Genomic DNA, 54,614 nt, shown 5'->3' on the forward strand with positions numbered 1-54,614 from the left:
GTCATCGACCATGGCGACGCGACGGACCCGTTGAGCAGCGAACATCGACTCCAGTCCGGCCCTCTCGCACCCCATCCTCTCGAGATGCAAACCGCCACAAGCGGCGCTACCAGTCCCGAACCAGGACACAGACCGGCACCAACCGGCACACCCACCACCACCACCACCACCGAAACCCCAAACTGAACGGCATTGGCGCGCTAGGTCGGGCGCGTGTCGACCACGACCCGGCCGGTCACCTCGCCGCGCAGGATCGCGTCGAGCACGTCCGGCAGGCCCGCGAGGGAGACGTCGTGGCCGATCTCCGCGAGCCCCGACGGTTCGAGGTCGCCACCGAGGCGTTGCCAGACGGCACGACGGCGGGCGATCGGGGTCTGCACCGAGTCGACCCCGAGAAGGGCGACGCCACGGAGGATGAAGGGCAGGACCGTCGTCGACAGCCCGGCGCCGCCGGTCAGCCCGCTCGCCGCGACCGCGCCGCCATAGCGGATCCTGGCGAGCACGTTGGCCAGCGTCGTCCCGCCGACGCAGTCGACCGCCGCGGCCCACTGCATCGCGGCGAGCGGCTTGCCGCCCTCGGCCGACAGCTCGTCCCGGGGGATCACGGCCGTGGCCCCGAGCGAGCGCAGGTAGGGCTCGGCATCGGCCTTGCCGGTGCTGGCCACCACCTCGTAGCCGCGCGTCCCGAGGATGCCGACGGCCATGCTGCCGACGCCGCCGGTCGCGCCGGTCACCAGCACCGGCCCGTCCGCCGCGGTCAGGCCCCGCTCCTCCAGGGCGACCACCGACAGCGCCGCGGTGAAGCCCGCCGTGCCGATGACCATCGCCGAGCGCAGGTCGAGGCCGTCCGGCAGCGGGACGATCCACTCGGCGGGGACCCGGGCTCGCGCCGCGTGGCCGCCGTGGCGCGCCACACCGAGGTCGTAGCCGTGGGCGATGACCGGGGCACCGACCGCCAGCCCGCTGCCGGCGGGGTCGACCACCGTGCCGGCCAGGTCGATGCCCGGGACCAGCGGCGAGATCCTGGCCACGCCGCCCTTGGCCGTGGTGGCCAGGGCATCCTTGTAGTTGACGCTCGACCACTCCACCGCGATCAGCACACCGTCCGGGGGTAGGTCGTCGAGCGCCAGCGTGGTGACGGCCCGTTCGACGGCGCCGTCCTCTCCCGCGGTCGCGGTGAACGCCGTGAACGTGGTGATGTCGTCGGGTGCCGGCATGGTCCCGACGCTAGGTGGCTGGCCGTGTCCGCTCGATGTCGTCGACCGCCAGGGCGAACACGGCGCAGGCGGTGCGGACGAACGACGTCCCCACCGGGTCGAACGGTTGGCGAGCCCGCCGGCACAGGCCCAGATGACCCCAGACCTGGTTGTCGCAGACGATCGGGAGGAACAGGCACGCGTGCTGCCCGGCCGCGGCCAGCAGCCCGGCGCTGGCCCCGTAGCTCTCCGCCATCTGGCCGATGTCACCGAACTGCACCACCTCGCGGCCGAGCACGCTCTGGGCACTGGCGAACGAGGGTTTCAGCGGCACGCCGGTCTCGACGCTGGCCAGCCACTCGGCCGGCATCTTCTTGGCGACGACGAGCTGCATCTGCGCGCCAGCGACGCGGAACAGGGCCATGCCGTCCGCGTAGCCGGTGGTGTCGAGCCCGTCGAGCAGGCACTCGGCGGCGGCGGCGATGTCGTCGCAGCCCTGCAGCCCGGTGGCCAGCTCCTCGAGCGCCTGCAGCAACGGCGCGACGTCGGTGCCCTCGACCACGGGCTCGGCCTCGTCACCCATCTCGGTGACGTTGCGGATGAACCGATAGCCGGTGCCGCGCACCAGCGCGATGAAGCGGGGGTCGCGGGGGTCGTCGCCGAGCTTGCGGCGCAGGCGGTTGACGAAGATCCGCAGGGTGTTCCGGCCGTCGGAGGGGAACCAGCTCCACACCCGCCGCACGATGGTGTGGGTCGTCAGGGCCTGCTGGGGATGGGTCATCAGGAACGTCAGCAGCGCGTACTCCGTCGGCGACAGGTGGAGGCGACCGCCGTCGAGCTCGCACTCCTGCGACCAGAGGTCGACCTGCAGGCCGGCCGCACTGAGGTAGCGAACGCCGCGTCCCCAGCCGTGGTCGGAGCGCCGCAGCAGGGCGACCACACGGGCGAACACCTCCTCGGCGCCACTCGAGGGATCGACGACGCCGTCGACCCCCGCGCCGAGCAGCGACACCACGCTGCGCGCCGAGGGGTTGGCCAGGACCACCATCGGCGCCATGGTGACCGGCCTCGTGGCCTCGACGACCGACCACACGGTCGCCTCGTCGCCGGCCACGAAGACGAGGGAGACCTTCTGGATCGAGGCCAGCCAACGGGCCCGTTCCGGGCCCTCGGCGCTGGTCCACGACCAACCCCGGGCGTCCATCCACGCCACGACGCCGGTCGAGTCCCACACGGCGCTCGGACCGACGAGGAGCACGGGCTGCTCGGGTGCCACCTCTCGCCGCAGCTCGGTGGGCGTCGCCGGCCGGCCGGCCACCTCGAGTACGCGTGCGCTGGTCGCCACGGCTACCCCCCTCGATCGCCACCGACTCGCTCGACGTCTCCGGCAGGAGCGTCGCCGACGAACCTGACGGAAGTGTCAACACTCTACCTGGCGTCGGTGGTCAGGGCACCGGTGGCGGGTCAGCGCCGGGTGGCGACGAGGAGGGCGTCGACGGCGACAACGCCCTGCCCGGTGACGATCAGGGGGTTGAGGTCGGCCGTGTCGAGCCACCCACTCGTGCGCCGCCAGAGCTCCGCCACCGCCTCGACCGCTTCGACCAGGGGTGGGGCCACCCACGTCTGCTGGCCGCGGAGCCGATCGAACAGGGCCTCGCCGGCGACCTCGGCCACCAGCGCCGCAGCGTCGCCGGGTGCCAGTGGCAGCAGCCGGCCCCCCACCCGCCGGGTGACCTCGAGCAGCACCCCGCCCCCACCGAACAGGACGATCGGGCCCAGGTCGGCTCGGGCGTGCAACCCGACGAAGGCCTCGCCGTGGCCTTCGACCCTGGCCTGCACCACGACCGTGGGCGGCACCTGGTGGGCGTGCGCGATGTCCCGCAGGTGGCGCGCGACGGTGGCGACGTCCTCGGCCGCCACGTCCGTCCGCACCGCGTCGAGCTCGGTGCGGTGCGGGACGTCGGCCAGCTTGACCACGAGCCGATCGCCCAGCTCGTGGAGCCCGGCAGCGGCCTCGGTCCCCGGCTCGAGGATCCGGTACGGCGCCACGGGGATGCCGACGTCCTCGAGCATCCGTAGCGCGGCCCCGAACGGGACGATGGGGCCCGCCGGGGTCTCGATCAGCTCGGGCAGCGCCGTCGCCGACGCCCCGGCCGCCCGAACGGGGGCGGTCACCCGGGCACCGAGGCCGGGCGGTGCCGCGCCGGCCACCTGGTCGAGGGCGCGGAGGGCGCGGTAGGTCGACCGCAGGCCACGGCAGAACGCGACACCCTCCTTGCGGAGGTCGACGGTCCAGTCGCCGAGCGCGGTGGCCTCCACCGGGGTGACGATCAGCGGTATCGATGCCCGGGCCGCGACCGCCGCGAACGGTTCGAGCAGGGTCCGGCTCCAGGCCTCGTCGCCCTCCCCCGCCCACCAGCACAGCACCAGCGCATCGACGGCGTCGGCCTGCGCGTACCGTTCGAACAGCTCCTCCAACAGATCCCGGTCGCGCATGACGAACCCGGTCATGTCGAGCGGGTTCGGGGCCCCGTCGCCCGGCACCTTCTCACGGACCCACGGATCGAGCTCGTCCAGCGACGGCAGGTCCACGCCTTCCGCCGTGGCCACATCGGCCGCGACGCCGGCCACCCCACCGGAGGAGGCGACGACCGCCACACCCCGCAGGGGACGCCACCGCTCGGGCGGCAGCTGGGCCAGCAGCTGCGCCATGTCGAGCATCTCGTCGACATCGCCGGCCGTGAGCACGCCGGCCTGCCGCAGGACCACGTCGTAGACCCAGCTCTCGTCGGCGATCGCGCCGGTGTGGGAGCGCATGATCTCGCGCGACTGCGCGGTGCGCCCGAGCTTGAACGCGATCACCGCCTTGCCGGCGCGCCGCACCCGGTCCACCGCGGCGAAGAACCGCTCGGGGGCGCGGACCTTCTCGATCACCAGGCAGATCACCCGCGTCTCCGGATCTTCGGCCAGGACGTCCAGGTAGTCGGCGAGCCCGCACACCGCTTCGTTGCCCGACGACACGGCGAAGCTGAAACCGAGTTGGCGCTCACGTCCCGCGGCCAGCGACGACCGGACGAGGAAGCCGCTCTGCGAGACGACCGCGACCCCACCCGGCCGGAGCGAGATGCGCCCCCCGGTGAACAGGTTGACCCGCTGGGGCACGTTCAGGAAGCCGCTGCAGTTCGGGCCGACGATCGCCAGGTCGGGGCCGGCCGCCGCCACCAGGCGGTCCTCGAGGGCACGGCCGCGGGCGCCCAGCTCGGCGAACCCTCCCGCGGCCACGACCACGCCGCCGCAGCCCAGCGCGGCGGCCTCGGCCACCACGTCGACGCACCGTTCGGCGCTCACCAGCGCCAGCACGGCGTCCACCGGACCTCCCAGCGACGACAGGCTCGGCGCCGCCGGCCGGCCGTACACCGTGTCGCGGTTGGGGTTGACGAGCTGCACCTCGACCCCGGCCTCGAGCATCGGCAGCACCGCGTTGTCGGACATGCCGAGCCTCTCGCTCGCGCCGACCACGGCGACGGTGGCGGGCGACATCAGGCGGGTCAGGTTCGACCGTTCCACAGGCTCCGCACGCTAGAGCCGGTCCCCTTTCAGCACCGTGTCCGCTGCGAGAGCTAGAACTGGCCTCCCGGGAGGAGCCCATGGAGCTCGACGAGATCAGCTACGAGAAGGCCGACGGTGTGGCCGAGATCACCCTCGACCGTCCGGCCCAGCTCAACCCCATCTCGGCGCGGGCGGGCGGTACGCGCGACCAGATCCTCTGGGCCCTGCGCGACGCCGAGGACGATCCTGACATCGGCTGCGTGCTGCTGAAGGGCTCCGGTTCGGCGTTCTCCGCGGGTGGCGACCTGACCGGCAACGCACGCCGTGACACCGCCTACGAGCAGAACGAGTTCCTCGAACGGGTGGAGACGTTCCACCGCCGGCTCCGCGGGGCGCGGCTGCCGGTGGTGGCGGCGGTCCACGGGTACTGCCTCGGGGCGGGCCTCCAGCTCGTCACCTGCTGCGACCTGGTCATCGCCGCCGAGGGCGCGAGGTTCGGCGTCCCCGAAGGGCGCATCGGGCTGGTCGGGGCCAGCCCCCTGGTGTCGATCGTCGGCCGCCAGTGGGCCAAGTTCCTGATCCTCACCGGCGAGCTGATCGACGCATCCCGGGCTCGGGAGATCGGCCTCGTCCTCACCGTCGAGCGCGACGACGAGCTCGTCGAGCGGGCCCGCGACCTGTGCCGGCGGCTCACCCGCCTCCCGCGCGAGGCGTTGCTGCTCAACAAGCGCACCGTCGACGCCATCGCGGAGGCGGCCGGGGATGCAGCCGGCCGCACCACGGGCGACGCCCGCGACGCGATCACCCTCGGCGACAGCGCCAGCGCGAGGGCTCCCGACGGCCGGACCTTCCGCGACATCATCGACCGTGAGGGCACGGCCGGGATGAAGGCCGCCCGCGACGCCCAGTACACCGAGCCCTGGTTGCGCTGACGGCGACGTGTGTCGACGCCGTGTCGACGGCCCCTCCGACCTGTGGCACCGCCGGGCGGTCACCTAGCTTCGGTGTGCCCTGCCCGACGGACGCGACGGGGCGCGCAGGAGGGACGATCGATGACGGTGACCACCGAGATGGCTGACGGCCCCCGCTTCGACCTCCCCACGATCGAGGCCGAGAGCCGGCCGTTCTGGGACGCGGCCCGCGAGGGTCGTCTCCTCATCCGCCGCTGCGACGCGTGCGGGCTGGCGCACCACTACCCCCGGCCCTTCTGCCCGTCGTGTTGGAGCGAGGACGTCGTCTGGGAGGAGGCGAGCGGGCGGGCGACGCTCTACACCCACTCGACGGTCCACGTGAACGACCTCCCGCCCTTCGCGGCACGCGTGCCCTACGTCGTCGCCGCCGTCGACCTCGAGGAGGGCCCCCGGGTCATGACCAACGTCGTCGACTGCGACCCCGCCGACCTGCGGATCGGCATGGCGGTCGAGGTGGGCTTCCGGGAGCTCACGCCGGACATCACCGCACCGGTGTTCCGGCCGGCACCGGGTTGAGCGGGCTCAGCCGCCGGGCGCGTCGGCCATGGCCCGCAGCGCGGCCTTGTCGACCTTGAGCATGGCGGTCAACGGCAGCGCGTCGACGAAGACCACCTCGTCGGGCACCTTGTAGTCGGTGAGGTGGCGGCGGCACCAGGCCTGCAGCTCGGTCGCCTGCGGCTGTGGGGCGTGGGCGTCGGGGACGACGAAGGCGACGCCGATCTCGCCGATGACCGGCGCCATGACGCCGACCACGCTGGCACCGGCGACGGCCGGGTGCTCGACCAGCACGTTCTCGACCTCGAGCGGGTACACGTTGTAGCCGCCCCGGATGTACATGTCGGACGCTCGCCCGACGAGCACGAGGTTCCCGTCGGCGTCCCAGCGGCCGACGTCGCCGCTGCGCAACCATCCGTCGGCGCCGAGCACCTCGGCGGTGTGCTCCTCGTCGCGCCAGTACCCGCGCATCGCACCGGCTGAGCGCACGTGCACCCTGCCGGCCTCCCCTGCCGGCACCGGCCGACCGGCGCCGTCCCTCAGGTCGACCTCCACCCCGGCCTGGGGACGGCCGACGCTGTGGAACAGCGCGTCGGGAGGGTCGCCGGGTTCGGTGCCGGTGATCGACGGGGCCTCGGTCATGGCGTAGCGCACCACCGCCGGGCAGCCCAGCTGCACGGCCATCCGCTCGACCAGCTCGGGCGTCGGCGGGGCGGTCGCCGTCACGCACAGTCGCAGCTGGGAGCGGTCGGCCTGGGCAAGCTGCGGATGGTCGAGGGCCTTGGCCCACTGGGTCGGCACCGCGCCCGCCACGGTGATCCGCTCGTGGTCGAGCAGCCGCACCGTGTCGTCGGCCGACCAGGGCGTCGGGCTGATCACGATGGTCGTGGCCCACGCCAGCTGCTCCCAGACCTTGGCCATGTAGCCGGCATGTGCGAACGGCGTCGACGACAGGCGGCGGTCGAAGGGTCGGCTGAGCACGCCGGCCGAGTCCACCGCAGCGTGCAGGGCCGGGTGGTCGAACCACGCGCCTCTGGGGAGGCCGGTCGTGCCGCTGGTCCAGATGATCACGACGGGGTCGTCGGGCCGGGCGCTCGCCGGCCGGGCCGGCAGGACCGGCCCGGCGCACGCTGCGGCGAGGTCGGCCCGGGCCATGACCGGCGCGTGCGCCGGCAGCCGGGCGAGGGGCAGCTGCTCGTCGCGGATGACCAGCACCGGCTCGGCCCGGTCCACGATGGCGGCGACCTCGCGGGGCCCGAGCCGGGTGTTGATGCCGGTGACCACCGCTCCCATCCGGACGGCGGCGGCGTAGCAGACGGCGTAGTCGATGCAGGGCGGCAGCATCAGGGCGACCACGTCGCCTGCCCGGACGCCCCGCTCGGCCAGCGTGGCCGCCAGGGCATCGGCGGCCCCGATCCAGTTGCCGAACGTGATCCGCCGTCCGTCCTCCACGTAGGCCTCGTGGTCACGGAGCTGGACCGCGGCGGCCTCCATCGCCTCCCCGAGCGTCGCGAAGCTGCCCCGCAACGGGGATTCGACCGGGTCCGACGCCGGCGGCATCAGTCGGCGCCCAGGATCATCGTGCCGCACGAGCAGAACCACCCGCCGGTGCCGCTGACACAGGCCAGCCGGGCGTCGGGCACCTGGCGCTCGCCGGCCTCGCCCCGCAGCTGGCGCACCGCCTCGACGAGCAGGAACAGCCCGCGCTGGCCGGGGTGGCAGGCACTGAGGCCGCCGCCGTCGGTGTTGGTCGGCAGCTCGCCGTCGACGCGCAGGCGGCCTCCCTCGACGAAGGACCCGGCCTCACCCGGCGCGCAGAACCCCAGGTCCTCCAGCGTGATCAGCAACATGGAGGTGAAGGCGTCGTACAGCTCGGCGACGTCGATCTCGTCAGGGGTCACCCCCGCTCGCTCGAACGCCAGCCGCCCCGACACCGCCGCGGGCCCGCTCGTGTAGTCGGACCACTGGCCGAGCGACACGTGGGAGGCGTGCTCGCCCGTCCCGAGCACCCAGACCGGGGGCTTGGCGAGGTCCGTCACCCGGTCGTCGGCGACGAGCACCGCCGCCGCGCCGCCGTCGGAGCGCAGGCAGCACTGCAGCTTGGTGAAGGGGTCGGCGATCACCGGTCCGGCCAGCACGTCGTGGACCGTGATGGGGTCGCGCACCTGGGCCTCGGGGTTGAGCGCCGCGTTGGCCCGGGCGGCCACCGCGATCTCGGCGAGCTGCTCCACGGTCGTGCCGTACTCGTGCATGTGCCGCCGCGCCGCCATGGCGTACTTCGAGATCAGGCTGATGCCGAACGGTGCCTCCCACTGCTGCGGGCCACGCGATCCCCAGTCGAGGTTGGCCGTGCGCAGGCCCCGCCGGAGGTCGGAGCGGGCGGTCGATCCGTAGGTGAGCAGCACCACGTCGGCATGGCCCTGCGCGATGGCGTCGGCGGCGTGCGCGGCCATGACCTCCCACGACGCGCCCCCGACGCTGGTGGAGTCGAGCCACCGTGGTCGCAGGCCGAGGTACTCGCCCACGTCGATGGGCTCCAACGTGCCGAGCGCGGTGGAGCACAGGCCGTCGATGTCGGCGCGGACGAGGCCGGCGTCGGCCAGCGCCCGCCGGGACGCCTGGGCGGCGAGCCCGTAGGGCGTGGTACCGTCGACCCGCCCGACGTCGGACAGCGCCACACCGGCGACCGCCACCCGCCGGCTCACGCCGCACCGCCGACGGCCCGCTCGACCCATGCGGCCAGGGCGTCGAGCGCCCGGTCGAGGATGTCGGGCCGGCCCTCGAAGTAGTGGGTCGCCCCCTGCAGCTCGACGATCTCGCGCGGTGCCTTGACCGCGGCCTCGTACATCTCGCGCCCCATGTGCGGGAGGACGGTCGGGTCCGCGGTCGGCGACAGCACCAGGACCGGGGCCTCGACCTCGGGCAGCCAGCGGAGCGAGTCGCCGAGCGAGTGGTCCACCGACCACTGGTTCAGCCACGACCGCAGCGTCGTGCACCGCCCGATGCCCGCCGGGAGGTGGTTGGCCACCGCCGGCGGCCCCCACAACGACGTGCCCACCTTCCGGTCGCTGGGATCGATCGCACCGTCGAGCATCCGCAGGTCGGCCGTCGTGCCCGGCACGACGAAGGCCAGGTCGTCCAAGCCCGACGGGCGGTGCCCCGGGGCCTCCACGGCCCGGAGCTGCGCCGCGGCCCAGCGCGAGATGCGCCGGTTCCGGTCGAGCTGGGCCCGCCGGTACCGCTCGACGAACTCGGGGCCGTAGGGCGGGCCGTTGCCCGGGTCGTACATGTCGAGCGCAGGGTCGCGCTCGAAGGGCTGGTGCTCGTCGACGATGGCCGGATCGAGCCATTCGGTGCAGAGCCGGGCCCGCGACGGGTGGGCGTTGAGCAGCGCGACGGCGTCGGCCGGGGGTAGCTCGGCCCGGGTGAGGTCGGGCCCTCCCCCGGGCGGGTCGGACACCGACGGTGACTCGGCCTGCGCCTGGTAGTAGGGGACGATCGATGCGCCGCCGGAGTTGCCGACGACCACGACCCGTTCGTAACCCCTGGCGCGCAGGTGACCCACCATGGCGCCGATGTCGAGCAGGCAGTTCTCCATGATGAGCGCCGTGTCGTTGCCGACGTAGCGGGTGGTGAGCCCGATGCCGGCCAGGCCCCGGGCCGCCAGGCCGGGCAGGGCGTAGTGGCCGAGGAAGTTGGCCGAGGGGTGGCAGATCATCACCGCGGCACCGGGCCGGGTGCCGGCCGGGCGCACCTCGCTGGCCCACACCGTGCGGGCCAGGCGGGCCACCCCCGAGTAGACGTCCACCCGCGCGCGAGCCACCTGGGGCGCGGCGAGCAGGTTCCGCTCGATGCCGATCGGCACAGCTGTCGTGGTGGGCACGCAGGGCCTCCGTCTCGTCGTCGTCCGTCAGTGGGCCGCGGGCAGGGCGACCAGGTCGGCGAGGTGGTGGTAGCGGTCGCCGAAGAGCCGGCCGAGCAGGTGGGCGCGCTTGAGCAACCGGTGGGCTCCGTGCTCCCACGTGAAGCCCATCCCGCCGTGCACCTGGATGTTCGCCCGGGCGTTGCGCAGCGCGGCATCGCCGGCGACGACCTTGGCCGACGCCACCTGGAACGCCGCGTCGTCCAGGCCCTCTTCGACGGTCAGGGCGGCGAGGAACGTCTGGCACGCGGCGGCCTCGGCCCGCACCGCCATGTCGGTGCACGCATGCTTGACCGCCTGGTGCACGCCGATCGGCCGGCCGAACTGGATCCGCTCCCGGGCGTGCCCCGCACCCAGATCGCGCGCCGCCTCGGCCACCCCGCTCAACATGGCGGCCACCAGCACCGCGCCCCGCTGGAAGGTCGGCTCGACCTCGCCGGGCACCCAGGCGAGCGGGCGGACGTGCGGGGCACGCGCCGTCGCCATGCCGGTCCCGGGATCGAGGCAGGCGACGGGCTCCATCGCCTCGAGCGCCGCCGGCTCCACCAGGGCTGCGCCCTCCGGGGTCGCGACCAGCACCAGCTCGGCCCCGGCGCAGTCGTAGAGGTCGAGCTCGCCGGCCACCTCCTCGGCGGTGCACCGACCGTCACGCAGCTCGGCCAGGCCGACGACGGCCGCACCGCCGAGGATGGCGCCCGCGATGTCGGCGACCCCGGCGGCCACTGCGACCCGGGCACCCAGCACGGTCGGCAGGAACGGCCCCGGCGCCAGGTGCCGGCCGACCTCCCGGAACACCAACGCCTCCTCCGCCAGCCCGTAGCCGACGCCGCCCGCCGCCGGGTCGAGGCCGAGGCCGAACCACCCCAGGCCCGCGCACCTCGCCCAGAGCGCCCGGTCGAGAGGTGGGGGCCCCGCCGCCGGGTCCGGCGCGGGGCCGGCGGGCGGGGTGGGCAGCTCGGCGGCGAGCAGGGCCGCGACCGCGGCGACGATCTCGTCTTGTTCCGGAGAGGGAAGCAGGTCCATCGACGGTCCTTCCTCAGCGGGGCAGCCCGAGCACGCGCTCGCCGATGATGTTGCGCATGATCTCGGAGGTCCCCCCGGCGATGGACAACGAGTACGACTGCAGGTAGTCGTGGAGCCAGTCCCGCGACGCGCCGGCCGGACCACCGCGCAGTCCCTCACGCCCGATGATGTCGAAGGCGAGCCGGTACACGCGCTGCGCCGTCTCGGCGTAGAAGAGCTTCAGGATCGAGCCCTCGGGGCCGGGCTCGGTCCGCCGCGCGTTGCGCGAGACACCGGCGTAGGTCATCGCCCGGAGGGCGGCGACCTCGGCGCGGGCGGTGGCCAGCCGGCGGGCGATCTCGTCGTCCTCGATCGCCGGCCGCCGGCCGTCCGGACCGATCCGTTCCCTGGCCAGCTCGATGAGGTGCTCGACGGTCTCGGCCAGGTTCACCTGGCTGGCGGTGAACGCCGTGCCGCGCTCGAAGGACAGGGTGGACATCGCGACGCTCCAACCGTCGTCGACGTCGCCGACGACGTTGGCGAGCGGGATCCGCACCTCGTCATAGAACACCTCGGCGAAGTGGCGCTCGCCGTCGATGGTGGCGATCGGCCGGACCTCGATGCCCGGGCTGTGCATGTCGCAGATCACCCACGTGATGCCCTTGTGCTTCGGCGCGTCCCCGTCGGTGCGCACCAGCAGCTCCTGCCAGTCGGCGAGGTCGGCGAAGCTGGTCCAGACCTTCTGGCCCGTGACCACGAGCTGGTCGCCGTCGACCGTCGCCCGGGTCTGGAGCGAGGCGAGGTCGGATCCGGCCCCCGGTTCCGAGAAGCCCTGCGCCCAGACGACCTCACCGCGGAGGATCGGCGGGAGGTGGGTGGTCCTCTGAGCTGCGGACCCCCGGGCGATCAGGGTCGGACCGGCGTGGCTGTTGCCGACGAAGCAGGTGTCGATGCCGGGGAGCCCGAGCTTCGCGTACTCCTCGTACCAGATGACCTGCTGCAGCAGCGACAGGCCCCGCCCGCCGTTCTCGACCGGCCAGTTGACGCCCGCCCAGCCGCCGTCCCACTGCGTGCGCTGCCAGGCGAGGTCGAACTCGCGCATCGGTGTCCCCCCGCGCGGCCGCGGTCCCGACGGAGCGTTCTCGTGGAGCCAGGTGCGCACCTCGTCGTGGAAGGTCGCGTCGGCGGGCGAGACCTCTAGGTCCATGCGGCCCTCTTCGGAGGGATCGGCGGGATCGCGTGGCGGTGGGCCAGCCAGTCCCGCGACAGCTCCGGGAGGGGGAGGCCGAGGTCGCGGGCGAGCACCCGCGTGATGGCGTTGTCGTGGCCCAGCCGGGTGTCCGGCGCCAGCCGTCCCTGCCCCACCCCGATGTCGGCCTGGCGGATCACCGTCGTCGCCGTGAACAGCGCGGCCAGGGTCTCGAACCAGCCGACGTCGTCGACCGGGCGGCCGGACCGCTCGCGGTAGCGGGCGATGGTGGTGGCCCGGTCGGGGAACCCCGCCAGTCGGTCGACGCCGCTCGCCTCGGTGAGGAGCTGGTCGAAGAACAGCCAGTGGCCGAGGTCGAGGCCGGCGGGCCCGATCGTCGCCAGCTCCCAGTCGATGGCGGCTGCGACCGACAGGTCGTCGCGGAAGATCATGTTCCCGACGCGGGCATCGCCCCAGACCAGCACCGGTTCGCCCGCCGACACCGTCGGGGCGGTGGCCACGACGTGCTCCAGCGCCGCGTCGGTGACCGGGAACGCCCGCCCACCGGTCACCCACCGGTACCAGCGCGCCAGCCGCTCGACGTGGCCGGCGAGGTCGGTCTCTTCACCGTCGGGCTCGAGCAGGAAGGCATGGGCCGACCGCCAGTCGACCCGATGGACGGCGACGAGCGTGTCGAGCGCGCCACTCCACAGGCGCGCCCGCCGGCCGGCGGTGAGCGTGGGCAGCCAGCCGACGGTGTGGATCGACGGCTTGCCCTGGGGGACCGTCCCGGCCACCCTCGCCATCACGAAGAACGGCACGCCGAGCACCCCCGGGTCGGGCTCCGCCCCCAGCACGGGCGGCACGGGGACCCCGGAACCGGCCCCCAGCGCCTGCAGGACCCGGAACTCGCGCCCGACGTCGGCGTCGAGGAAGATCTGGTTGGCCCGGGGCTGGCAGCGCAGCACATAGCGGCCCGTGCGATCCCGTCTCCCCTCGCGCCAGCTGACCGAGAACAGCACGGTCTCGCTGGATTGGCCGGCGCCCGGCGAGGCCAGCTCCGACACCTCGACGCCGTGCACGGCCGCCGGCCGGTCGGCGGGCAGGCGCTCGGCGATCCAGTCCCGCAGGGCGGCCCGCACCCGCTCGGGGTCGTCCAGGGCCGTGGTCACGCCGCCCGCCCGTCCTCGAACGCGGCGACCACGCCGGCGAGGTCGTCGGCCGTGCTGCCGTGGAGCACGAGCTCGTCGGCGCCCGCGTCGAGGTACTCGTCGAGCCGCCTGGCGCACGCGGCGGCGTCGCCGACGGCCGACGAGGACGGCAACCAACGGTCCGGCAGCGTGCGGCCCAGCGCCACCATCTCGGCGCGGCGCAATGTCCTGGCGGCCGAACGGCCGCCCAAGCCGGCCAGAGCCGGCTGGCTGCGATACCGGGCCAGCGCGGCGGGGTCCCAGCCGTTGGCACCCACGAGCGCGTCGCCGAGCCCCTCCACCTGGAGGTACCCCGCGGCCCGGGCGCCCACCGCCACCGCGACGTCGCCGGCCGGGCGGTCGGGCGCCACCACGACCGTGGCGTAGCAGCGCAGGGCCGCCGGGTCACGGCCGGCGGCGCGAGCCGCCTCGTGCACCGCGGCGACCGATCGGCCGACCGCGTCCGGCGTCAGGAACGGGTGCAGGATCACGCCGTCGAAGGCCCGTCCGGCGACGGCCAGCGTCCGCGGGCCGACGGCGGCGAGCAGCACGGGCGGCGGTGGCACGTCGGGCCTCTCGCCGAGGCGCAGCTCCGGGAAGTGGCCCGCCGGGCCGTCGTAGCTCACCGTGTCGCCCGCCCACAGGCGACGGAGGACGTCGACCGTGTCGGCCAGGACCCGCGACGTCGGCTCGGCCAGCCCGTAGGCCCGCCACCGCCACGACGCCGAGCGGCCGAAGCCGAGCAGGAACCGGCCGCCCGAGAGGTCCTGCAGCGTCTGACCCATCGACGCCAGGGCCATCGGGTGCCGGGTGCCGACGTGGGTGACCGCGGCCCCGATCCGGGCCCGGTCGGTGACCTGGCTGAGGGCGCCGGCGAGCGACGGCAGGTCCTTGGTGTCGTAGCGCTCACCGATCCACACCGTGCCCAGCCCCAGGGCCTCGGCGGCCCGGGCCTGGCCGACCGCCCGGCGAGGCGAGCGGGTGCCACCCGGCAGCACGTAGCACCCGAGCTGTGACGCGGGCGCCGACGCCTCCGCCTCCGAGCTGTCGGTCACGGTCTCGACCACTGGCTCGGACCGTACGTCCCACGCGATTTCGGTGGCCTGTCGGCCCGACATGGCCCCCCTTCCGGCGCAAACGACCAGTGGCTTGACGATAGCGTCAACTTCTAAGGTATGACCATGTCCGATCGACTGTGCGAAGGCCGCGTCTGCATCGTCACCGGCGGTGGCCGCGGCATCGGCCGCCAGCACTGCCTCGAGCTCGCCCGGCAGGGTGCCCGGGTCGTGGTCGTCGATCCCGGGGTGGGCATCGACGGCGGCACGACCTCCGAGGACCCGGCCGATGCCGTCGTGCGCGAGATCCACGAGAACGGTGGTGAGGCCGTGGCCGACCAGGGCTCCGTCGCCGACTGGACCGCGTGCGCCCGGATGGTCCGTGACACCGTCGACCGCTACGGACGGCTCGACGCGGTGGTGAACAACGCCGGGATCCTGCGCGATCGGATGATCACCTCGATGAGCGAGGACGACTTCGACGCGGTGATCTCGGTCCACCTCAAGGGCACCTTCCAGATGACCAGGCACGCCTGCGACCACTGGCGGTCGGTCGCCAAGTCGGGTGGTGACAGCCGGGGACGGATCGTCAACACCACGTCGGGGGCGGGGCTCAAGGGCAACATCGGCCAGGCGAACTACGCGGCCGCCAAGGCGGGGATCGCCGCGCTCACCCTGGTCACCGCCATGGAGATGGCCCGCTACGACGTGACGTGCAACGCCGTGTCGCCCGTCGCCCTGACCCGCATGTCCGCCACGATCTCGGCCGACACCGGGCCCAACGTGTCCGACGACGGCTACGACCCGCTCCACCCTCGGACGACGTCGGGTCTGGTCGCCTACCTCGCATCCGGTGCCTCCGGTTGGCTCACCGGCCAGGTCCTCCGCGTCGAGGGCGACACCGTGATCCGGATGGCGGGCTGGGAGCAGACGGCGCACCGCTACACGTCCCGGTCGGGCGGCTACCTCGAGGCCGACGAGCTGGTCACCGGCATGCGCCAGGCCTACGGCGCCTTCCCGACGGGCCTCTTCTCCGCCCTCAAGTGACCCCCTCGACCGCGCCGGTCCTCGTCCTCTGCACGGGCAACGCCACCCGGTCGGTGATCGCCGGCGCTGCGCTGGCCGCCCGCCTGCCGCAGGTGCCGGTGGTGACCGCCGGGACGTTGGTGATCGAGGGCCTCGTACCGTCACCGCGCACGCGGACCGCGCTCGCCGCGGTGGGGCTCGAGGCGGCCGGCCACCGCAGCCACCAGGCCGGCGGGGCCGATCTCGTGGTGGCCGATCTGATCATCGGGCTGGCGCCGGAGCACGTCGAGTGGGTGCGTCGCGAGCACCCCACGGCAGCGCCTCGGACGGCGACCTTGAAGCGGCTGTGCCGTGACCTGGTCGCGGGGCCGACGCCGCTGACCGGCCGGATCGCTGCCCTCGGTCTGGAAGCCGTCGAGCTCGCGTCCTGGGAGGAGGTCGCCGACCCCGGCGGCGGCGAGACCGACGCCTTCGTCCGCTGCGCCCACGAGATCGTCCACCTCGTCGATCGGTTGGCGCGGTCGCTCGGCCAGCAGAGCAGCGGCACACCCCCGGACGCCGCCTGACGAGGCGTCAGGACACGTCGGCCATCGTCGTCCGGGGGGTGGCCTCGGCCAACAGCTCGCGCACGGCGGCGTCGACCTCGGCGGCTTCGGTCGGCACCTTCTCGCTCGACGGCCCGCGGCGCCAGCCCTCGGCGATCGCCAGCACCAGGCCCGACGATTCGATGACCTGCCCGGTGACGTCCGCCGACCGAGGTGACGCCAGCCAGACGACGACCGGTGCCACCCAGCGCGGATCGAAGCGCTGGACCATCTCGTCGGGAAGGTCGAGGTCCTCGGTCAGGCGGGTCAGCGCGCCGGGCGCGACGGCGTTGACCGTGACCCCGTAGCGGACGAGCTCCTGGGCGGCGATCTGGGTGAACGTGGCGATGCCCGCCTTGGCCGATCCGTAGTTGGTCTGCCCGGGGTTGGCGTAGAGGCCGGCGACGGAGGTCGTGTTGATGATCCGGGCGTCGTTGGCCTGGCCCGCCTTGGCCCGGTCGCGCCAGTGCTCGGCGGCGAAGCGGGATGTGGCGAACGTCCCCTTGAGGTGCACCCTGACCACCGCGTCCCACTCCTCTTCGGTCATCGAGAAGAGCATGCGGTCGCGCAGGATCCCGGCGTTGTTGACGACGACGTCGAGGCCGCCGAAGGCGTCGATCGCCTGGGCCACGATCCGCTCGGCACCGGCGAAGGTGCTGATGTCGTCGGTGTTGGCGACCGCGTGGCCGCCGGCGGCGACGATCTCGTCCACGACGGAGCGCGCCTGGCCCGCGTCGCTGCCCGAGCCGTCGCGAGCGCCGCCGAGATCGTTCACCACGACCTGGGCGCCGTGCCCGGCGAGCCGCCGGGCGTACTCCCGCCCGAGCCCTCGACCACCGCCGGTGACGATGCACACCCGTCCCTCACACAGTCGATCAGACATCTACTCTCCTGCCTCCTACCTGGTCACAGCGACTGGTCCCAGCGATCGAGCGCGGCGACCTCCTCGACCGGCTTGCGCCGCACGGGGCCGTGACGGCCGCGCGGCCAGCCGACGACGACCAGCGCGGCGAGCATCCACTCGTCGGGCACGCCCACCGCCGCGCGCAGTCCGGCCTCGCCCGCCACGTGCCAGCCGGTGATGACCGTGCCCAGACGCTCGATGCGGGCGGCCAGCAGGAAGTTCTGCATGGCCGGGTAGACCGACGCACCCTGCAGGAGCGGCGTCGCGCCGCGCTGGTGCCGGACGGCGAAGAGCACGGCCGCGGGGACGGTGGCGGCACCGTCGTGGAGCTCGAACACGGCGCGAGCCGACCGGGCCCGGGATGAGCGGTCGTCGGGCGCGGGCCGTTCCAGGCGGTAGACGTGCTGGGTGACCTCGAGCGCGCCGCGGGCGCCCTCGGCGATCGCGGCGCGAGCCTCGGGCGAACGGAGCACCACGAACCGCCAGGGCTGCTGGTTGCCGCCCGACGGCGCCCAGGTCGCCGCCTCGAGGCACCGCCGCAGGATGCCGTCGTCGACCGGCGCGTCGGTGAACCGCCGGATCGAGCGCGCCGTGCGCATCACCTCGCGCAGGTCCTCGCCCGCGCCGGAGCCTCCGTCGAGCCCGGGGGCCGCCCTGCCCGGCATGGCCGCCGGCTCGTGCGTCATCGCCCGGAGAGCTCGCGCAGGTTCTCGCGGAGGGCCTTGCGGCGCTCGTCGGCCGTGAGGCCGGCGAAGTCGGGCAGCCAGGCCCGGGGCTCGGCCAGTCCCTCCGGGTGGGGGAAGTCGGACCCGAGCAGGATCCGATCGGCGCCGATGTGGCCACGTAGGTCGACGATGTCGTCCTCGTAGAAGGCCGCGATCCACACATGCTCGACGAACGACTCCACCGGGTCGCGCTCGAAGAGCTGTGGCGTCTTGCCGTAGCTCGAGCGGAAGCGCCGGATCAGGTCGTGCACCCACCCGGCTCCCAGCTCGAGGCTGGCGACCCGCAGCTCGGGGTGCCGGTCGAAGATGCCGTGGCACACCATCGCCGCGATCATGTCGAAGATCGGTCGCTCGATGTTGACCGAGAGCACCTCGGTGAGGGGCGAGCTCTTGAGGCCCGAGTAGCGGCTGGACTCGCCCCAGTCACGGATGTACTTGCCGTAGCCGGAGTCGGCCGCGTGGATGGCGGCGACGACACCGGCCTCGGCGAGCATGGCCCAGACCCGGTCGTGGGCCCGGTCACCGGGCGACCGGGGGCTGCCGGGGACGGCCACCGGCGCCGGCCGGAAGGTCACGAAGCGGGCGCCCCGGTCGAGCGCCCGCTGCACCTCGGCCTCGGCCCGCACGGGGTCGACGAGCGAGATCATGGGGCCGGTCTGGATGCGACCGTCGCGGTCGTAGCCCCAGTCGTCGTCGAGCCAGCGGTTGTAGGCGCCGAACACGGCGTAGAGCGCGGCGGGGTCGTCGAGCAGCATCTCCTCGAGCCCGAGGCCCAGGCTCGGCAGCAGCCAGGTGAAGTCCACCCCCTGCCGGTCCAGCAGCGCGACGCGCTCGTCGCGATCGCGGTACTCGGGCTGCAGCGGGTGCATGGCGATGATGTCCCTGATCGGGGCGCCTTCGACGTTCTCGGCGCGGAAGTACCGCTCGAGCGATCCGGGGACCCCGACTGGGTCGTAGGTCGGGTTCGGCACGACGGTCAGGAGACGGTCGTTGACGAGGAGCGTGCGCCGTCCACCCATCTCGATCCAGCGCACGACATGACGGAACTCGGGGTCGAGATAGCGGGTGAGGGCGTCCTCCGCCTCGTAGTAGTGCTCGTCGGCGTCGTAGAGGCCGTAGTCGACCACGGGCGCTTCGGCCCTCGTCTCCCCGGCGAGCGACATGGCTGTTCCTCCACAGTTGACGAACTCGTCAAGTATGTCACCCCGGGCTCGATCGGCAAAGGCCGACCGTCGCTCAACCGGTGATCGTGGGGAACAGCTCGTCGGCGCCCCCGGCCACCAGGCCGGCGCCGAGGACGCGCCGCCACGACCGGGCGTCGCCGTACTCGTGGCGCCAGGCCCACAGGCGACGCGACATGTGGTGCAGGGGGTACTCGCGCGTGACCCCCATCGCCCCGTGCACCTGGTGGGCCGCCCTCGTCGCCTCGACCGCGGCCTCGTCGGCGACCACCTTGGCCGCGGCGACCGCGACGTCCGCCGGGCCACGGGCCAGCTCCCGCCCCGCCACGTCGGCCGCCATCGCGGCCCGCGCCGCCGCCTCGGCGACCGAGACCAGATGGTGCTGGACGGCCTGGAAGGCGGCGATCGGGCGACCGAACTGCTGGCGAGCGTGCGCGTAGTCGACGGTCAGCTCGCCGAGCCGATCCAGCGCGCCGGCGGCCATCGCGACCCGGGTGAGCGCCCCGCGGCACCGCAGCGCCCTCCCGTCCACGCCGGCGGGTGCCGTGGCGTGCTCGAGATCGGCCAGGTCGACGGCGAAGCGCACGCGGTCGCGCGGCTCCCCCGCCAGGTTCGACCGCGACGTGATGTCGAGCTGGTCGGGCGTCGCCGCCACGACGAGCCAGGCGGACGACGTGGGGACGAGCGCCAGGATCCGGGCGGCGCGGTGCGCCCAGGCCACGACGGCCTCGCCCTCGACGCGGCCGGCAGCCACGCGCAGCGCACCGGGGTCGGGCACGACGGTGGCCGGGCCCGAGCCCACCGGGAAGCCGACGCTCGCCGCGAGCCAGCCGGCGAGCACCCCCGTCTCGGCCACCGGCACCGGCGCCGCGTGGCGACCGACGGCCCGCAGCACGGCCAGCGCGTCGGCCAGCGTCCCGCCCGGGCCACCCGCGTCCTCCGGCACCGAGATCCAGGGGAACCCGGCCTGCGCCAGCGGGTCCCAGGCAGCGGCGCACCACCCCTCCGCCTCGGCGCGCTCGACGACCGCGAACGTGCAGGCCTCGGCGAGCAGGCGGTCGACGGTGTCGACGAGGACCGGGTCGACCTTCACCGGCTTCGCAGGCCCTTGGCCACGACGGAGCGCAGGATCTCGTTCGTCCCGCCCCGGATGGTGAACGAGGGCGCGGTGAGCGTCGCGGCGACCAGGAGGCGCTCGAGCCCGGACTCGGCCGGCAGGCCGGGCTCGTGGTCGACGAGCGCCACCACCGCGTCCAGCACGTCCTGCTCGAACCGCGTCCCCACCTCCTTGACCAGCGCCGCCTGGAGCGACGGCGCCTCCCCGCGGTCGACGGCCCGGGCGATCGACAGCGACAGGTTGTGCAGCACCCAGTACATCGCCCCCGCACCGCCCAGCAGGTCGACGACCTCGCCCGGCACATCACCCTGCTCGTGCGCCCGCAGCAGCTCCTCGACGACGAGATAGGTGCTCAGCCACCGATCCGGCCCACCGCGCTCGAACGCCAGCTCGGAGGTGTTCTGCGCCCAGCCGTCGCCCACCTCGCCCAGGACCAGGTCGCCGGGCACGAACACCTCGTCCAGCACGACCTCGCAGAAGTCGGCGCCGCCGTCGATGAAGGGGACGGGGTGGGCCTGGAGGCCGGGCGAGCGCAGGTCCACGATGAGCTGCGACAGGCCCAGGCGCTTGTCGCCGGTGTCCTCGATCGGCGACGTGCGGCACAGGACGATGATCCAGTCGTTCTCGTGGGCGAGGGTCGTCCAGACCTTGCGCCCGGACACGACCCAGCCGTCGCCGTCGCGGATCGCCCGGGTCGACAGCGAGGCGAGGTCGCTGCCGCTGTCGGGCTCGCTCATCCCGATCGAGAACGACAGCTCGCCCCGGGCGATGCCGGGCAGGAAGCGCTGCTTCTGCGCCTCGGTCCCGTAGCGGGCGATGACGGGGCCCGACTGACGGTCGGCCACCCAGTGGTGCCCGATCGGCGCGCCCCAGCGGAGCAGCTCCTCGGTGACGACGAAGCGGTCGACCGCGGTGCGGTCGTGGCCGCCGTAGCGCGTGGGGAGGGCCATGCCGAGCCAACCCCGCTCGCCGAGCCTGGCCGAGAAGGCGGGGTCCTTGGCACCGTTCATGCCGAGGCCGGGGGCGAACGACCCCCGCGGCAGCTCCTCGACCAGGAAGGCCCGGACCTCGGCCTGCAGCGCCCGCTCGCCTGCGGTGAGCTCGGTCGGCTCGAACTGGATCATCGCCCGATGCCCTCGGCGCTCACGACGTGCACCGGACGCTCCGGTGCCCTCGGTCTTGACGATTCCGTCAAGCTAAGCTCGCGACGTGACGACCAACCCACCGGACCCGTCGACCACCGCCGTGCTGTTCGTGGAGTGCCAGAACGGTCTGCTCAGCGCCGAGCACACGATCATGCACACCATCGCCAAGGCCGCCGCACCCGTCATCCCCGCGATGGCTCGGCTCGCCCAGGGGGCTCGGGCCGCGGGCATCCTCGTCGTGCACCTCACCTACGTGCCGGTAGCCGGCAACCGCTCGAGCAACCGCCGGCCACCGCTGTTCGAGCGGCTGGTCGATGCCCAGGCCGACTGGCACGCGGACCACCCGGCCACGCAGGTGATCCCCGAGATCGGGGTCGGCCCCGACGACCTCGTGCTCCCCCGCCACAGCGGCTTCTCGCCGACGTACGGCACCGAGACCTACAACCTGCTGAGGAACGTGGGGGTGCGCACGATCGTCTTCGCCGGCATCTCGGCCAACGTGGCGATCCCCGTCGCCTCCACCGAGGCGACGGACGAGGACTTCGACGTGGTCATCGCCCGCGACGCCGTCGCCGGCGCCCCGGCCGAGCACGTCGCATCGATGATGCGCCACACCCTGCCGTTCGTCGGCACCCTCTGGACGGTCGACGACCTGCTGGCCGCCTGGGGCGTGGCGGCCCCGGCCCCGGCCCCAGCCGCGGCAGGACCTGGCTGACCGCGACCGGGCGAACGGGGGCGGGAGGACCACCACCCGCCTCAGGATGCCCGTGCGCCGAAGGTCATGTCGCTCAGCCGGGTGATCGGCGTGACGTCGTCGCGCCCGTACCAGGACGGCGTGGGCCGGTCCCCCGGCGCCGGTCGCGCCCAGTCGACCCACGGGCCCCAGTCGAGGCGCGAGAGCCGCGGCTCGTGCTCGGGGCCGTGCGCCTGGCAGGCCGCCGCGTACCGCTGGTTGAAGCGCTTCATGTCCTGCACGGTCCACCAGTCCTCCTCCGAGGACCACCTCCCGCCGCCCGCGTACTCGATGACCTGCAGCGACGGGAACTCGATGGGCGGCTCCCCCGGCTCGAGGTGGTCCGCCCGGTTGCGCACCTCGTAGACGATCCGGTCGCCGTCGATCACATACCAGACCAGCACCGAGTACACGTGGGACGCGAACGACATCGTTCCCTCCAGGAACCGTTGGATCTCCGACGGCCCGTGGAACGTGCCCCAGAAGTGGTCGTGGTAGACGGCGTCGTCGGTGAACAGCTGCGACCAGGCGATCCAGTCCTCCCCGGCGATCCCGGTCAGGAAGTAGCGGCGGAACGCCTCCTCGACCTCGGCGCGGTCGTGCCCGTCGTCGCTCATCGCGAGCCCTCCTCGGTGTAGACGTCCACCCCGCCAACGTACTTGACAAAACCATCAAGTTCTCGCCCACCCGAGCCGGTAGGGTCACCGCATGACCGTCGTCATCTCCGGTGCGGCATCGGGCATGGGCGCGGCCACAGCCGCCCGCCTCGCCGCCACAGGGCGTGTCGTCATCGGCGTCGACCGGGCCGGCAGCGACGTCGACGCCGACCTCGGCACGGCGGCGGGCCGTCGCCGGGTGATCGAGGAGGTCGCGGGGCGAGAGATCGACGGCGTCGCCACGTTCGCCGGCGTGTCCGGCTTCGGAGGCCGCCAGGGCTCCACGGTGGTGTCCATCGACTACTTCGGCAGCATCGAGATCCTGGTCGGCCTCCGGCCTGCACTGGCCCGCACGGCCGGCGCCGCGGTCGCCATCAGCTCCAACGCGGCGACGACCGCGCCGAACGTGGACGACGACCTGGTCGACGCCTGCCTGGAGGGAGACGAGGAGCGGGCTCGTGCCCTCGCCGACGCGGTCGGCGGTCCCGCGGCCTACTCCTCGGCCAAGCTGGCGGTGGCCCGCTGGGTGCGGCGCCAGGCGCCCGGCCAACCCTGGGCCGGACGTGGCGTCCGGCTCAACGCCGTGGCGCCCGGGCACATCGAGACGGCGCTCACGGCGGAGATGCGCCAGGAGCCGGAGTCGGCGAGGGTCATCGAGCGGACACCCCTGCCCATCGGCCGGCCGGGCGGGCCCGACGACATCGCTGCGTTGGTGTCGCTCCTCCTCGGCGACGAGGGCCGGTTCTTCGTCGGATCGGTCGTCTACCTCGACGGCGGCACCGACGCCCTGCTCCGCCCCGACGACTGGCCCGCCCCCCGCCGCCGGCACCCCTGACCGCGACGGGAGCCCTGGCTAACCGTCCTCGCGGACGAACAGCGAGCGGGGGTCCCTGCCGTCGACGGTCACCCGGCGCTTCGAGAACCGCCAACGCCCGTCGGTGGCCCGGTACTCGTCGACGTAGCGGCCCCAGTGGTCGAGCCCGACGGCGGTGAGCACCAGGTAGTGGCAACGCCCCGTCGCCTCGGACGGGCTCAGCAGGTCGATCTGGTGCGTCGCCGTCATGTGGCGCAGGTACACGGGTGCGTCGCCGAAGTCGGCGCCGTCCCGGCTGGTCGTGAAGATCGAGCGGATCTCGTCGTGCCCCACCTTCGGCCCTGAGCCGGCCACGTCCATCACGGCATCCGGCGTGAACAGCTCGACCACCTCGTCGAACCGTCCGGTGTCCCCGTTGGCGTTGTACCGGGCCACGAGGTCCCGGATCGACTCACGCGCCACGAGCGCCCACATCTCCACTGCAGTCTCCCTGGGTCGGCTGACGCCACCTTGCCCGCTCAGGGGCGGAACGCCTCCCGCGGGCGTTCGACCAGCTCGAACGGCACCCCGTCGGGATCGCTCAGGAAGCAGATCCACATGTCGGGCACCGGCGTACCCCGCAGCTCGATCGGCATCGGTGCCCGATCGAAGGTCCAGCCGGCGGCGCACAGCGCCTCGTAGGACGCGCGGGTGTCGTCGACGCCCACCGCGGCGCGGTACAGGCCGGCGTGGTTGGGGTCGCGGGTGTGCCGTCCGTGGGAGGCGGGGGCGCGCCACTGGACCAGGATGGCCTCGAACGCTTCGTCGGGGAGCCGCAGGCGCACCGCCTCGGCGTCCACGGAGTCGGCGCGGCCCAGGAAGGCGGCGTCCTTCAGGGACTCGGTGGCCAGCACCTCGAACCCCATCCCCTCGTACCACCGCCGCGAGCGCTCGAGGTCGGTGCAGGTGATCCGAAGGTGCCGCATGCGGGTCTCGTCCTCGGGCACGGTGGCGTCGGCCACCAGGTCGAGCGTCACGCCGGTGGCATCCCGCAGCGTCGTCCACTCGGTGCCGAACGGCGACCGTCCCGTCCCCACGACGGCGCACCCCAGCCCGCCGAGGCGCTCGGTCACCTCGGGCAGGTCGGGCACCGAGACCCCGAGCGCCTGGATGCCGACCGCGGTCGGATCGTCGACGGGACGGCCGGTGAGCGGCGGGTCGATCCAGCTCTGCACCTCGACCGCGGGGCTCGTCCGTGGACCACGGGCGTCGAAGACGAAGTCCGCGCCGCCCTCCACCTCGCCGGGCAGACCGAGGATCGCACCGTCCGACCGCTCCACCGGGGTGCCCATCACACGCCGCATGGCCAGGCCCTCGACCAGGAACTGCGTCACCGGCCCGGTGTCCGAGCAGCAGTAGCAGACGTGCAGGAACCTCCGGGCCGGCCTGACGGCATCGTCGTGGGTCATAGCATCTCCCTCAGCGCTGGAGCGGGTCCCGAGGCAGGCCCAGGAGCCGTTCGGCGATGACGTTCCGGATGATCTCCGAGGTGCCCCCGGCGATGGTGAGGCAGCGGCTGAACAGGTACCCGCCGGCGACCTCGGGCTCCTCGTCCCCCACCCCGCCCAGCCCGGTGAGCCGCATCCCGAGCTCGGTGACCCGCTGCGCGTGCTCGGCCGAGACCAGCTTGGTGATGTTGCCCTCCGGGCCCGGCGGGCCACCGGCGAGCGCCCGGCCGATGTGCCGGAGGTTGAGCGCGGCCATGGCGTGGTCCTCCGCAAGGAGGACGCCGACCTGCCGCGCCGCTCCGTCGTCACCCGCCAGGTAGCGCTCGGCGAGCGGCACGAGGTCGGCGGCCCGCAGCTGGTCGAGCCCGCCCTCGTTCCCCCCGATCGACACCCGCTCGTTGCCGAGCGTCGCCCGGGCGACGGCCCAGCCCCGGTCCACCTCGCCGACAACGTCCTCGTCGGGCACGAAGACGTCGTCGAGGAAGACCTCGTTGAACAGCGTCTCGCCGGTCAGCTCGCGCAGAGGGCGCACCTCGACCCCCGGGGCCTCCATGTCGATCGCCAGCGTGGTCAGGCCGGCGTGCTTGGCCGCCTCGGGATCGGTGCGCACGGTGGCGAGGCCGCGGTTGCTCCGGTGGGCATCGCTCGTCCAGACCTTCTGGCCGTTGACGACCCAGCCGCCGTCCACGCGACGTGCCCGGCTCTGGATGGCCGCGGCGTCGGAGCCGGCGCCGGGCTCGCTGAACAGCTGGCACCAGCGGAGCTTCCCCTCGAGGCTCGGACGGATCCAGCGCTCGATCTGCTCAGGTGTGCCGTTCTGGATCAGGGTGGGCAGCACCCAGGTGCCGATCCCGAGGTCGGGTGGGTCGACATCCACCAACTCCTCCTCGATCACGAGCTGCTCGACCACGTCGGCTCCCCGGCCCCAGGGCTTCGGCCAGTGGGGCACGAGGTAGCCCGCGTCGATGAGCGCGGCCCGGCGCTGGCCGACGGGCAGAGCGTCGTAGCGGCCCCTGAACGCCCGGACCGCGCGCCGATGGTCGTCGGCCTCGGGCGGCAGGTCGACGGTGAGCTCGAGGCGCGCCCCGGCCGCGGTCAGCTCGGTCACCTCCCCGGGGGCCGGCCCGTCGCCGCCGAACAGCGCGGCCAGCGAGGCGGCCCGCCGCAGGTGGAGGTGGGCGTCGTGCTCCCACGTGTAGCCGACCCCGCCGTGCACCTGGATGTTGCGCTCGGCGCAGCGCCGGTAGGCGGGCAGCGCCTGGGTCGCGGCCACCGCCGCCGACAACCGGGCCTGACCGTCGTCGGCTGCCGGTCGGGCGGCGGCCCACGCGGCCGCGGCGGCCAGCTCGGCGTCGACGAGCATGTCGGCGCAGTGGTGCTTGACGGCTTGGAACGATCCGATGGGCCGGCCGAACTGCTCGCGCACCTTGGCGTAGTCGACGGCCGCCTCGGTGCAGGCGCGGGCGCCGCCGGCCGCTTCCGCCGCCGCGAGCACGCGCCCGATGCGGCGGGCCACCGCCACTCCCCCGGTCAGCAGGTCGTCACCCGCCACCTCGACGCCGTCCGCTCGCATGCGGGCCAGTCGACGCGTGGGGTCCAGGCCGTCGGCCTGCCGCACCGTGAGCCCCGGACTCGACGCCGCCACGACCGCGAGGTCCCGACCGACGGGGACGAGGAGCAGGTCGGCGAGCGCGCCCCCGAGCACCGGCCAGGCGCCGCCGTCGAGCCGGCCGCCTGCGCAGGTGAGGAAGCCGTCCAGGCCGACGGCACCGATGGTGGAGCCCGCGGCCAGGCCCGGCAGGAGCCGAGCCTGCTGCTCCTCGGTGCCGACCGCCGCGATCACCGCGCCGGCCAGGACCGTCGGGAGGAACGGGCCGGGCATGACCACCCGGCCGATCTCCTCGCACACGATGGCGAGCTCGGGGATGCCGTACCCCTGGCCACCGTGTTCCGCGGCGAGGTGCAGGCCCGTCCAACCGAGGCCGGCGAGCTCCTCCCAGAAGGGTGGCAGCGACTCGGTGGCGGCCTCGAGCGTCGCCCGAGCCGCCGCGGTGGCCTCGCGCTGAGCGAGCAGGGAGCGCGCCACCTCGCCGAGGGCACGATGGTCGCCGGTGAGGGCTGTCGACACAGCGCCTGCTCGTCGTCTATTCGTCGATCGCGGCCGGCCGGGCGATCGAGGCGAGCTCGTTCGCCGAGGTGGCACCCTCGTTGACCCGGCCGAGGCTGCGGATGGAGGTGTCGACGTCGGCCGCCTCGGCCCGCAGGGCACCGACCGTGGAGTCCTCCTTCGACCGGACCGAGAAGGGATCGAGCTGGAAGACGCGCAGGGCGTTGAGGTGGGTGATCTGGTTCACCTCGTCGTCGGGGATGCCGGTGAGCGACTTGCCGAGCAGCTCGGGCGAGTGCGGCCAGGTGCTGTCGGAGTGCGGGTAGTCGCACTCCCAGGTGATCGAGTCGATCCCGACCCGGTGGCGCTGCTCGAGACCGCTGGCGTCGTCGATGAAGCAGGTCACGATGTGCTCGCGGTAGACGTCGCTGGGGCGCGAGCCGCCGAAGTCGGCACCGGTCCAGGCGTGGTGGTGCTCGTAGACGTAGTCCATCCGCTCCAGCGCGTACGGGATCCAGCCGATCCCGCCCTCGGACATCGCGATCTTGATGTCGGGGAACTTCTTGAAGATCGGGGTCCACATGAGGTCGTTGAGCGCGAGGTACGCGTTCATCGGCGTGATGGCGATCATCACGTCGGCCGGTGCGTCGCTGGCGGTGAGGATCAGCGACGACGACGAGCCGATGTGCAGGCAGACCACGGTGCCGACCTCGGCGCAGGCGGCCCAGAAGGGGTCCCAGTGGTCGCTGTGCAGGCTGGGACGGCCGAGCTTCTCGGGGTTCTCCGAGAACGTCACCGCGTGGCACCCCTTGGCGGCGATGCGGCGCACCTCCTCGGCCATGAGCTGCGGGTCCCAGAACGGCGTGATGGCGCAGGGGATGAACCGCCCCGGGTAGGAGCCGCACCACTCGTCGATGTGCCAGTCGTTGTAGGCGCGCACCACCGCGATGGCCACGTCCTTGTCCTTCGCCCGGGCGAAGAGCTGGCCGCAGAAGTGGGGGAAGGTGGGGAAGTTGAGCGATGCCAGCACGCCGTTGGCGCTCATGTCACGCACGCGCTCGTGGATGTCGTAGCAACCCGGCCGCATCTGGTCGTACCGCGTCGGGTTGAGGCCGTACTCCTCCGGTGGGCACCCGGCGACGGCGTTCAGGCCCATGTACATGGCGCGCTCGTCCCCGAACTGCCAGTACTCGCTGCCGTCGTCGTCGGTGAGCACCCTCGGCGCCACGTCGCGATAGCGCTCGGGGATGTGCTGGTCGAACAGGCCCCGCGGCTCGATCACGTGGTCGTCGACGCTGACCAGGATCAGATCATCAACGTTCATGAGTCCCCCTCGTCCCGAACTTGACGATACTGTCATCTTAGAGGACGAGCGGCCCTACCGCCAGGGGTGCCTGAGCGAGGGCGGGCCGCAGGGGAGAAGGGGGACCCGACGTGAAGGACCTGCACCGCTACGACGGCAAGCGTGCGCTGGTGGTCGGCTGCTACTCGGGGATGGGGATGGCGACGGCGAAGGTCGTGCAGTCGCTCGGTGCCGAGGTGCACGGGGTGGACGTGCGGGAGCCCGACTACGACCTGGCGGCGTTCACCCTCTGCGACCTGCGGGACCGCTCGCAGGTCGACAGGCTCCTGGCGTCCCTCGACGATCCTGTCGACTGCGTCTTCTACTGCGCCGGCCTCCCCCAGACCAAGCCGCCCCTGGACGTCGTGACGGTGAACTTCGTCGCCATGCGCCACCTGGTGGAGGGCGTGCGCTCGAGGATGCCGAACGGCGGTGCCATCGCCGTCATCTCGTCCAACGCCGGGTTGCAGTTCATGGAGCGGATGCCCGTGATCCTCGATCTGCTGGCCACCGCAGGGTTCGAGCAGGCGCAGGCGTGGTGCGAGCAGCACGCCGACGTCGTGGCCGACGGCTACGGCTTCTCCAAGGAGGCCATCATCGTCTACACGATGCAGAGGGCCACCGAGCTGTGCGGCGACGGCATCCGGCTGAACTGCATCAGCCCGGGCCCCACGACCACGCCGATGATGCCGGAGTTCGACAAGGCCCTCGGTGGGCACGAGCTCATCGAGGCGTTCTACGGCCCGATGCGCCGTGAGGCCCGACCGGAGGAGATGGCCTGGCCGCTGGCGTTCCTCAACAGCGAGGGCGCCTCGTTCGTCACCGGGCTGAACATGGTGGTCGACGCGGGCTTCGTCGCCGGCGTGACGACCGGCCAGATAGACGTCGCCGCCCTGATGGCACGAGGACAGGCGGCGCTCGCCGCCCGCAAGGGTTGACCCACGTCGCCCCCCGAGCGCGGCGTGGTCGCGCACCCGAAAGGAACCCCATGACCGAGACACCGAGCTTCACCGGCGAGGCCCGGATGCTGATCGACGGCCAGCTCGTCGAGGCCGATTCGGCGCGGCGCTTCGAGAACGTGAACCCCGCGACCGAAGCGGTGCTGGGTGAGGTCGCCGACGCGTCGCCCGCGGAGATGCGGCGGGCGATCGTCGCCGCGCGGAGGGCGTTCGACGAGACCGACTGGTCGACCAACCGGGCGCTCCGCAAGCGCTGCCTCGAGCAACTGCAGACGGCACTGGAGTCCGAGCGGGAGGACCTGCGCCACGAGCTCGTCGCCGAAGCGGGAACGCCCGTGATGCTCACCTACAGCGCCCAGCTCGACGCGCCGTTGGAGGACTCGCTGCGCTACCCGGCGAAGCTCGTCGACGAGTTCCCGTGGGACCGAGCCCTGCCGGACGGCGCGCTCATGGGGATGACCAGTCGTCGAGCGGTCTGGAAGGAGGCGCTGGGCGTGGTCGGAGCGATCGTCCCGTGGAACTACCCGTTCGAGGTCACGATGAACAAGATCGGGCCGATCCTCGCCACCGGCAACACCACGGTCCTCAAGCCGGCGCCCGACACACCGTGGAACGCGACGCGCCTCGGCCGGCTGGTGGCCGAGCGGACCGACATGCCGCCGGGGGTCCTCAACGTCGTGACGTCGTCCGACCACCTGGTGGGCGAGGAGCTGACCCTGTCGCCCCTGGTCGACATGATCTCGTTCACGGGATCGACCGCCACCGGCAAGCGCATCATGGAGAAGGGCGCCGCCACCATGAAGCGGGTGTTCCTCGAGCTCGGCGGCAAGTCCGCCATGATCGTGCTCGACGACGCCGACTTCCCGAGCGTCGTTCCCTCGGGGATGACGGTGTGCATGCACGGCGGCCAGGGCTGCGCGATGCAGACCCGCATGCTCCTCCCCCGCTCGCGCTACGACGAGGGTGTCGAGCTGATCACGCAGGCCATGGGCGCCGTCCCCTACGGCGACCCCACCGACCCGAACGTGTTCATGGGCCCGCTGATCAGCCGCAAGCAGCTCGACCGGGTGTTGGGCTACGTCGACAGGGGACAGGAGGAAGGGGCCGAGCTGGTCGTCGGCGGGGGTCGCCCCCAGCACCTCCCCGAGGGCTACTTCATGGAGCCCACCCTGTTCGTCGGCGTCGACAACTCGATGACCATCGCCCAGGAGGAGATCTTCGGCCCCGTGCTCGCCGTGATCCCGTACGACGACGATGACGACGCGGTGCGGATCGCCAACGACAGCGGCTACGGCCTGTCCGGCGGCGTGTTCTCGGCCTCCGACGAGCGCGCCACCGCAGTGGCGCGGCGGATCCGCACCGGCTCGATCGGCGTCAACGGCGGGCTGTGGTATGGCGCCGACTCGCCCTACGGCGGGTACAAGGCCAGCGGCATCGGGCGCCAGAACGGCCTCGAGGGCTTCGAGCAGTACCTCGAGACCAAGGCGGTCGCCTGGCTCCGCTGACGTTCTGACGCGCGCCGCCTGTCAGCGATCGTTCGTGCCGTTGGTGTCGAACGAGGACGACAGGTAGACCGCCTCGACCTCGAGCAGCTGGCCGGAGACCTCCTCCGCCGTGCCCGAGAGCACGACGCGGCCCCGTTGCAGGACGTAGACCCGATCGGCGATCGCCAGCGCCTGGCGGACGTGCTGCTCCACCAACAGCACGCCGACGCCGCGCTCGTCGGCGGCCGAACGCAGCTGCGCCAGCAGCCGGGCCGCCACCATCGGTGCCAGCCCGAGCGACAGCTCGTCGGCGAGCAGCATCCGCGGCTCGCGGCCGAGGGCCCGGGCCAGGGTCAGCATCTGCTGCTCGCCACCCGACAGGAGCCCGGCCTTCCGCGGGAGCAGGCCCTCCAGCTCCGGGAAGAGCGACACGGCCTCGGCGACCCCCACCCCGGCGAGCCGCAGGTTCTCCGAGGCGGTGAGGTCCATGATGACCGACCGCTCCTCGGTGATGAAGCCGAGCCCGTCGCGGCAACGCCGGTGCATCGGTGCGGCCGTCGCCCCGCCGAACAGGTGCACCTCGCCGCTCGCCGGCGTGATCTCGCCGGCCAGCGTCAGCAGCGTCGTGGTCTTCCCGGCGCCGTTCGGACCGATCAGCGCCACCACCTCCCCGGCGCCGACCCGCAGGTCGAGGTCGTGCACCACCATGACCTGCCCGTAGCCCGACGACAGCCGACGGCATTCGAGGAGCGTGTCCGTCGCCGCCGCGGTCCGGTCGCCGTCCAGGTTCGCGCTCATGGGTCACCCACCATCTGTTGCTGGGGCTCGTCGACGGTCTCGGTCTCGGTGGGAGCGCCCCCGAGGTAGGCGGCGAGGACGGCGGGGTCGCGACGGACCTCGTCGGGGGTGCCCGAAGCGATCACGCGCCCGGCATCGAGGACGACGATCCGGTCGCACGTCGACATCACCAGGCCGACGTCGTGCTCGATGAGCAGGACGCCCATCCGGCGCTCGTCGGCGAGGCGCCGGATCAGGTGGGCCAGCTCCCGGCTCTCCGACTCGTCGAGGCCGGCGGCCGGCTCGTCGAGCAGGACCACCGACGGCGCGGAGGCCACCGACCGGGCGATGCCCACCAGGCGACGCTGCCCGTAGGGAAGCTCGTCGGGCTTCCGGGCCAGGGAGTCCTCGAGGCCGAACTCGCGGATCGCGGCCACCGCGGTGTCCGGCATCGGGTGCTGCCCCGGCCAGACGAGGTCGGTCACCCACGACAGCCGGCTGCCGCTGTCCGCCCCGGCGCGGATGTTGTCCTCGACCGACGTGTCCTCGAACAGCTCGAGCGACTGGAACGAACGCCGCAGGCCGTGACGGGCTCGCCTGCTCGTGCTCCAGCCCTCGATGCGCGCGTCGTTGATCGACACGGTGCCGGCCGCGGGGCGCACGAAGCCGGTCACGGCGTCGATGATCGTCGTCTTCCCGGCGCCGTTGGGCCCGATGAGGCCGACGACCTCGCCCGGAGCGACGTGGAAGCCGACGCCGTCGACCGCGGTCACTCCCCCGAAGCGCACCGTCACGTCGCTCACCCGCAGCGTCACCGGGTCGACGGGCGCGGCGGCGCGCTCCACGAGCTCGGGGGCCGGCGGTCGGCGGGGCCCGAGGTGGAGGCGGCGGACGAGCGACCTCGTCCCGTGCACGGCGACCTCGGCGATGCCGTCCTGCTGGGTGACGATCACGACGAGGAGCAGCACGCCACCGACGACCGCGTCCCACGCACCCAGGTTGAGCAGGTCTTCCATGATGCGGGTCCCGAGCCCGCCGATGGCGTTCGGGGCCGAGAAGGCGGCGCCGACGACGTAGCCGAGCCCGCCGATCACCGCGTACGCCACCGCGTTGATCGAGGCGAACGCGTTGAAGCGCTCGTAGGTCACCGTCGACGACTGGAAGCCCACCAGGACGCCGCCGAGCCCGGCGATGGCCGCGGCCACGCCGAACGCGTAGAGCTTCACCCCGAAGACGCTGATCCCCAGTGACGCGGCAGCCCGCTCGTTGGTGCGGACGGCGATGAGCCGGCGCCCGGTGCGAGATCGCCGGAGGTTGGCGACGACGATCGCCGACAGCACGAAGCCGACCAGGCAGACCACCGCCCACCGGTGGGGGTGGGTCGACGCGTCGACCTCGTAGCCGAACACGTCGGCGGGACCGACCCGCGTGCCGCCGTCGACCCCCTCGGCGACCCAGCGGCCGTTGGCGAAGACCACCTCCCGGACGGTGAAGCCGAGACCGAGCGTGACCACGGCGAGGTTGACGCCCCGCGTGCGCAGGGCAGGGAGCGCGAAGAGCAGCCCGGCCGGGATGGTGAGGAAGATGCCGGCCGGGATCGCCACCTCCATGGGCCAACCGGCCCGCAGGATCAGCGTGCCGGCCAGCAGCGCCCCCGTCCCGGCCATGGCCCACTGTCCCAGCGACACCTGCCCGGCGTACCCGGTGAGCACGACCACCGACAGCACGACGACGGCCGAGGACAGCGACACGTAGGTCGCCGCCGCCCACCGGTCGTCGAAGACGCCGAACAGCAGGACGAGCAGGACGAGCGAGGCGACCGCGACACCGCGGAGGTTCAGCTGGCCGGTGCCGAGACGGGGCAGGCGGTCGGTGACGTGGCTGCGGAGCGGGAGGCCGCGACCCCGGATCACCAGGACGACCAGGATGACGAGGAACGGCACGGCCCGGTTGAGGCCGGTGATCTGGTCCTGACCCAGGAAGTCCTCGATGTCGGGGCGGTACAGCGTCACCAGGCTCTCGCCGATGCCGACCACCATGCCGCCCGCGAGGGTCAGGGGAAACGAGCGGAACCCGCCGAGCAGGGCGGCCGCCAACGCCGCGACGGTCACCACCAGCGTGAAGCCCACGGTCGAGAGGCCGGTGAGCGGGGCCACGAGCACGCCGGCCAGGCCCGCCACCCCGGCACCGACGCCCCACGTCAGGCTGGACAGGAACTTCGGCGACCAACCGAGGGTCTGGACGGCCCGCTCGTTCTGCGCCGACGCGCTGATCGCCAACCCCACGCGGCTGTACCGGACCACCGCCCACAGGGCGACGGTGACCACGAGCGTCACGCCGACGATGTAGAGCACCTGCTCCTGGACCCGGACGCCGCCCCAGTCGAAGGTGTCGTGGGGGAGGAAGGGCGGGACCGGCTGGTTGGCCGCCCCGTACTTCATCTCGACGCCGGCCTGCACCACCGCCAGCAGCCCGAGCGTGGCGATCAGCCGGGTGATCGGCGCCGCCCGGGCCAGCAGGCGCAGGACGAGGAGCTCGAAGGCGAGCGCCGTCACCACCGCAGCCAGGATCCCGAGGACGATCGACGGCCCGATCGCCATCCCCTGGTCACGCTGGCAGGTGAGGAACGTCAGGTACGACGCCAGCACCCCGAGGGCCCCGTGGGCGAAGTTCACGATGCCCGACCCGCGGTAGACCAGCACCACGCCCTGGGCGAACAGCGCGTACGACGACCCGAGGCCCAGGCCGATGAGCGTGAACTGCAGGAGCTCCTTCATGTCGACCGTGTCTCCCCCGTCATCCGGCGGTGGTGGTCGTCGTCCCTTCCCCACCGGCGCTCGGCTGTTCGTAGTCGGTCTGGCCACCGAGCTCGGCCACCACGTTCATCAGGTCGTCGGCCACCTCGAACCCGCCGGTGCCGGTGTCGAAGGTGACCTCGTAGTACCAAGGTTGCGAGACCCGCTCGAACGGGCCCGGGCCGGTCACGCTCGCGTTCGGCGTCCAGGGCGGGATCAGGTTGAAGTGGTCGACGTCCTGGGCGGCGTCGAAGGCGGCGGTGACCGCCTCCCGTGAGACGTCGTCCGGGTCGCCGAAGTCCTCGATGATCCTCACCAGGGAGTAGACCGCGAGCCACGAGCGGAACGGGCTGCTCTTGATCTGGTCGCGCTCGAGCTCCGGCTCGCCCGAGGCCGACAGGTCGGCGATCACGTCGGCCAGGATCGGCCAGCGCTCCTGGTCGCCGGTGACGGGAGGCAGCTCTGCGTTCAGAACCAGCTGGTCGGCGAAGTCGCCGAACTCCTCGATGTCGGCCTGACCGAACGTGCCCAGGCTCGCCGAGTAGGTCAGCTCGCTGCCCAGCTGCTCGGCCGCCTGCAACACCTGGACCGCCTCGTTCTCGCCGAGCGGCAGCATGACGCCTTCGGCGCCGGCGTCCTCGGCGGCCAGGATGAACTGCTGGAAGTCGGTGGTCCCGGCCGGCACCGGGATGGTCGCCACGAGCTCGGCGCCCGCGGCGTCGAGCATCGGCTGCATCGCTCCGAAGAGCGACGCGATCGTGGGCGTGTCGACGTGGATCACGGCGATCTTCGTCATGCCTTCGCGCAGGAGCGGCGGAAGCATCATGAACGTCGTCCCCGTGCCGCCGGCCCCGATGGCGTAGGTCACCGGCGAGCTCAGCTCCTCGACCGCCGGGCTGAGACCCATGCGCGGCAGGCCCGCGGGCTCGAGGACATCGATGACCCCCTGCGGGTTGAAGCTCGTGGTGTCGTTCATCGTGGCGACGATGCCGTCGTCGACGAACTGGCGCGCGCAGTCGACCTCCTTGTTCGGATCGGCCGCGCTGTCGCACGTGGTCAGCTCCATGCAGTGGCCGCCGACGCCGCCACGGCCGTTGAACGCGTCGACCGAGGCTTCGAGCGCCGTGACCTGGTCGATCAGCGACAGCACCGGCGACTCGAAGACGGTCATGATGCCGACCGGGTAGGGGTCGAGCGACGTGTCGCACGGTCCGTCGTCCCACAGCAGGCCCGAGGGCTCGGCGTCCCCGCCATCCGACGCCCCGTTCGGCGCATCACCCGCATCACTGTCGTCGTCGCCGCAACCGGCCGCGACCATCGTCAGCACCGCGCACACCGCGGCGATCCTGAACCACGTCTCACGTTTCATCTTGGGGTCCCCCTGGGTGCCTGACGTCGCTGGTGCGCCGCCATGGCCGCTGCCGTCTCCAGGCGAGCGACCGTCGACGGCCGCACGCCCCTGAATCCCCACCCACCCGTCTCGCTTCTCCTGAGGCTGTCGGCCCCTTCTCCGAACGCCTCTCGCCAAACTTGACGATATCGTCAGGATAACCTCGGCTCGCCCGCCACGCCAGGCCTTCACCAGACCCGGGCGTCGGGACCTGACACCCTTGTCGACTCGTGACCACGAAGGAGAGCCGGTGCCGATGGAGCAGCCGACCCCGCCCATGCCGCTCGCCGACCCCCTGTCCGACTTCTTCTGGAGCGGGGCGGAGCAGGGCCGGCTGTTGATCCAGCGCTGCCAGGCGTGCGGCACCTTCATCCACCTCCCGCGGCCCGTCTGTCGCGCCTGCCGGTCGTTCGACCTGGCGCCGGAGGAGGTGTCGGGACGAGGGGTGCTCTACAGCTTCAGCGAGACCCACAAGCCGTTCCACCCGTTCTTCGTCGACCGGATGCCCTACCTGCTCGCGGTGGTCGAGCTCGAGGAGCAGCGGGACCTGCGGGTGCTGTCCAACCTGGTCGGCATCGCCGAACCCGATGTGCGCATCGGGATGGACGTCCACGTCGACTTCGAGCGGCTGAGCCCCGATCTCACCATCCCCGTCTTCCGCCCGGCCGCGGGGAAGGCGGCATGACGGACATGACCGCGCGCCGGGTCGCCATCGTCGGGGTCGGCTACTCCCAGGTCGGCCGGCACACCGGCCGCAGCGAGCGCCATCACGCCGCCCAGGCCGCCGTCGCCGCGCTCGCCGACGCCGGTCTGGAGGCCGCCGATGTCGACGGGGCGACCACGTGGGGCGGCGACGCCATCGACTTCGCGTGGATGCTGGGCATGGGCCCGCTGCGCTGGCACCTGAACGTGGGGGTCTCCCCCGCCTTCGTCACGCCGGCCGTGCACGCCGCCATGGCGGTCGCCAGCGGGGCCTGCGAGGTGAGCATGGCCTTCCGCCTCATGATGCAGCAGCCGAGCAGCGCCGCGATCGCGGCCGGCGGGTCGGCACTCCAGGCGCCGAGCCTCGTCGACGCGCAGTTCATGTGGCCCTTCGGCGACTTCAGCCCGACCCAGTGGGCGGGGCTGCTCATGAACCGGTACCTGCACGACTCGGACGCCACCGAGGAGCACTTCGCCCAGTTCGCGGTGACCCAGCGCGAGTACGCCCTGCGCAACGAGGACGCGCTGCAACGCAAGCCGCTCAGCGTCGAGGACTACCTGGCTGCCCCCTACATCAGCAAACCGCTGCGGCTGCTCGACTGCGACTACCCCTGCGACTCGGGCTCCGCGGTCATCTTCACCACCGAGGAGCGCGCCCGCGACCTCCGGCAGCGTCCCGTGTTCGTCGAGGCGTCGGCCCTGTCGGCCGTCCGCGACATGAACTTCGAGCTCCTGCCCGACATGACCAGGACCTCGCCGGCGCACTGCGCCGAGGTGCTGTGGTCGCGCACCGACCTCGGTCCCGCCGACGTCGACTGCGCCCAGCTCTACGACGGCTTCAGCGTGATCACCTTCCAATGGCTCGAAGCGCTGGGGCTGTGCGAACCGGGCGCCGCCGGCCCGTTCATCGCCGAGGGCAACACCCGCCTCGACGGCAGCCTCCCGCTCAACACCGACGGTGGCGCCACCAACGTGGGGCGGCGCCACGGCGCCAACTTCTGCATCGAGGCCACGCGCCAGCTCCGCGGCCAGAGCGGCGATCGCCAGGTGCCCGATGCCGAGGTCGCGGTCTGGGCCAACGCCGTCGGCCCGTTCAGCGGAGCGATGCTGCTCACCTCGGGATGACCAGGATGACCACCGCCGAGACCGTGGAGGAGAGGGCGCGACTAGCTCGTCGGCGTCAGGTCCGCCGCCATGACCTGCGCGATGGACCGCCGTACGGACGCCGGGTCGATGGTGCCCTCGTAGAGCCGGCAGTAGACCCACGCCCGCTCGAGCATGCTGAACAGCACGAGCCCGTAGGCCGTCGGGTCGTCGAGCGGCTCGCCCCGCAGCGATTCGACGGCGAGGCCCATCTCGCCGCACAGGTGCAGGTGGCGCTTCATCCCCGCCTCGCGGATCTCGTTGTCCTCGTGGGCGGCTTGCGTCCACGCGAAGGCAAAGCTCCCGTGCTCCTCGAGCATCACGAAGTAGCTCTCGACGAAGCCCTCGAGATCCGTGACGGTCCAGTCGTCGGGCAGGTCGGCGAGGCGCTCGACAGCCGTTCGGCCCGCCCGAATGGAGTCGGCGCCCAAGGCCAGCAGCGCATCTCGCTTGGTGGGGAAGTAGGTGTAGAACGAGCCCCGCGACACCCCGGCGACTCGGGTGATCTCGTCGATGGTCGTGCCGGCGTAGCCCCGGCTGAGGAAGATCGACTTCGTGGCCGCGAGGATCCGGGCGATCATCTGGGTCGCGCGGGGACCGAGCTCCTTGGCGGGCATGCGGATGGTGGGCCGCACCGGGAAGTCGTGGTGGCGCGCTCGCCCTCCCTCACGGCGACCGGGCGTGGCCGGCGGCTCGGATCGTGTCGTCTTCGGCGACTTCGGGTTCGTGGCGATGGCTCAACCTACCGGACGACGAGGGGAACGTTGACGGTTCCGTCAGGTTAGATCGCCGCCGACAGGGAGACCGCATGCAGCAGGAGATCGACGGAAAGCGGTGCGAGGGCAAGGTCGCCCTCGTCACGGGGGCCAGCCGCGGCATCGGCGCCGCCATCGCCCGGCGGCTGTCGGCGGAGGGCGCCGTCGTCGCCTGCGCGGCCCGCACGCTCGACCCCGACGAACGGTACGAGGGAACGCTCCGCGAGACGGTCGGCAGGATCGAAGAGGACGGCGGTCGGGCCCAGGCCTTCAAGGCCGACCTCTCCCGGGCCGACGACCGACGGCGCCTCGTCGCCGAGATCACCGAGGCGCTGGGGAGCGTCGACATCCTGGTGAACAACGCGGCGGTGACGTTCTTCGCGCCGGTCGACACCTTCCCCGAGAAGCGCTTCCGGCTGATGGTGGAGATGCAGGTCTGGAGCGCGATCGAGCTCTGCCAGCTCGTGATCCCCGGCATGCGCCAGGCCGGCAACGGCTGGATCCTCAACATCTCGTCGCGGGCGGCGACCAAGCCGGTCGGGCCGCCCTTCGAACCCTTCTACTCGAGCTTCGGATCGTCGGTCTACGGCCTGTGCAAGGCCGCGCTCGAACGGGTCTCCCTGGGCATGGCCGCCGAGCTCTACGACGACGGGATCGCGGTCAACGCCCTGGCACCCTGGGACAACGTCCCCACTCCCGGCGCCACGACGCACGACCTGCTGGAGGACTACCGCCTCGAACCCGTCGAGATCATCGCCGAGGCCGCGCTCCAGCTCTGCGCGGGTGAGCCCGAGCGCCTCACCGCCCGGGTCGCCTACAGCCAGCCGCTGCTCGAAGAGCTGGGCGTGGCGCCGCGTGCGCTCGACGGCGGTCCGCTTCCCCACGCGGTCAGGCCGGGGGCTGGCGCTCGATCGCCACGTCGACCGACAGGCCGGGGAACCGGGGCAGGCGCTTCTCCGTGAAGCTGCGCACGCCCTCCGCGAAGTCGTCCTCGTCACGCAGCTCGGCCACCAGCTCCAGAGCCCGCTGCCGGCTGTCCTCGGCGGTGCCCTCCCAGTCGCGGTTGACCTGGTGCTTGATGGCCGCCATCGAGCGCGGCGAGCAGCTCGCCGCCAGCTCCCGGGCATAGGCCAGGGTCGCGGGGAGCAGCTCGTCGGGCTCGTAGAGACGGTCGACGAGCCCGTGGTCGAGCGCCTCCTCGGCCAGCACGACGCGGGCCGACAGCAGCAGGTCCATGGCTGTGCCCGTGCCCACCAGTCGAGGCAGCAACCAGGACAGCGAGTGCTCGGCCGGCAGGCCCCGGCGAGCGAACGCGGTGGTGAACTTGGCGGTGCGGGAGGCGAAGCGCAGGTCGGCGGCGCACGCCTGGATGAACCCGATCCCGGCGCACGCGCCGTTGACGGCCGCGATGACCGGCTTGGGCACGGACCGGGCCAGCGTCATCGGTGCCCGCGGGTGCTGCGCGACGCTCTTGCCCTCGGTGGCTGCCGCGGTCAGGACGTCCATGTCGAGTCCCGGGCAGAACGACCGTCCCGCGCCGGTGACCACGACGACCCGGACCCCGGGATCGCGCCCCGCCTCGACGAGCGCCGCGAAGTAGGCCTCCTCGAGCTCGATGGTCCAGGCGTTGTTGCGCTCGGGCCGGTTGTACGTCAGGAGCAGGACGCCGGCGTCGAGGTCGCGCAGCAGGACCGGGTCGCCCACCGCGGGCTCAGATCCGCTCGATGATCGAGGCCGTCCCCATGCCCCCGCCGGTGCACATGGTGACGAGCGCGGTGCTGAGGTCGCGTCGCTCGAGCTCCTCGAGCGCGGTCTGGACGAGGATGCCCCCGGTGGCGCCGATGGGGTGGCCGAGCGCGATGGCGCCCCCGTTGACGTTGACCTTCTCGGGGTCGAGGTCGAGATCGCGCATGGTCTTCATGGGGACGGCGGCGAACGCCTCGTTGATCTCCCACAGGTCGACGTCGGCAGTGGTCATGCCGGCCCGGTCGAGGCACTTCCGTGACGCCGGCCCCGGTGCGGTCAGCATGATGACCGGTTCGGCGCCGGCCACGGCGCTCATGACCAGCCGGGCCCGGGGTGCCAGCCCGTGGGCCCGGGCGTAGTCGGGCGAGGCCAGGATGACGGCGCTCGCCCCGTCGACGACGCCCGAGGAGTTGCCGGCGTGGTGCACGTGCTCCATCGCCTCCACCTGGGGGTAGACGTGCCGGCACATCTGGTCGAACGGCTCGTCGTAGCCGGGGAAGACGGTCTGTCCCAGCGCCGCGAACGACGGCCCGAGCCTGCCCAGTCCCTCGAGGGTGGTCGAGGGCCGCGGATGCTCGTCGTGGTCGAGCGCCACCGACCCGTCGGGGTTGCGGATGGGTACGACGCTGCGGCCGAACCGGTCCTCGGCCAGGGCCTCCGCGGCCCGCTGCTGGCTCGTCAGGGCGTAGGCGTCGACCTCCTCGCGCGTGAAGCCCTCGATCGTGGCGATGAGATCGGCGGAGATGCCCTGTGGCACGAGCGGGTAGGACTCGCGCAGGGCGGCGTTGCCCGCCGCGAAGTCGGGAGGGGCGTCGTCGACCGGCCAGCGGGACATGCTCTCGACGCCGCCCGCCACCACGAGGTCCTGGTGGCCGGCCTGGATGCCCATGGCCGCGAACGTCACCGCCTGCTGCCCGGAGCCGCAGAAGCGGTTGAGCGTCACGCCCGGGGCCTCGACGGGCCACCCGGCGGCGAGCACGGCCATGCGGCCGATGCAGGCACCGTGGTCACCGGTGGGGTTGCCGTTGCCGATGATGACGTCGTCGACCTCGGCCGCGTCGAAGCCGACCCGCTCGCGCAGCGCGTCGAGCACCTGGGCCAGCAGTTCCTGGGGGTGGATGTGGTGCAGCGCTCCGCCGGCCTTGCCCTTGCCCCGCGGCGACCGCACCCCGTCGATGATCCACGCTTCCCCCATCGGCGTCCCCTCTGCTCGATCGATCTCCGGCCTACCCTCGCGGAGAACTTGACAGTATCATCAACTTCATGAAGGTCTCCATCGACGCCACGAGGTGCCGGGGTCACGCGCTGTGCCTGGGCCGCGCACCCGAGGCGTTCGAGTTCCTCGACCTCGAGGACCGCTCCGTCGTCCGCGACGGCGCCGAAGCCCTGGTCTCCGAGGACGACTTCCTGGCCGCGGCGCGGGAGTGCCCGGAACGGGCCATCGTCGTCGACCTGAACGGAGCGGACGGAGGCACAGACCCATGACCGCCACCGAGCGCGTGGCCGAACCCCGGCACGAGATCTCCTTCGACCACCACTCGGCGGAGTTCCGCGACAGCTGCCCGGAGGTGGTCCGCCGGCTCCACGCCTCCGGCTGCCCCCTGGGCTTCTCGTCCGAGCACGACGGGTTCTGGGCGATCTACGGCTACGACGCGTTGTACGACGCCGTCCAGGACGGCGAGCTGTTCAGCTCCGCCCACAGCGCGGCGGTACCCAAGGGGGTGCCCCGGGCCCCGTACGACGACCCGCTCATCCCGATCGACGTCGACGGCCCGATGGTCCAGGAGTATCGCCGGGTGGTGCTCCGGTGGTTCTCGCCGGGAGGCGCCAACGCCGCCGAACCCCGGATCCGGGCGCTTGCCACCGAGCTGGTCGACACGTTCATCGAGCGGGGTGAGGCCGACATCAGCCAGGAGCTGCTCACCCCGTTGCCGGCGCGGCTGATCCTCGAGCTCCTCGGCTGGGAGGCCGACCGCTGGTCCGAGTGGATCCAGTGGATCCACGCCGCCGTCCACGACCGCACCGAGCACCCGGACGAGGCGGGCGAGGCGGTCGTGAACATCTACGGCAGCATCACTGCCGAGATCGAGAAGCGGCGCGGCCATCTCGGCGACGACGTCTTCGGCGACATCCTCCGGGCCCGCTTCGACGGCGAGCCCTTCACCGAAGCGCAGGTCGTCGGCTTCGCGTTCCTGCTGCTGCTGGGCGGTATGGACACCACGGCCGGGCTGACCGGCAACGTGGTCCTCGAGCTCGACCGCCGGCCCGAGCTCCGGCAGCAGCTGATCGACGACCCCTCGTCGCTGCCGGCGGCGACCGAGGAGTTCCTCCGCCACGACAGCCCCGCCTTCGGCCTGTATCGGACCGTCACGCGCGACACGGTCTTCCACGGTCAGCAGCTCCGCGCGGGCGATCGGGCCATCCTCATGTTCCCGGCCGCGGGTCGCGACCCGAGCCACTTCGAGCAGCCGGACGCCGTCGACCTGTCCCGCTCCGGGAACCGCCACATGGCGTTCGGCCTGGGCGCGCACCGGTGCCTCGGCTCGCACCATGCCCGGGTGATGTTCCGGGTCATGCTGGGCGAGATCCTGGCTCGGCTGCCCGACTTCCGCGTCGTCGGCGAGGCCGTGCGGTTCCCGGACGCCGGCGACGTCTACGCGGTGCGCAACCTGCCGATCGCCTTCACCCCCGGCCCCCGGTAGGGCCCTCCTCCCCTGCGACCTGGCGTGGCTTCTTCCCTGTCGCGGCAAGGTGCTCCCGGACGGCCATGGCGTCGGAGGTCTTCTCCATGACGGACATGACGTCGGCGGACATCTGGAGGTGCTGGCGCATGCCCATCTGCTCCCAGGCTCGCACCAGCAGCGACTTCGTGCCCATCAAGGTCGAGAGGGGCGCCCGGGCGATGCGGGCCGCCATCTCCTCCACGGTCGCCGTGAGGTCGTCGCGGGCCACGACCCGGTTGATCAGGCCCGCGGCGAGCGCCTCCGGGGCCGACAGCGTCTGCGCCGTGTAGAGGTACTCCGCCGCCCGTTTGCGGTTCATGAACGCCCAGGGCTCGATCATCGTCTCGCCGCCGGGGAACCCGAGGCCCTGCACCAGCGGCATCTGGAAGTAGGCGTCCTCCGAGCAGACCGTGATGTCGGGCAGCAGCGCCCAGTACGTCCCCCCGCCCAGCGCGTAGCCGTGCACCTGGGCGATCATCGGCTTGGGGAACTCGAAGAACCGCAGCGTCGGCCCGAGGAAGAGCCGGCGGCTGCCGATCCAGTTCGAGCCGATGGCGTCCTGCGACTCGACGAACTCCGGGTAGGTGTCAGGCCCGGCCAGCAGGTGCCCCGCGCAGAAGCCCTTCCCGTTGGCCTTGACGATCACGACCTTCAGCCGGCTGTCGTGCTCGACGGCGTCGAGGCAGGCGTCGACCTGCCACACCATCTCCGACGATTGCGCGTTCGCCTTCTCCGGCCAGTTCAGCACGATCCGCGCGATCGGCGGGTCCAGCTCCAGGCGCACGACACCGAGATCTCGCTCTTCCATCGTCATAGTGTCCCCTCCCGCTCCACCGAGGTCCCGGCTCGGAACATGACGCTAGTGTCAAGTCATGGAGCACGTGCGGATCGAGCAGGCAGGCGGCGTCGCCGTCGTCACGTTGGAGAACCCCCCGGTCAACGCGCTCGCCGAGCAGACGTTCCAGGAGCTCGCGCAGGCGTTCGACGTGCTGAGCGGCGACCGCACCGTCGGTGCCGCCGTCCTCACCGCCGCCGGTGACCGTGCCTTCTGCGCCGGCGTCGACCTGCGCGACTCGCCCCTCCGGTACCGGACCGACGGGCGCCGCTCCGACGGTGGCCCCCAGGTCGACCCGCGGGCCCAGACCGACCCCGGCCGCGTCGTGCGGGCGTGCTTCCGGTCGATCTACGACTGCGCGGTCCCGGTCATCGCGGCGGTCGACGGCAAGGCGATCGGTGCGGGCATGGCCCTGGTGGCGTGCTGCGACCTCGTGATCGCGTCCCCGCGGGCGAGCTTCGCGCTGACCGAGATCAACGTCGGCGTCCTGGGCGGCGTCCGCCACGCACAGCGCCTCGTCGGGCCGCACATGGCGCGGCGCATGTTCTACACCGGCGAGTTCGTCGGGGCCGACGAGCTCTACCGCCGGGGATCGATCGAGGCGGTCGTGACGTCGGAGGAGGTGCTGCCGGCGGCGCGGGCGCTGGCGGCCACCATCGCGTCCAAGAGCCCCATCGCCGTCCGGCTCGCCAAGGAGTCGGCCAACCGGGTCGAGCCCCTCCCGCTCATGGAGGGCTACCGGGTCGAGCAGGACTACACGCAGCGGGTGCGGCGCCACGCCGACGCCGACGAGGCACGCGAGGCGTTCCTCGCCAAGCGGGCACCCGAGTTCCGCTGGGAGTGACGCCCGCCCTGTCCGCTCGGCCTCACGCCCGGGTGAACTTCTCGATCGTCCGGCGGACGTCGTCGGTGGCGAAGGACTCGGCCTCGGCCGACAGGGCGAAGGGCGCCACCAGCGAGATCGCCGCCTGGAGGTGGAGGTTGAGGGCGCGCTTGGTCTCCTGGACCGCCTGCGGTGGCTGAGCCGCCAGGCGCCGGGCCAGGGCGACGGCCTCGTCCATGAGCTCGCCGTCGGGGACGACCCGGTTGGCCAGTCCCAGGGCGACTGCCTCGGCCGCCGGGATCCGATCGCCGGTGAGCAGGTACTCCTTGGCCTTGAGCAGGCTCATCATGAGCGGCCAGGCCACCGCGCCGCCGTCGCCGCAGACCAGGCCGATGCTGACGTGGGTGTCGGCCAGGAAGGCGCTCTCGGCGATCAGCACGATGTCGCAGTTCACGGCGACGCTGCAGCCGAGGCCGACGGCCGGACCGTTGACCGCGGCGACGACGGGCTTGGGGAACTCGACCATCGCGTCCATCAGTCGCCGGGCGCCCCGCAGCGAATGGCGACGGTGGTCGGGATCCTCGTAGCTGCGGATGAAGCCGGGGATGTCGCCACCGGCGCTGAAGGCCGGTCCCGCCCCGGTGAGCACGACGGCCCGGACCGAGTGGTCGGCGGCGAGGTGGCCCCAGATCTCCTGCATGGCCTCGTGCATCTCGTCGAGGAACGCGTTGCGCATGTCGGGGTTGTTGAGCGTGACGGTCGTGACCGGACCGTCGCTCTCGACGAGGAGGTGGGGGGTCGGGGCATAGGGCATGGGTCGTCTCCGGGTTCCTCGACGGCGATCAACTCGACACTATCGTCAAGTATGCTGCTGCTCGCGTCGTCAAGGGGGACTTGTGCCATGAAGCCATTGGAAGGCATCCGTGTCGTCGAGGTCGCGACCTGGACCTACGTGCCCGCCGCCGGGTCCGTGCTCGCCGAGTGGGGCGCCGAGGTGCTGAAGATCGAACATCCGGAGGGTGGTGATCCGCAGCGCGGACTCATCTCCTCGGGGCTCCTGCCCGCGGGCGCCAGCGGCGTCAACTTCTTCCTCGAGCAGCCCAACCACGGCAAGAAGTCGATCGCCGTCGACCTCCGGCATCCCGACGGGCGGGATCTGCTCTACAAGCTGTGCGAGACGGCCGACGTGTTCCTCACCAGCTGGCTGCCGAGCGCCCGGGCGCGGGCCGAGATCGACGTGGAGCACATCCGGGCCGTCAACCCGAAGATCGTCTACGTGCGCGGCCACGGGCAGGGGACGCGCGGCCCCGAAGCCGACCGGGGCGGCTACGACGGGTCGGCCTACTTCGCCCGAGCCGGGGTGATGAACGCCATCAGCTACGGCGACGACCCCCACGGGCCGACGCAGCCGCCGGCGTTCGGCGACCTGCCGAGCGGCCAGACGCTGGCCGGCGGGGTGGCGGCGGCGTTGCTGCAGCGCGAGCGCACCGGCGTCGCCCCGGTGGTCGACGTCTCCCTGCTCGCCTTCGGCATGTGGGTCAACTCGCCCGACATCGTCCTCTCGAAGCTGTTCGAGGGCCAGGGCGTGCCGAAGCTGCGTCGCGACAACCTGCCGAACCCCCTCGTCAACCGGTACCTCACGAAGGACGGCCGGCTCATCCTGCTGGTGATGCTCCAAGGCGTGCGCTTCTGGCCCGAGCTGATCACGGCTGTCGGCCGCCCCGATCTCGCCACCGACGAGCGCTTCACCACACCGGCCACGCTGTACGAGAACCGGGCCGAGGCGACCCGGATCCTCGACGAGGTCTTCGCCACGCGCACGCTCGACGAGTGGAAGGAGGCGCTCGCCTCGATCAAGGGCGTGTGGGCACCGGTGCAGACCGGCCTCGAGCTCTACGACGACCCGCAGGTGCAGGCCAACGGCTACCTCGCCGACGTGGAGTCGGCCGACGGCGTGCCCTTCAAGCTCGTCGCCAACCCGGTCCACTTCGACGAGCAGCCACCCACCCTGGTGCGGGCACCGGACCTCGGCGAGCACACCGACGAGGTGCTCCGCGAGCTCGGCCTCGACGACGAGGCGATCATCCAGCTCAAGGTCGACAACGCCGTCCTCTGAGCCCGTCGCCCTTCATCTGCCGACGTCCGACCGTACGGCGTCGACCAGGGCTTCGACCGCGTCGTAGGGGAGGATGAAGCCTTGGAGCCGGGCGGAGATCAGCGCCTTGGCCACGTCGACGACGTACCTGGCGTGGCTGGGGTACAGCGCGTCGAGGGCTGCGTCGGTGAACGGGGTGGTGACCCCGAACAGAGCGCAGAACGCGGGCTGGTTCCCGACGCCGGCGAGGGTCGCCGTCGGTACGTCGAGCTCGGGGAGGCGTACACCGCCGAGTGCGTTCCCGAACGCGTCCCGAGCGATCGAGTTGTCCGGGTTCAGCGTGATGGGCGCGCCTGCCGGTGGCGGTGATCCACCTCGCACCCATCGGTCCAGGTGGTGGAGCGCGGCGTCGTAGACGTAGCGGGCGTGGGCGCGATTCGCCGGCAACTGACATGTCGGCAGGAGCGGCGGGAACTCGGGCTGGGGGAAGTCACGTGCCGCGGTCGGGTCGACGAAGTCGAGGCCGTACTGGTCGAAGTGCGCGGTCCCGGCGAGCTCCCACGTGCGGATCCTGGCCGTGTCGGGCTGGCGTGCCGCGAAGAACCCGAACAGGGGAACGTCGGTCTCGTTCTGCACCATGAACACGGGCTGGGTCAGATCGGTGCGGATGTGCGCCACGCCGGGGACGGCGACCGTCGGCAGTGGCGCCTGGCTGAGGGGCGAGCCGCCGGCGGCGCGGCTGTGGACGAAGAAGCCGTCGTACACCTGCGCGAGAGGGTGGATCGCGTCGATGTACGTGACCATCCGTTGCGCCGACTGTGACTCGCCGTCGGCGATCATCCGCCCCACCTTGGACCGAAGGTTGCCCAAGGGATCGGCTCCCGACGGCGTGCGCAACGCCTGACCGGCCTGCGAGAAGATGTCGTAGGAGTAGCTGTCGCCGGGATGCGCCAGCGTCCCGTAGCGCACCGGGTCCCAGTTCTTGAGCCCGAGGCTCGGGATCGTGCCGCCTTCGACGCCGGCACTCTGGGCCGACACCCCGACCCATGCGTAGCCGCCGCGCAGCAACTCCTCGTTCATCTGCAGGAAGTCGGGCGAGCCGTCCGCCTGGCTCGTGACGTTCATCCACTCGACCACGACCGTGCCGTTGAACCGTGACGGGTTGGCAGGACGGCGCACGACGAGCCGCGTCCGGAACGGCGCTGTCGGCGTGGTCGGCACGGCCGTCCACCTGCCATCGAGGCCCCACACCGCGGCGCCCGGATCCGGAGCGTACGGCGTCGCGGTGCCCTGCAGGAAGAACTCCTGTTCCACATAGCCGGCACCCGACAGGTCGACGATCCCGTCGACCGTCGTCTGCGCGTGGCCCCGGGTGCCACCGGTCACCGGACCGGTGACCGTCGGGTTCCCCGCGGTCGCCGACACCCCCTGCTGGGGTGCGGCGACGGCCAGCACGACCACCAGCGCTCCTGCGACGACCGAGGAACGCCCGCGTCCGAACAGCTGTCCCCTCATGGCAACCCCCCTGGAGCAATCGATCCCGACCGAACCGGGCGAGCTCCTCCTCCACCACGTGGCGAAGGCCGTCCCCCACGATAGGACTACTTGACAAATGCGTCAAGTAAACGGAGGCCTAGAAGGCCGAGCGGTGGTGGCCGCCGTCGACCTCGACCCAGTTGCCGTTGACGTACCCGGCCTGGTCGGAGCAGAGGTACACGATGAACGAGGCGATCTCGCCCGGGTCGCCCATCCGCGCCGCGGGGACCCCGGCGTGGTCGCGCATCCAGGCGCGGCGCTCCTCGTCGGTGGTGAGCCCGACGTTGCGCTCCAGGTACGCGTAGGCGTTCTCGGTCGCGATCCAGCCGGGTGCGACGGTGTTCACCGTGATCCCGTACTGGGCGTACTCGTCGGCCACGGTCTTGAGGAGCCCGATCGTCGACGGCCGCGTCGCGTTGGCGATCACGTGGTGTATCGCACCCTCGGGCTCCTTGGCCGTCGCCGATCCGATGTGGACGTAGCGGCCCCAGCCGGCCTCCTTCATCGCCGGCAGCACCGCGTGCAGGAGGTACACCTGGCTCATCGTGTAGCTCCGGAACGACGCGACGTACTGCTCGTGGTCGGTGATGTCGGCGAAGTCGCCGGGGATGTTGAACTTGGTCTGGCCGATCGTGATCAGCGGCACGCCCAGTTGGTCGGTGACCTCGGTGACGGCCCGATCGACGTCGTCCGGGTCGGTGATGTCGGCCGAGATGCCGACGGCCGTGCCACCCTGGCGGGCGATCGAGGCGACGGCGTCGTCGATGTCGGCCTTCGTCCGGGCGACGATCGCGACCTTGCAGCCCTCGGCGGCGAGCATGTGCGCCGCATCGCGGCCCATCCCCCTGCTGCCGCCGGTGAAGAACACGACCTTCCCGACGATGCCCAGATCCATCGGAACCCCCTTGACGTTTACGGTCCCCCGGCCCTTGCGGGGGCGAGACTCGGCGCGAGCGGCTCCTTCGGGAGACCGAGGATCGACTCGGCGATGATGTTGCGCTGGATCTCCGAGGTGCCGGCATAGACGGTGCCGCTGCGGGCGTTGAGCAGGAACACGTCGATCCACGAGTTGGAGCTGTTCGAGCCGCCCGGCTCGTCGGTCCGAAAGGTCCGGTACGGCCGGCGACCCTCCCGCACCAGGGCGTCAGCCCCCAGGATGCGCAGCGCCAGGTCGGCCGCCCGCTGGTGGTACTCGCTCCAGTAGAGCTTGGAGATCGACCCCACGGCGCCGATCTCGCCGTCGCGCAGGTACCGGGTCAGGATGCGGTACCCGAGGAAGCGCATGGTCTCCACCAACGTGTGGCACCAGGCCAGCGCGTCGCGCACCACGGGGTCGCCCGCGAGTCCCCTGTCCCTTGCCAGGGCGACGATCCGGTCCAGCTCGGCCCGGAAGAAGATGGGGTTGGTGGCCGCCTCCTCGCCCCGCTCGTGCCCGAGCAGGCTGTTCGCCACCCGCCAGCCGCCGTCGACCTCGCCGACCACGTTCTCGGCCGGGACGGGCGCCCCGGTGAAGAAGACCTCGCAGAACTCCGACCCACCTGTCAGCGTCCGGATCGGGCGCACGTCGACGCCGGGCGTGTCGAGCGGGCAGAGCAGGAACGTGATGCCCCGGTGCTTGGGTGCGTCCGGGTTCGTGCGGGCGAGGACGAAGACCCCGGTGCCCTCCAGGCCTCGGGACGTCCAGATCTTCTGGCCGGTCAGCACCCACCCCGACCCGTTCGGCTCCGCCCGCAGCCGCAGCCCGGCGAGGTCCGAGCCGGCCTCGGGCTCGGAGTAGCCCTGCACCCAGATGTCGTCACCCGAGAGGATGCGCGGCAGGTACCGCTGCTTCTGCTCCGGGGTGCCCCACCGCACGAGGGTGTTGCCGAGCAGCTTGATGCTCGTGGTGTCGGTGAGCCGGCCCATGGGGACCCGGGCGTGCGCCAGCTCCTGGGCCAGGACCACCTGGTCGATCTTCGAGCGACCACCGCCGCCGTACTCCTCGGGCCAGGTGATGCCCAGCAGGCCGTGCCGGTGGAGCACCTCGCGCCACGTGATCGAGAAGGCCTCGGCCTCGTCGCGGTCCATCGCCCCGATGCCCTGCCAATCGGCCGGCAGCTGGCCGGCGAGGAACTCCCGGACCTCGGTCCGGAACGCCTCGGCCGCGGGAGGGAACCGCAGGTCCATCAGAGGGCGCCGATCTGCGGGACCGTGCCGGTCTCCTGCAGGCGCAGGCCGATCTCGGCCTCGAGGTCCCGCCACCCGCCCAGCAGGCGGTCGAGCGTGTACACGCGGCGCAGCGAGCGATGGAAGCCGTGCTCCCACGTGAAGCCGATCGCCCCGTATGCCTGCTGGGCCTGGGTGCACGCATCCTCGGCGGCGTGGCCCGCCAGCGACTTGGCCACCAGGGCCGCCCACGGCGACCCGGTCGTCGCCGCCTCCGCCACGACGTGGGACGCGCCGACGACCGACGCATGGGCGCCGGCCAGCCGGTGCTGGAGGGCCTGGAACGTCCCGATGGGGCGGCCGTACTGCTCGCGCTCGAGCGTGTAGGCGACCGCGTCGGCGACGACCCGCCGGGCGATCCCGGTGAGCTCGGCCGCCAGCGCCCAGCGGCCGCGTGCCACGGCCGCCTCCCAGGCGGCGGTGGCGTCCGGGCCCTCGATCCAGGTCACCGTCGACGCCTCGGCCCGGCCGCTCACCCGGACCAGCCCCAGATCGGGATCGAAGCCTCCGATGCTCTGGTCGGCGAGCTCCCCCTCGGCGACCAGGGCCAGGCGCACGCCGTCGTCGGCGGCGACGGGCACGATCCGCGGGGCCCGCGGGTCGGGGGCGCGCAGCACGATGCCCTCGACGACCAACCGGTCGCCGTCGATGTGCGCGGACACGTGGTCGGGGTGCAGCGAGGACGGCAGGACGACCGTGGCCCCCGCCCCCGCCGCCGCCGCCGAGGCGGTGGGCACCGGCAGGGTCACGGCATCGGCGATCGCCCGGACCAACAGCGGGCCGAGTGCGTCGTCGCTCGACAGCGCCTCGCCCTTCGTCTCGAACAGGAGGCGCAGGGCCCCGGGGGCGTCGTCGTCGAGCACCTCGTCCCAGCCGAGGTCGGCGAGGCGCCCGGTCAGCGGCCGGTCCGAGCGCTCGGCGAGCACCGCCCGCAGGCTGCCGCGCAGCAGCTCCCTGGTCGCGGCGTCCATCATCCCGGCCTCGGCTCCCTGGGCATGCCGAGCACCCGTTGGGCCACCAGCGTCCTCTGGATCTCCTGCGATCCTCCGTAGATCGGTGCCGCCCGGCTGTAGAGGTACTCGGACCGCAGCCAGCCCAGGTCCTCGTCCAGGTCGAAGGCCGCGCCCAGGTGCTGGCGGACGGCGTTCCACACGGCCAGCTCGGCGTCGACCAGCAGCAGCTTGTCGATCGAGACCTCCGGGCCCAGGGTCTCCTCCCGGGCCAGGCGCTCGACCGTCTGGCGGGTCTGCAATCGCAACGCGGTGCCGAGGGCGTAGGCCCGCCCCAGGGCAGCGGCGTCGGCCGGCGAGCCGGGTGCCGCTGCGAGCGCCCGTGCGAGCCGGTTGTGGAACCGGCCCTGCTGGATCCATCCGTAGGCGCCCCGCTCCCACTGGAGCATGTACATGGCCACCGCCCATCCCCCGCCCGGCGCGCCGATGAGCCGGTCGGCCGGGACGTGGGCGCCGTCGAGGAAGATCTCGGCCAGGTGGTCCTGGCCGTCCTCGGTGCGGATGGGCCGCACCTCCACCCCGGGCTGGTCGAGGTCGGCCAGCACCATCGTGAGGCCGCGGTGCCCCGGCCCGCCCGATCGGGCCAGCAGCACCGAGCGGGCCGCCAGCGTTCCGTAGCTCGACCACACCTTCTGCCCGGTCAGCCGCCAGCCGTCGCCGTCCGGCTCCATCCTGGTGCGCAACGAGGCGAGATCGCTGCCGGCGTCGGGCTCGGAGAAGGCCTGCGTCCACTTCTCGTCGCCGCGGAGCAACCGAGCGAAGAGCTGGTCGGCGAGATGGGGCGCGTAGACCAGCAGCACGGGGACGAGGATCTCGAGGGTGTTGTAGCTCTCCGGGATCAGGATGTCGTGGTCCCACAGGGTCTGGAACATCGCCGCCCGGAAGCGCGGGTCACCGCCGAGGCCCCCACAGCTCTCGGGCCAACCGAGGCGCGACCACCCCTCGTCGAACAGGACCCGCTGGATGCCGGAGAGATGGGCCGCGCCGCTCTCGAGGTCGGTGGGCCGGTAGCCGCGGTAGCTGTCGAAGCGGTGGTCGGCCTCGACGAAGGCCGACAGGGCGGCCGCGTACTCTGCCGGCGAAGCGAACCGATCGGCCGAGAGCGCGGAGGCAGCCGACGCCGGTGACGCAGCGATGTCGGCCATGTCACCCACCGATGTAGGTCGCGCCGAACCGGTCGAGGAACTCGACGGTGGCCGCCGTGGACGAGGTCGCGCCGGCCACGATGACCCACGTCGCGCCGGCGGCTTCGAGCTGGCCGAGCGTGTCGCGGTGCCGCTCGACGTCGAGGTGGGGCGAGGCGATCGCCGGGTCGCTGTAGGCGACGGCCACGTCGAGCTGGTCGGCCCGGTCGCCGGCCAGGTCGCGGAGCTCGGCGATCTTCGCCGCCAGCTCGGCCGTGGACGCGAGGTAGGGGGTGCGCACGGTTCTGGCCACTTGCTGCGGGGCCGTCAGCGGCATCCACCCCTGGGCCCGCTCGGCGATGCGGCGGAGCGCCAGCTTCGAGTTGCCGCCGATCCAGATCGGGATCGGGTCCTGCACCGGGCGGGGCCGGGCGATCACCTCGCGGGCGTCGAAGTGCCGGCCCCGGTACGAGAACGGCTCGCCGCTCCAGTGCAGGGGCAGGACGTCGAGGGCCTCGTCGAACAGGGCGTTCCGCTCCTCGAAGTCGACCCCCAGGGCGAAGAACTCCGACTTCTGGTACCCGGTGCCGAGGCCGAGGATCAGCCGGCCGCCGGAGAGCTTGTCGACCGTGGCCGCCGCCTTGGCCAGGAGGAACGGGTTGCGGTAGGGAGCGACGGCGAGGAAGGTGAGCAGGCGGAGCCGGGTCGTCGCCGCCGCGGCGTGGCCGAGGGCGACGAGCGGGTCGAGCGTCTGGTGGCCGCCTGCATCCAGCCATCGGGCACCCGGGACGGGGTGCTCGGTGAACGACAGGCCGTGCCACGACGCCTTCTCGGCGACGGCCGCCACCTCGTCGACCGGCCCGGCGTCGAGCAGGTCCCCGTCGGCCCCGTGCCGGTCGGGGTACTGGTAGAGGTACTGCATCGGCGTGGCTCCCCCCTCGGCGAAGGCGCCAGGCGCCTGGTCCGGCCCGGCTCTCGACATGGTTCCGCGCTACCGTCCAACCTTACTCGACAAAACCGTCAAGTACGGAGGGGCGACCGTGGATCTCGGGTTCTCGTCGATGAACACCCCGGAGGACCCGGCCCCGGACGTGCTCGCCCGCGCCCTCGAGGAGCGCGGCTTCGAGTCGTTCTGGATCGGGGAGCACTCGCACATCCCCACGTCCCGCAAGACGCCCTATCCGGCGGGCGGCGAGCTGCCGCCCGGGTACCTCCGGATGATGGATCCCCTCGTGAGCCTCGCGGTGGCGGCGTGCGCCACCGAGCGGCTGGTGCTCGGCACTGCGGTGGCGTTGCCGCTGGAGCACGACCTGTTCGCCTTCGCGAAGTCGATCGCCACCCTCGATCGCCTCTCGGGCGGTCGGCTCCAGCTCGGGGTGGGGGTCGGCTGGAACCAGGAGGAGCTGGCCAACTGTCGCCCGGACCTGCCGTGGGCGCAGCGCTACCGGGCGCTGGCCGAGTGCGTCGGCGCGCTCCGGGCGCTGTGGACCGACGACGAGCCGGAGGTCCACGGGCGGTTCTTCGACTTCGACCCGGTGTGGTCGTTCCCCAAGCCGCGGCAGCAGCCGCACCCGCCGATCCTGTGCGGCACGGGCGGAAGGCTCGGGACCGCCCACGCGGTGGAGTGGGCCGACGGGTGGATGCCGATGGACATCGCTCTCGGCGACGTCGCCCGGAAGGTCGGCCGCTTCCGCGAGATCGCGGTCGCCGCCGGTCGCCCCGACATGCCGGTCACCATCGTGGCCTTCGGCGATCCCGCCCCCGACACCCTGCGCCGCTACCGCGACCTCGGCGTGCGGCGCGTCGTGCTCGGAGCGGCCCGGGCGGGGTCGGACGACCCGGCGACGACGCTGCCTTTCGTCGACCGCTACGCGGCGCTGCTCGACGAGCTGCGCTGATCAGCCCCGGTCGGTGCTGAGGATGGTGACGGCGGCGACCGCGGTGGGGCCGCCGACGTTGTGGGCCAGGCCCCAGCGGGCCGCGTCGACCTGGTTGCAGGCGGTGCCGCGGAGCTGGTGGAAGATCTCGTAGCACTGCCTGCAACCAGGTCGACGCGGCCCGCTGGGGCCTGGCCCACAACGTCGGCGGCCCCACCGCGGTCGCCGCCGTCACCATCCTCAGC

General features: G+C 72.6%; 50 protein-coding genes. 16 read left to right on the forward strand and 34 right to left on the reverse strand.

Translation table 11 applies throughout. The features are described 5' to 3' along the window. Positions 1 to 200 precede the first annotated feature (200 nt). The 3 genes from VK611_18095 to VK611_18105 form a co-directional block, all read right to left on the reverse strand. Positions 201 to 1,217 (reverse strand): acryloyl-CoA reductase, encoded by a 1,017-nt coding sequence (locus VK611_18095; GenBank protein ID HMG43248.1) that lies wholly within the window; start codon positions 1,215 to 1,217, stop codon positions 201 to 203. Positions 1,218 to 1,227: 10 nt separating this feature from the next. Next, positions 1,228 to 2,541 (reverse strand): response regulator transcription factor, encoded by a 1,314-nt coding sequence (locus VK611_18100; GenBank protein HMG43249.1) that lies wholly within the window; start codon positions 2,539 to 2,541, stop codon positions 1,228 to 1,230. Positions 2,542 to 2,660: 119 nt separating this feature from the next. Next, positions 2,661 to 4,763, reverse strand: a complete 2,103-nt coding sequence (locus VK611_18105; GenBank protein ID HMG43250.1) for an acetate--CoA ligase family protein — start codon at positions 4,761 to 4,763, stop codon at positions 2,661 to 2,663. Between the two features lie 80 nt (positions 4,764 to 4,843). Between VK611_18105 and VK611_18110 the strand changes: the two genes are divergently transcribed. Both VK611_18110 and VK611_18115 read left to right on the forward strand, forming a co-directional pair. Beyond that, a complete protein-coding gene (locus VK611_18110) occupies positions 4,844 to 5,677 on the forward strand; it encodes an enoyl-CoA hydratase/isomerase family protein (protein ID HMG43251.1) in 834 nt (277 codons plus the stop codon). A 120-nt stretch (positions 5,678 to 5,797) separates the two neighbouring features. After that, positions 5,798 to 6,232, forward strand: a complete 435-nt coding sequence (locus VK611_18115) for a Zn-ribbon domain-containing OB-fold protein (protein HMG43252.1) — start codon at positions 5,798 to 5,800, stop codon at positions 6,230 to 6,232. Between the two features lie 6 nt (positions 6,233 to 6,238). Here the strand turns inward: VK611_18115 and VK611_18120 are convergent, their stop codons facing one another. Genes VK611_18120 through VK611_18150 form a run of 7 tightly spaced genes read right to left on the reverse strand, consistent with a single transcriptional unit; the run spans position 6,239 to position 14,581 of the window. Next, positions 6,239 to 7,771 (reverse strand): AMP-binding protein, encoded by a 1,533-nt coding sequence (locus VK611_18120; protein ID HMG43253.1) that lies wholly within the window; start codon positions 7,769 to 7,771, stop codon positions 6,239 to 6,241. Continuing rightward, on the reverse strand, positions 7,771 to 8,916 hold the full coding sequence (locus tag VK611_18125; protein ID HMG43254.1) for an acetyl-CoA acetyltransferase: 1,146 nt from the start codon (positions 8,914 to 8,916) through the stop codon (positions 7,771 to 7,773). The genes VK611_18120 and VK611_18125 overlap by 1 nt, the downstream gene beginning before the upstream one ends. Next, a complete protein-coding gene (locus tag VK611_18130) occupies positions 8,913 to 10,094 on the reverse strand; it encodes an alpha/beta hydrolase (GenBank protein HMG43255.1) in 1,182 nt (393 codons plus the stop codon). Before VK611_18130 ends, VK611_18125 begins: the two co-directional genes overlap by 4 nt. A 27-nt stretch (positions 10,095 to 10,121) precedes the next feature. Beyond that, positions 10,122 to 11,156 (reverse strand): acyl-CoA dehydrogenase family protein, encoded by a 1,035-nt coding sequence (locus tag VK611_18135; protein ID HMG43256.1) that lies wholly within the window; start codon positions 11,154 to 11,156, stop codon positions 10,122 to 10,124. Between the two features lie 13 nt (positions 11,157 to 11,169). Then, positions 11,170 to 12,342, reverse strand: coding sequence for an acyl-CoA dehydrogenase family protein (locus VK611_18140; protein ID HMG43257.1), 1,173 nt, complete (start codon positions 12,340 to 12,342; stop codon positions 11,170 to 11,172). After that, a complete protein-coding gene (locus VK611_18145) occupies positions 12,333 to 13,496 on the reverse strand; it encodes a phosphotransferase family protein (GenBank protein ID HMG43258.1) in 1,164 nt (387 codons plus the stop codon). Before VK611_18145 ends, VK611_18140 begins: the two co-directional genes overlap by 10 nt. Beyond that, positions 13,493 to 14,581, reverse strand: coding sequence for a TIGR03857 family LLM class F420-dependent oxidoreductase (locus VK611_18150; GenBank protein ID HMG43259.1), 1,089 nt, complete (start codon positions 14,579 to 14,581; stop codon positions 13,493 to 13,495). The genes VK611_18145 and VK611_18150 overlap by 4 nt, the downstream gene beginning before the upstream one ends. Positions 14,582 to 14,695: 114 nt before the next feature. Between VK611_18150 and VK611_18155 the strand changes: the two genes are divergently transcribed. After that, the gene (locus VK611_18155) at positions 14,696 to 15,616 is read left to right on the forward strand and encodes an SDR family NAD(P)-dependent oxidoreductase (GenBank protein ID HMG43260.1); all 921 of its coding nucleotides are present in this window, start codon (positions 14,696 to 14,698) and stop codon (positions 15,614 to 15,616) included. After that, positions 15,613 to 16,161 (forward strand): hypothetical protein, encoded by a 549-nt coding sequence (locus VK611_18160; protein HMG43261.1) that lies wholly within the window; start codon positions 15,613 to 15,615, stop codon positions 16,159 to 16,161. Before VK611_18155 ends, VK611_18160 begins: the two co-directional genes overlap by 4 nt. A gap of 7 nt (positions 16,162 to 16,168) precedes the next feature. On the opposite strand, the gene VK611_18165 is transcribed toward VK611_18160, so the two are convergent. The 5 genes from VK611_18165 to VK611_18185 form a co-directional block, all read right to left on the reverse strand. Beyond that, positions 16,169 to 17,062: an SDR family oxidoreductase gene (locus tag VK611_18165; GenBank protein HMG43262.1), complete on the reverse strand. Its 894-nt coding sequence runs from the start codon at positions 17,060 to 17,062 to the stop codon at positions 16,169 to 16,171. Positions 17,063 to 17,085: 23 nt separating this feature from the next. Further along, positions 17,086 to 17,769 carry a nitroreductase family protein gene (locus VK611_18170; GenBank protein ID HMG43263.1) on the reverse strand — a complete coding sequence of 228 codons (684 nt, stop codon included), beginning with the start codon at positions 17,767 to 17,769 and terminating at the stop codon, positions 17,086 to 17,088. Continuing rightward, positions 17,766 to 18,971 carry an amidohydrolase family protein gene (locus VK611_18175; GenBank protein HMG43264.1) on the reverse strand — a complete coding sequence of 402 codons (1,206 nt, stop codon included), beginning with the start codon at positions 18,969 to 18,971 and terminating at the stop codon, positions 17,766 to 17,768. Before VK611_18175 ends, VK611_18170 begins: the two co-directional genes overlap by 4 nt. A gap of 73 nt (positions 18,972 to 19,044) precedes the next feature. Continuing rightward, positions 19,045 to 20,082 carry an acyl-CoA dehydrogenase family protein gene (locus VK611_18180; GenBank protein ID HMG43265.1) on the reverse strand — a complete coding sequence of 346 codons (1,038 nt, stop codon included), beginning with the start codon at positions 20,080 to 20,082 and terminating at the stop codon, positions 19,045 to 19,047. Further along, positions 20,079 to 21,230: an acyl-CoA dehydrogenase family protein gene (locus VK611_18185; GenBank protein ID HMG43266.1), complete on the reverse strand. Its 1,152-nt coding sequence runs from the start codon at positions 21,228 to 21,230 to the stop codon at positions 20,079 to 20,081. Before VK611_18185 ends, VK611_18180 begins: the two co-directional genes overlap by 4 nt. An 85-nt stretch (positions 21,231 to 21,315) precedes the next feature. On the opposite strand from VK611_18185, the gene VK611_18190 reads away from it, so the two are divergent. Further along, on the forward strand, positions 21,316 to 21,966 hold the full coding sequence (locus VK611_18190; GenBank protein ID HMG43267.1) for a cysteine hydrolase: 651 nt from the start codon (positions 21,316 to 21,318) through the stop codon (positions 21,964 to 21,966). A 41-nt stretch (positions 21,967 to 22,007) separates the two neighbouring features. On the opposite strand, the gene VK611_18195 is transcribed toward VK611_18190, so the two are convergent. Continuing rightward, the gene (locus VK611_18195) at positions 22,008 to 22,601 is read right to left on the reverse strand and encodes a nuclear transport factor 2 family protein (protein ID HMG43268.1); all 594 of its coding nucleotides are present in this window, start codon (positions 22,599 to 22,601) and stop codon (positions 22,008 to 22,010) included. Positions 22,602 to 22,692: 91 nt separating this feature from the next. Here VK611_18195 and VK611_18200 point away from each other — a divergent pair, with 91 nt between their 5' ends. Next, on the forward strand, positions 22,693 to 23,475 hold the full coding sequence (locus VK611_18200; GenBank protein ID HMG43269.1) for an SDR family oxidoreductase: 783 nt from the start codon (positions 22,693 to 22,695) through the stop codon (positions 23,473 to 23,475). Between the two features lie 18 nt (positions 23,476 to 23,493). Here VK611_18200 and VK611_18205 read toward each other — a convergent pair whose 3' ends face one another. The 4 genes from VK611_18205 to VK611_18220 are packed head-to-tail and all read right to left on the reverse strand — an operon-like array spanning position 23,494 to position 28,372. Further along, positions 23,494 to 23,928, reverse strand: coding sequence for a nuclear transport factor 2 family protein (locus tag VK611_18205; GenBank protein ID HMG43270.1), 435 nt, complete (start codon positions 23,926 to 23,928; stop codon positions 23,494 to 23,496). A 44-nt stretch (positions 23,929 to 23,972) separates the two neighbouring features. Then, on the reverse strand, positions 23,973 to 24,902 hold the full coding sequence (locus VK611_18210; GenBank protein HMG43271.1) for a VOC family protein: 930 nt from the start codon (positions 24,900 to 24,902) through the stop codon (positions 23,973 to 23,975). Between the two features lie 10 nt (positions 24,903 to 24,912). After that, the gene (locus VK611_18215; GenBank protein HMG43272.1) at positions 24,913 to 27,069 is read right to left on the reverse strand and encodes an acyl-CoA dehydrogenase; all 2,157 of its coding nucleotides are present in this window, start codon (positions 27,067 to 27,069) and stop codon (positions 24,913 to 24,915) included. 16 nt (positions 27,070 to 27,085) lie between these two features. Beyond that, the gene (locus VK611_18220) at positions 27,086 to 28,372 is read right to left on the reverse strand and encodes an amidohydrolase family protein (GenBank protein ID HMG43273.1); all 1,287 of its coding nucleotides are present in this window, start codon (positions 28,370 to 28,372) and stop codon (positions 27,086 to 27,088) included. Positions 28,373 to 28,482: 110 nt separating this feature from the next. Here VK611_18220 and VK611_18225 point away from each other — a divergent pair, with 110 nt between their 5' ends. Both VK611_18225 and VK611_18230 read left to right on the forward strand, forming a co-directional pair. After that, on the forward strand, positions 28,483 to 29,328 hold the full coding sequence (locus tag VK611_18225; protein ID HMG43274.1) for a coniferyl-alcohol dehydrogenase: 846 nt from the start codon (positions 28,483 to 28,485) through the stop codon (positions 29,326 to 29,328). A gap of 50 nt (positions 29,329 to 29,378) precedes the next feature. Further along, positions 29,379 to 30,854 carry an aldehyde dehydrogenase family protein gene (locus VK611_18230; protein ID HMG43275.1) on the forward strand — a complete coding sequence of 492 codons (1,476 nt, stop codon included), beginning with the start codon at positions 29,379 to 29,381 and terminating at the stop codon, positions 30,852 to 30,854. 21 nt (positions 30,855 to 30,875) lie between these two features. On the opposite strand, the gene VK611_18235 is transcribed toward VK611_18230, so the two are convergent. From VK611_18235 to VK611_18245, 3 genes are read right to left on the reverse strand one after another with little or no spacing between them, the layout of a single operon-like run. Continuing rightward, complete coding sequence (locus tag VK611_18235; protein HMG43276.1) at positions 30,876 to 31,631, reverse strand: ATP-binding cassette domain-containing protein; 756 nt, start codon at positions 31,629 to 31,631, stop codon at positions 30,876 to 30,878. Then, positions 31,628 to 34,387, reverse strand: coding sequence for a branched-chain amino acid ABC transporter permease/ATP-binding protein (locus VK611_18240; GenBank protein HMG43277.1), 2,760 nt, complete (start codon positions 34,385 to 34,387; stop codon positions 31,628 to 31,630). Before VK611_18240 ends, VK611_18235 begins: the two co-directional genes overlap by 4 nt. 19 nt (positions 34,388 to 34,406) lie before the next feature. Further along, positions 34,407 to 35,774 carry an ABC transporter substrate-binding protein gene (locus tag VK611_18245; protein ID HMG43278.1) on the reverse strand — a complete coding sequence of 456 codons (1,368 nt, stop codon included), beginning with the start codon at positions 35,772 to 35,774 and terminating at the stop codon, positions 34,407 to 34,409. A gap of 277 nt (positions 35,775 to 36,051) precedes the next feature. Here VK611_18245 and VK611_18250 point away from each other — a divergent pair, with 277 nt between their 5' ends. Both VK611_18250 and VK611_18255 read left to right on the forward strand, forming a co-directional pair. After that, complete coding sequence (locus tag VK611_18250) at positions 36,052 to 36,480, forward strand: OB-fold domain-containing protein (GenBank protein ID HMG43279.1); 429 nt, start codon at positions 36,052 to 36,054, stop codon at positions 36,478 to 36,480. Beyond that, the gene (locus VK611_18255; protein HMG43280.1) at positions 36,477 to 37,622 is read left to right on the forward strand and encodes a thiolase family protein; all 1,146 of its coding nucleotides are present in this window, start codon (positions 36,477 to 36,479) and stop codon (positions 37,620 to 37,622) included. Before VK611_18250 ends, VK611_18255 begins: the two co-directional genes overlap by 4 nt. 41 nt (positions 37,623 to 37,663) lie before the next feature. Here VK611_18255 and VK611_18260 read toward each other — a convergent pair whose 3' ends face one another. Continuing rightward, a complete protein-coding gene (locus VK611_18260) occupies positions 37,664 to 38,275 on the reverse strand; it encodes a TetR/AcrR family transcriptional regulator (protein HMG43281.1) in 612 nt (203 codons plus the stop codon). Positions 38,276 to 38,448: 173 nt separating this feature from the next. Here VK611_18260 and VK611_18265 point away from each other — a divergent pair, with 173 nt between their 5' ends. Beyond that, positions 38,449 to 39,357 (forward strand): SDR family NAD(P)-dependent oxidoreductase, encoded by a 909-nt coding sequence (locus VK611_18265; protein HMG43282.1) that lies wholly within the window; start codon positions 38,449 to 38,451, stop codon positions 39,355 to 39,357. Here the strand turns inward: VK611_18265 and VK611_18270 are convergent. Together VK611_18270 and VK611_18275 are read right to left on the reverse strand one after the other, a co-directional pair. After that, complete coding sequence (locus tag VK611_18270) at positions 39,284 to 40,099, reverse strand: enoyl-CoA hydratase-related protein (protein ID HMG43283.1); 816 nt, start codon at positions 40,097 to 40,099, stop codon at positions 39,284 to 39,286. The two genes, VK611_18265 and VK611_18270, sit on opposite strands and share 74 nt — an antisense overlap. Before the next feature lie 7 nt (positions 40,100 to 40,106). Continuing rightward, entirely contained in the window at positions 40,107 to 41,336 is a 1,230-nt protein-coding gene (locus tag VK611_18275; protein HMG43284.1) for an acetyl-CoA C-acetyltransferase, read from the reverse strand. Positions 41,337 to 41,404: 68 nt separating this feature from the next. Here VK611_18275 and VK611_18280 point away from each other — a divergent pair, with 68 nt between their 5' ends. Both VK611_18280 and VK611_18285 read left to right on the forward strand, forming a co-directional pair. Next, complete coding sequence (locus tag VK611_18280; protein ID HMG43285.1) at positions 41,405 to 41,626, forward strand: ferredoxin; 222 nt, start codon at positions 41,405 to 41,407, stop codon at positions 41,624 to 41,626. Further along, positions 41,623 to 42,843: a cytochrome P450 gene (locus VK611_18285; protein HMG43286.1), complete on the forward strand. Its 1,221-nt coding sequence runs from the start codon at positions 41,623 to 41,625 to the stop codon at positions 42,841 to 42,843. Before VK611_18280 ends, VK611_18285 begins: the two co-directional genes overlap by 4 nt. Here the strand turns inward: VK611_18285 and VK611_18290 are convergent. After that, positions 42,824 to 43,672 carry an enoyl-CoA hydratase-related protein gene (locus tag VK611_18290; protein ID HMG43287.1) on the reverse strand — a complete coding sequence of 283 codons (849 nt, stop codon included), beginning with the start codon at positions 43,670 to 43,672 and terminating at the stop codon, positions 42,824 to 42,826. The genes VK611_18285 and VK611_18290 overlap by 20 nt on opposite strands. Before the next feature lie 64 nt (positions 43,673 to 43,736). Here VK611_18290 and VK611_18295 point away from each other — a divergent pair, with 64 nt between their 5' ends. After that, a complete protein-coding gene (locus tag VK611_18295) occupies positions 43,737 to 44,543 on the forward strand; it encodes an enoyl-CoA hydratase-related protein (protein HMG43288.1) in 807 nt (268 codons plus the stop codon). 22 nt (positions 44,544 to 44,565) lie between these two features. Here VK611_18295 and VK611_18300 read toward each other — a convergent pair whose 3' ends face one another. Then, positions 44,566 to 45,336, reverse strand: a complete 771-nt coding sequence (locus VK611_18300; protein HMG43289.1) for an enoyl-CoA hydratase/isomerase family protein — start codon at positions 45,334 to 45,336, stop codon at positions 44,566 to 44,568. Positions 45,337 to 45,423: 87 nt separating this feature from the next. Between VK611_18300 and VK611_18305 the strand changes: the two genes are divergently transcribed. Next, entirely contained in the window at positions 45,424 to 46,638 is a 1,215-nt protein-coding gene (locus tag VK611_18305) for a CoA transferase (GenBank protein HMG43290.1), read from the forward strand. 12 nt (positions 46,639 to 46,650) lie between these two features. Here the strand turns inward: VK611_18305 and VK611_18310 are convergent, their stop codons facing one another. From VK611_18310 to VK611_18335, 6 genes are all read right to left on the reverse strand, one after another. Then, entirely contained in the window at positions 46,651 to 48,132 is a 1,482-nt protein-coding gene (locus tag VK611_18310; protein HMG43291.1) for an alpha/beta hydrolase domain-containing protein, read from the reverse strand. A 118-nt stretch (positions 48,133 to 48,250) separates the two neighbouring features. After that, the gene (locus VK611_18315; GenBank protein HMG43292.1) at positions 48,251 to 49,048 is read right to left on the reverse strand and encodes an SDR family oxidoreductase; all 798 of its coding nucleotides are present in this window, start codon (positions 49,046 to 49,048) and stop codon (positions 48,251 to 48,253) included. A gap of 17 nt (positions 49,049 to 49,065) precedes the next feature. Further along, complete coding sequence (locus VK611_18320; protein ID HMG43293.1) at positions 49,066 to 50,319, reverse strand: acyl-CoA dehydrogenase family protein; 1,254 nt, start codon at positions 50,317 to 50,319, stop codon at positions 49,066 to 49,068. Next, entirely contained in the window at positions 50,319 to 51,332 is a 1,014-nt protein-coding gene (locus VK611_18325; protein ID HMG43294.1) for an acyl-CoA dehydrogenase family protein, read from the reverse strand. Before VK611_18325 ends, VK611_18320 begins: the two co-directional genes overlap by 1 nt. Next, positions 51,329 to 52,513 carry an acyl-CoA dehydrogenase family protein gene (locus VK611_18330; GenBank protein HMG43295.1) on the reverse strand — a complete coding sequence of 395 codons (1,185 nt, stop codon included), beginning with the start codon at positions 52,511 to 52,513 and terminating at the stop codon, positions 51,329 to 51,331. Before VK611_18330 ends, VK611_18325 begins: the two co-directional genes overlap by 4 nt. Before the next feature lies 1 nt (position 52,514). Then, positions 52,515 to 53,474 carry an LLM class F420-dependent oxidoreductase gene (locus VK611_18335; protein ID HMG43296.1) on the reverse strand — a complete coding sequence of 320 codons (960 nt, stop codon included), beginning with the start codon at positions 53,472 to 53,474 and terminating at the stop codon, positions 52,515 to 52,517. Between the two features lie 58 nt (positions 53,475 to 53,532). Here VK611_18335 and VK611_18340 point away from each other — a divergent pair, with 58 nt between their 5' ends. Beyond that, the gene (locus tag VK611_18340) at positions 53,533 to 54,390 is read left to right on the forward strand and encodes an LLM class F420-dependent oxidoreductase (GenBank protein HMG43297.1); all 858 of its coding nucleotides are present in this window, start codon (positions 53,533 to 53,535) and stop codon (positions 54,388 to 54,390) included. Positions 54,391 to 54,614 lie beyond the last annotated feature (224 nt).

The sequence above is a fragment of the Acidimicrobiales bacterium genome (assembly GCA_035316325.1).
GTDB lineage: Bacteria > Actinomycetota > Acidimicrobiia > Acidimicrobiales > VFJN01 > DASXTK01.

Excerpts from the sequence above, each read along its gene's own strand:
- VK611_18140 (HMG43257.1), bottom strand. The coding sequence starts at position 12,342 with ATGGACCTAGAGGTCTCGCCCGCCGACGCGACCTTCCACGACGAGGTG.
- VK611_18155 (HMG43260.1), top strand. The coding sequence starts at position 14,696 with ATGTCCGATCGACTGTGCGAAGGCCGCGTCTGCATCGTCACCGGCGGT.
- VK611_18170 (HMG43263.1), bottom strand. The coding sequence starts at position 17,769 with ATGACGCACGAGCCGGCGGCCATGCCGGGCAGGGCGGCCCCCGGGCTC.
- VK611_18210 (HMG43271.1), bottom strand. The coding sequence starts at position 24,902 with ATGACCCACGACGATGCCGTCAGGCCGGCCCGGAGGTTCCTGCACGTC.
- VK611_18315 (HMG43292.1), bottom strand. The coding sequence starts at position 49,048 with ATGGATCTGGGCATCGTCGGGAAGGTCGTGTTCTTCACCGGCGGCAGC.
- VK611_18135 (HMG43256.1), bottom strand. The coding sequence starts at position 11,156 with ATGGACCTGCTTCCCTCTCCGGAACAAGACGAGATCGTCGCCGCGGTC.
- VK611_18250 (HMG43279.1), top strand. The coding sequence starts at position 36,052 with ATGGAGCAGCCGACCCCGCCCATGCCGCTCGCCGACCCCCTGTCCGAC.
- VK611_18165 (HMG43262.1), bottom strand. The coding sequence starts at position 17,062 with ATGTCTGATCGACTGTGTGAGGGACGGGTGTGCATCGTCACCGGCGGT.
- VK611_18300 (HMG43289.1), bottom strand. The coding sequence starts at position 45,336 with ATGCCCTATGCCCCGACCCCCCACCTCCTCGTCGAGAGCGACGGTCCG.
- VK611_18265 (HMG43282.1), top strand. The coding sequence starts at position 38,449 with ATGCAGCAGGAGATCGACGGAAAGCGGTGCGAGGGCAAGGTCGCCCTC.
- VK611_18245 (HMG43278.1), bottom strand. The coding sequence starts at position 35,774 with ATGAAACGTGAGACGTGGTTCAGGATCGCCGCGGTGTGCGCGGTGCTG.
- VK611_18120 (HMG43253.1), bottom strand. The coding sequence starts at position 7,771 with ATGCCGCCGGCGTCGGACCCGGTCGAATCCCCGTTGCGGGGCAGCTTC.
- VK611_18115 (HMG43252.1), top strand. The coding sequence starts at position 5,798 with ATGACGGTGACCACCGAGATGGCTGACGGCCCCCGCTTCGACCTCCCC.
- VK611_18175 (HMG43264.1), bottom strand. The coding sequence starts at position 18,971 with ATGTCGCTCGCCGGGGAGACGAGGGCCGAAGCGCCCGTGGTCGACTAC.
- VK611_18185 (HMG43266.1), bottom strand. The coding sequence starts at position 21,230 with ATGATCCAGTTCGAGCCGACCGAGCTCACCGCAGGCGAGCGGGCGCTG.
- VK611_18110 (HMG43251.1), top strand. The coding sequence starts at position 4,844 with ATGGAGCTCGACGAGATCAGCTACGAGAAGGCCGACGGTGTGGCCGAG.
- VK611_18200 (HMG43269.1), top strand. The coding sequence starts at position 22,693 with ATGACCGTCGTCATCTCCGGTGCGGCATCGGGCATGGGCGCGGCCACA.
- VK611_18275 (HMG43284.1), bottom strand. The coding sequence starts at position 41,336 with ATGGGGGAAGCGTGGATCATCGACGGGGTGCGGTCGCCGCGGGGCAAG.
- VK611_18195 (HMG43268.1), bottom strand. The coding sequence starts at position 22,601 with ATGAGCGACGACGGGCACGACCGCGCCGAGGTCGAGGAGGCGTTCCGC.
- VK611_18205 (HMG43270.1), bottom strand. The coding sequence starts at position 23,928 with ATGTGGGCGCTCGTGGCGCGTGAGTCGATCCGGGACCTCGTGGCCCGG.
- VK611_18290 (HMG43287.1), bottom strand. The coding sequence starts at position 43,672 with ATGGAAGAGCGAGATCTCGGTGTCGTGCGCCTGGAGCTGGACCCGCCG.
- VK611_18330 (HMG43295.1), bottom strand. The coding sequence starts at position 52,513 with ATGGCCGACATCGCTGCGTCACCGGCGTCGGCTGCCTCCGCGCTCTCG.
- VK611_18305 (HMG43290.1), top strand. The coding sequence starts at position 45,424 with ATGAAGCCATTGGAAGGCATCCGTGTCGTCGAGGTCGCGACCTGGACC.
- VK611_18335 (HMG43296.1), bottom strand. The coding sequence starts at position 53,474 with ATGTCGAGAGCCGGGCCGGACCAGGCGCCTGGCGCCTTCGCCGAGGGG.
- VK611_18280 (HMG43285.1), top strand. The coding sequence starts at position 41,405 with ATGAAGGTCTCCATCGACGCCACGAGGTGCCGGGGTCACGCGCTGTGC.
- VK611_18310 (HMG43291.1), bottom strand. The coding sequence starts at position 48,132 with ATGAGGGGACAGCTGTTCGGACGCGGGCGTTCCTCGGTCGTCGCAGGA.
- VK611_18295 (HMG43288.1), top strand. The coding sequence starts at position 43,737 with ATGGAGCACGTGCGGATCGAGCAGGCAGGCGGCGTCGCCGTCGTCACG.
- VK611_18285 (HMG43286.1), top strand. The coding sequence starts at position 41,623 with ATGACCGCCACCGAGCGCGTGGCCGAACCCCGGCACGAGATCTCCTTC.
- VK611_18235 (HMG43276.1), bottom strand. The coding sequence starts at position 31,631 with ATGAGCGCGAACCTGGACGGCGACCGGACCGCGGCGGCGACGGACACG.
- VK611_18240 (HMG43277.1), bottom strand. The coding sequence starts at position 34,387 with ATGAAGGAGCTCCTGCAGTTCACGCTCATCGGCCTGGGCCTCGGGTCG.
- VK611_18320 (HMG43293.1), bottom strand. The coding sequence starts at position 50,319 with ATGGACCTGCGGTTCCCTCCCGCGGCCGAGGCGTTCCGGACCGAGGTC.
- VK611_18255 (HMG43280.1), top strand. The coding sequence starts at position 36,477 with ATGACGGACATGACCGCGCGCCGGGTCGCCATCGTCGGGGTCGGCTAC.
- VK611_18220 (HMG43273.1), bottom strand. The coding sequence starts at position 28,372 with ATGAACGTTGATGATCTGATCCTGGTCAGCGTCGACGACCACGTGATC.
- VK611_18230 (HMG43275.1), top strand. The coding sequence starts at position 29,379 with ATGACCGAGACACCGAGCTTCACCGGCGAGGCCCGGATGCTGATCGAC.
- VK611_18325 (HMG43294.1), bottom strand. The coding sequence starts at position 51,332 with ATGATGGACGCCGCGACCAGGGAGCTGCTGCGCGGCAGCCTGCGGGCG.
- VK611_18095 (HMG43248.1), bottom strand. The coding sequence starts at position 1,217 with ATGCCGGCACCCGACGACATCACCACGTTCACGGCGTTCACCGCGACC.